A 56916-nucleotide genomic window follows, 5' to 3' on the forward strand; every position below is an offset into this window, starting at 1 on the left:
TCTACCAGTTTCACCAGAACCGCTGGGTTATAGGCATTCTTACCAAACCAAAGTCTTCTGTCGGCGCTCGCGCTGATAACCCCTCGTTCGGCTACCGTGAGCGCCCGTCGAACTTGCATGAAGAATCTATCAACAGCCGTCAATGACGCCTTCAGGTGCAGCCGGGCAAAATGACGAAGCTGGTCACTCCGCTTTTCCGGGTCAGTCTCGGGTTCGTCAATATCAGTGAGCCACGAAACTCCCTTTTGTGGCTCTCGCATGTCCGCGATTGGATGTCGAAACCAAGGGTCGCCCCACTTGCCAATAAGTGTTGGGCTGCTTAACTCTTCCAGGGCCAGGATTAAGCTGGCCTCTTCCTCGTCAACTCCGGCGTCACTCATTACCTTCCGGAGTCGCCGCTTGGCAGCGCCAACAATCCCCTTCTTCTGGTCAACCGTGAATTCCTTGAGGACCTTTACGTAGAATGCGTCTGCGGTCCTATTTAGAACGCGCTCCGGAACGCTCACCAAGATTGCAGCCCGAATACCAGATTCTTGGTCAACGAAGAATCTTAGTTTCTCTGCCTTCTGCAGCAATCTCGTCACGAACTGAATATGTGCCGCCATGACGGTCTGCTCGTGCAAGAGCATGCCCTTGGCCGGCGCCCTGGTCGCCGTCGAGGGGTCGTCGCCGCTCTCGATGTCCTCGCGCTCCTGAGCCGCGTCATAGGTGTCCTTGACAGCCGCGAGCAGCTCCCCAGGCAGCTCAGTTGGCTCCTCGCTGGCCCGTCGGGTGCCCTTACGGCTCGCGGCAGCCCGTACCGCAGCGTCATCCCAGTCTTGGGGTAACCAAACCCGAGCAAACCGTCGAAAGGGTTTTGCCAATCGCTGGTCGCCGAATTTGGTCATCTCCTCCTTGACCTTCTCACTATCCATCTCGCCATCGAAGTTGACGTTCGCCGCGTACAGGTAGCCTGTTATTTGGTCGGCGCTCGCGATGGAAAGGAGGACAGTGTTCTTTCTGCTCTTCCGGTCCGACCAGTTGACAATGAGCTTTTGTCGGTCGGTCGAGATATACCTCTTGCCGAGGTCCTCCCGGTCAAGAAGCCCGCGCTCTCGCTCGCCAGCAAAAATCTGGCATTGCTCGTGGATAAAGTCGATTCGGTCGTAGAGAATAGCAGGCGAAATTCCCAGCACCTTGATGATTCGCCGCAAGGGCATCGAATTCATCAGATGCTCGAATATGCCAATGTTCGGATGGGTTTTCTGTTGGCGCTTTGTCGAGCGACCGCCAAAGACGAATATCTTTCGACAGGCTCCGCACTTGAATCGCGGCGTGCCGTGTGCGTTAGTTCCGAATCTTGTGTGCCGCCCACTATGTTCAGGTTCGGCTTTGCGGAATAGCTCGCAGTCCTCGTTGGGACACGTTGGAAGCTGGGGCTCCAGGTATCTGCCGATTCGCAATAACTCTTCCGCGATGGCCAGATTGCTCTGCATGGGAAAGCTTTCCCTGCAAAGGTGGCAAAACAGATTTGGTTGACCCTTACCGCTGGCGACAACGCGGTAGTCTCCGGGTGCGTATCCACCCGGCTTTCGGGCGGCGGCCCCACGCTTGGACTCGTTGTGGGGCGGTACGCCAAAGTTGGCGCACTTAGGGTTCCGGCAGTGGTTGACCTGGATGCCGGCGGCGGTCGGAGGGAACCGCCAAGGCCATTCGCCGGACGAAACCGCTCCTGGAAGCGATTTCACCTCAGACAAAGAAGCGCCCCAGTCGTTGACTGGGGCGCATTGTGGGCCAATCAGGGCTACCTTAGCAACTCTTTCCGAGAACGGCTAGCAATAATGCGCCCATTGGCCATGCGAACGCGCACATTCTGTCCTTGAGCGCCCGCGCTCATGGCCTGGCCCGAGGAGGTGACCGCATAACCCGGCCCCTGCACCACCACGCGCACCGCAGAGCCGGCCTTGAACAGGTCGGGGGCGCGCACCATGTTCTGGCGCAGCGCCTGGCCGGCGGACAGCGGACGGGTGGCGGTCTGCCCCACCCAGTCCTTGGGGTTGGCCACGATGGCCGCGGGTTCTGCGGCCCAGTCCACCTCGGCCTCGATGGCATCTTGCTCGCTCAGCACTGCGCCGGTGCCCACATTGCCGGCCAGCACCCAAGCGGGGCCGAAAGCCTTGACGGTGATGGGCAGGAACACGTTCCAGCGGGTGGGGCCGTCCACGCAGCGCAGGCCCAGGCGGGTGCGCCCCCACAGGCGGGCACCAGCGGGCAGATAGGGTTCCACGCGCGCGCAGGGCGCCAGGCGCAGGCGCGAATCCAGCGTGCCCACACTGACTTCCATGCGCAGCGGCAGCCCCCCAGCCTGCGCCTGGGCCAGCGCATCGTCCAGCCAGTGCTGGGTGATCGAGCCCAGCTCGGCGGTCTGATCGCCTCCCTGCTGGGCATGGGCGGACAGCGCCAGGGCAGAGCCCAGCGCCAGCGCGCCGCCCATCAGGAAGCGAAGGCAGGCAAGGCGGGATGAGCGCAGGATAGGAAGCGGCATGACGGGACTCCAACGGGTCTGGCGGCAGTCCGGCACAACGGGCCCCGGACGCCTTTTCACACCTGCCACTGTAGGCTGGCCACCGCATGCGCCAAGCGCGGAACAACGGGCCAATCCCAGCGCTCTTCGCGCTTTAGAAAAACGGGGCGATTTCCATAATCGACGCACGCCACAAGCCCCCTGGGCCATGGCGGCCGAACCCCTTTTTTTACACGCCGAGGCCCACATGCTCGACAAGATGACCAACCGCCTGGACTTTCACGGAAGCGCCTTGCTGCTGCGCTCTGAGCGCCAGCGTGCCATCGCGAGCAACATCGCCAACGCGGACACGCCCGGCTACGTGGCGCGCGACTTCAAGTTTGCCGATGCCATGCGTGCCGTGAACGAAGCCCAGAACCCCAGCCCCCTGCGCAGCCAGAGCGTGAGCGACCCGCGCCACATCCCGCTGCCGGCAGCCGCCAGTGGCAGCTCGGACAGCACGCTGGGCTATGCCCTGCAGACCCAGCCGAGCCTGGACAACAACACCGTGGACATGGACCGCGAGCGCGCCGCGTTCGTGGACAACGCCGTGCGCTACGAGGCCACCCTGCGCTTCATCAACGGCCAGTCCAAGACCATGCTCAGCGCCATCCAGGGCCAGTAATCCCGAAAGAGAGCACCCGCCATGTCCATGTTCTCCATCTTCAACGTCTCGGGCAGCGCCATCAGCGCGCAGTCGCAGCGGCTGAACGTCGTGGCCAGCAACCTGGCCAACGTGGACGCCGTGGCCGGCCCCGACGGCCAGGCGTACAAGGCGCGCCAGGTGGTCTTCCAGACCGCGCCCATGGGGCCTGAGAGCGCCGCGGGCGTGCGCGTGTCGTCCATCCAGGAGAGCGACCAGCCCGGCCGCCGCGTGCACGACCCGGCCAACCCCATGGCCGACGCCGAGGGCTACGTGACCCACTCCAACGTGAACGCCGTGGAGGAGATGGTCAACATGATCTCGGCCTCGCGCTCGTACCAGAACAACGTGGAGGTCATGAACACGGCCAAGACGCTGCTGCTCAAGACCCTGCAGATGGGCCAGTAAACCGCCCTCCGAAAGCACGCCATGATCCTCAACCCCATCGGCACCACCGCCACGACCAACACCGGCGCTTCGGCCAACGCGACCAACGACCCCGCGGCCATGCAAGACCGCTTCCTCAAGCTGCTGGTCGCGCAGTTGAACAACCAGGACCCGATGAACCCCCTGGACAACGCGCAGATGACCACGCAGATGGCGCAGATCAACACCGTCACCGGCATACAGACGCTCAACCTCACCATGCAAACCATGGCCGAGGAGTTCTCGACCATGCAGCAGATCCAGGGCATCTCGCTCATCGGCCGCTCGGTGCTGACCGAGGGCGACCGCCTGAGCGTCAGCGACGGCAAGGGCAAGGGCTACTTCAACCTGGACAACACCGCCACCGACGTGCAGGTGGACATCGTCACGCCCGGCGGCGTGGTGGTGGACACCGTGGACCTCGGCGCACAGGACAAGGGCCGCCGCTCTTTCGAGTGGGACGCCGCCGGTTACAGCGGCAACGCCGCCGACCTGCGGTTCCGCGTGCGGGCCACGTCGGGCGAGACGGCGGTCACCGCGACAGGGCTGTCCGAGGCGCAGGTGGTCGCCACGGGCTCCAACGCCGGTGCGCTGACGCTCACGCTGGACAACGGCGACATCGTCAACTACTTCCGCATTCACAGCGTGCTCTGAGAGCCGCGCTTTCCTCCAGGAGAACACCATGGGTTTCCAGCAAGGCCTCTCGGGCCTGAACGCGTCGGCCAAGAACCTCGACGTGATCGGCCACAACATCGCCAACGCCAACACCACAGGCTTCAAGGCCTCGCGCACCGAATTCGCGGCCATGATCGCCTCGGCCATCGGCGCGTCCAGCGGCACCAACTCCGGCATCGGCGTGGAGGTGTCAGCCATTGCGCAGCAGTTCAACCAAGGCAACCTCACCGTCACGGGCAACAGCCTGGACGTGGCCATCAACGGCAACGGCTTTTTCACGCTGCAGATGCCGGATGGCTCGCGTGCCTACACGCGCGCCGGCAACTTCAAGCTGGACAACGTGGGCAACGTGGTCACCAATGACGGCGCCCAGGTCATGGGCTACCCCATCGACCCCGTGACCGGCCTGCGCACCTCCAACACCGCCCAGCCGCTCAGCTTTCCCACTACCGCGCCCATTCCGGCCAAGCAGACGACCAGCATCAACGCAGGCTTCAACCTGGATGCTCGCGTCACCGACGCCAAGGGCAACCCCGGCGCCACACCGCCCGTGCCCGAAACGCCTCGCACCACCTATGGCACGTCGCTCAACGTGTACGACAGCCAGGGCGTGGCCACGCCGCTGTCCTTCTACTTCGAAAAGAACGGCGCCAACACTTGGGACATCTACAACCAGCTGAACGACCTGACCACGGCACCGCCCACCGTGCCAGCCGCCACAGGCCGCGTCATTTTTGACAACACCGGCGCCGTTGCTGCCACCATCGTGCCCATTACGACTGCAGCATCCATACCCAACGCAGACAAAACGAAAACTCAGAAGGATGATTTCCCCAAAGAATTCACCGTCAAGTTCTACGGCCCCGACGACAAGGGCATAGTTGCTATCCGCCAAACCAAGCTGACAGTTACCGACATCGATCAGGCTTACGATTTCACATACTCGGACGCGCCCGCCAATACGCTCGTCACTTCAGCAAGGCTCAAAAGTGACCTAGTGGTCTACAACGACGGCTTTCCCGCAGTGGATCCAAAGTATGGCTCCTTGTCCCCCGTCGTCCCCAAGCCAGCAACCGCAGCCACTCCCCCGGCAGCCGGCAAGCAGTCGTTCGAACTGGCGCTGAACGTGAACCCCAGCCCCGCCAACCCCAACAGCCCCAATGCACCAGGCGGCAACCCGGCGCCCGCCCCCTTCCCCGTCACCCTGGATCTGAACAACGTGACGCAATTCGGCACCAAGTTCGCTGTGTCCGAGCTGCGGCAAGACGGCTACACCTCGGGCGAGCTCACGGGCATCAATGTCGAGAACAACGGCATGATCATGACCCGCTACTCCAACGGCGTGACGCGTGCCGAGGGCCAGATCGCGCTGGCAAGCTTTCGCAACACGCAGGGCCTGGCGGCCGTGGGCGGCAACAACTGGGTGGAGACCTACGAATCGGGCCAGCCCGTGCTGGGTGCGCCCACGGATGGCAACTTCGGCGCGCTGCGCGCCGGTGCCCTGGAAGACTCCAACGTGGACCTGACGGCCGAGCTGGTCAACATGATGACCGCCCAGCGCGCCTACCAGGCCAACGCCCAGACCATCAAGACGCAGGACCAGGTGATGTCCACCCTCGTCAACCTGCGCTGATAACCCACTGACGCCGAGGCCACGCCATGGACCGCATCATCTACACCTCCATGACCGGCGCGAATGCCGCCGCGCACCGGCAGGCGGTGCTGGCCAACAACCTGGCCAACGCCTCCACGACCGGCTTTCGCGCCGAGATGTCCAACTTCCGCTCGGTGCCGCTGCAAGGCGGCGGCTCCACCACGCGCGTGTTCGCGCTGGAGGCCACCTCGGGCCATGTGGACACACCCGGCCCCGCGCAGACCACGGGCCGTCCGCTGGACGCCATGGCCGTGGGTAATGCCTGGTTCGCCGTGCAGGGTCTGGACGGCGTGGAAACCTACACGCGCGCCGGGTCCTTTCAGGTCACTGCCGCCGGACAGCTGGTCACCAGCACCGGCATGGCCGTGCTCTCGGACGGCGGCGCACCCATCGACGTGCCCCCTAATGCCGAAGTGACGCTGGGCGCCGACGGCACCATCACCGCCCGCCTGGCGGGCGAAGTACCCCAGCCCGTGGCCCGCCTGAAACTGGCCACGCCCGCGGCGGACAACCCGCTCACGCGCGGCGACGACGGGCTGTTCCGCACGGCCGGCGGCGACCCACTGCCCGCCGACCCCAACGCGCGCCTGCGCTCGGGCGTGCTGGAGGGATCCAACGTGAACCCGGTGGAATGCATGGTCGGCATGATCGCCGCCGCCCGCCAATTCGAACAACAAATGCGCCTGCTGCAGACCGCCGAGAGCGACGACAAGAGCGCAGGCCAGCTGCTGAGCCTCAACGGCTAACCCTGAAGGACTACCGCCATGATGAATTCGCTGTGGATCGCCAAGACCGGCATGACCGCCCAGCAGACCCAGCTGGACGTGATCTCGCACAACCTCGCCAACGTGTCCACCACGGGCTTCAAGCGCAACTTCGCGGTATTTCAGGACCTCATGTATCAAAATCAAAGACAGGTAGGCGCGCAAACTAGCGACAACACTGAACTACCTACCGGCCTGCACTTGGGTCTTGGCGTGAACGTAGGCGCTACATCGCGCAACTTTCTACAAGGCGGATTAGAGAACACGGGCAATGCCCTGGACCTTGCAATTAATGGCAATGGTTTCTTCCGGATCGAAATGCCAGATGGAACTACCGCCTATACCCGCGCAGGTAATTTCACCCTCAGCGGCGTGACAGAAGGTAGCGTCGTGACACCTGAGGGGCATGCGTTAGCCGACAGAATTTCCCTGAATACCGGCGACACCATCAGCATTGCTGCCAACGGGCAGGTTTCGATCACAAACTCCTCCGGAACAACCCCGGGCCCCAGAATCCAGCTGGCTAACTTTGTAAATCCCGCGGGGCTTGAGCCCATTGGGAATAATTTATTCCGAGAAAGTGTGGCGTCGGGCGCACCGACAGTGGCAGATGCACTAAGCAACTCGATGGGCGAAATTCGGCATAAATTCTTGGAGAACTCCAACGTCAACGTGGTGGAGGAACTGGTCACCATGATCCAGACCCAGCGCGCCTACGAGATGAATTCCAAGGCTATCCAGACGTCCGACCAGATGCTGGCCAAGCTGTCGCAGCTGTGAGCCGCACGACAAGGAACCCTGCCATGACCACCTCCCTCCTGCGCCTTCTGGCAGCGGCCACCGCTGCCGCGCTGGCCGCCGGCTGCGCCAGCATCAACCCGCCCCCGCCGGTGGACGTGCTTCCCACCACACCGCCCCCGATCGCCGCCCTGCCGCGCCCCGCCGGCCCGGCCTCGGGAAGCCTGTTCCATGCCGCCAGCTACCGGCCTGCTTTCGAGGATCAACGCGCGCGCCTGGTGGGCGACATGGTCACCATCGAGATCCTGGAGAGCATCGACGCCAAGCAGGACACCAAGTCCAACGTCAACCGCAACGGCGACACCAAGGGCAGCATCACGGCGCTGCCGCTGCTGGCCCCTTCCACGGTGGGCAAGCTGGCCGCGCGATCGGGCCTGGGCGCAGGCTACGAGAACACCTTCAACGGCAGCGGCAACACCGCCAGCAAGAACGAGTTCAAGAGCAACATCACCACCCTCGTCACCGAAGTGCTGCCCAACGGCCACCTGGTCATCACCGGCGAGAAGCAGGTGGGCGTGAACCGCAGCGTGGATGTGCTGCGCTTCTCGGGCATCGTCGATCCCCGCCACCTGCGCCGCGGCCAGCCCGGCCATCCGGGCAGCGTGATCGACTCGCGCTACGTGGCCAATGTGCGCGTGATCTCGCGCGGCCTGGGTGAGCAGGCCGAGGCCCAGGCCATGGGCTGGCTGGCGCGCGCGTTCAACACCATCAGCCCGTTCTAAATGACGCTGCAACGCTTGTGGGCAGGTGCCCTGCGCGCGGCCGCGCTGGTGGCGGCACTGGCCTGCGCTCCGGCAGGCGCGCAGGACTTCCGCGACCCGGTGGACCAGCCCTTCACCGTGTGGCCCAACATCCCGGTGATCCGCGCCTCCGACCTCGGCGACTACGGCCAGGACCGCCAGATCATTGCCGACCTGCATGCCGACAAGGCCGACCCCGCCAAGGTGGCCGCCGCGCTGCAAGCGGTGGACGGCCTGCAGGCCCACCACGAGCGCGCGGCCCTGGCCGAGCTGGGGCGCAGCCTCAACGTACAGCTGATCGCCGAGCTGGACCGGCAGGCGCGGCGCATCAACACGCGCAACCCCAAACTGCGCTTCGACTTCGCCGACATCACCCCCGAGCAGCTGCAGCGCCCCTCCGCACGGGACGACCTTCCCAGCCGCGTGGGCCGCATCACGCTGGCCGCCTACATCACCTACACGCGGCTGGACGGCGCGCTGGTGCAGGCCACGGCCACGCTGGTCAAGCTGCGCAGCGGTGCGTCGCAGAGCTTCACCGCCACGGCGCCCGCGCCGCTATTGGCCGAGGCGCTGGCGCGCGACCTGTTCGACTACTTCCAGGGCACGCGCTTCACGGCCCACCAGAACCCGCTGGGCAGCGCGCAGTGGCTCACGGCCGCGCCGGGCCATGCCGACCGGCTGGTGTCGCGCGACGCGGCCTTGCGCTACTGCCAGTCGCAGAACGCCGCCCTGCCCACGGCGGCAGAACTGGAAACCGCCGAGGCCGCAGGCTTCTACGGCGGCGGCGTGGCCCTGCAGCCGGCCGGCGTGTACCACGTGCAATCGGGCCTGTACGACACGGCCCTTGCGCACGACGGCGCGGGCCGCGCGCGGCCCAACCACCTGGCCAGCGTGCCCAACGGCTACTACTACTGCATCCGCCATGCCGCAGCGCCCGCCAGAGCCGCGCGCACGCGCAAGTAAGCTACTATTTTTATAGCTTTTAGCGCTTTCTAGTAAAGCGCCAGAGGCCTATTTGGCACTCAACACCGCGCAACCGGCAAGCCACGCCGCACCAGCCGCGCCAGCGCCGATAAACGCCCCAAAAGCCCCCGCTTTTCCGCGCATTGCCTAAAGGCCCGGCTGCCCACAATCGGGGGCATGAAAGCCTTGCCCTACTCCCGCATCGTCCATTGCCTGGTGGCCCTGGCCACCGCCCTGGGCCTGGCCGCGCCCGCGCAGGCCGTGCGCCTGAAGGAAATCGCGACTGTGCAGGGCGTGCGCAGCAACCAGTTGTCCGGCTACGGCCTGGTGGTGGGCCTGGACGGTACGGGCGACCAGTCCACGCAGATGCCGTTCACCGCGCAGGCCATGTCCAACTACCTGCAGCAGGCGGGCATCAGCCTGCCGCCGGGCACTACGGCGCCGCAACTCAAGAACGTGGCCACGGTGGTGATCACGGCGCAGTTGCCCGCATTCGCCCAGCCGGGGCAGATGATCGACGTGGCGGTGTCCTCCATCGGCAACGCCAAGTCGCTCAAGGGCGGCACGCTGATCGCCACGCCGCTGCGCGGCGCGGACGGCGAGATCTACGCCCTGGCGCAGGGCAACGTGGTGGTGGGCGGGGCGGGCGCATCGGCCGGCGGCAGCAAGGTGCAGATCAACCACCTGAGCGCCGGACGCATCCCCGACGGCGCCCAGGTCGAGCGCGCCGTGCCCACGCCGCTGCACGACAGCGACACCATCACCCTGGGCCTGAATGCCTCGGACTTCCAGGCCGCGCGCAAGGTGGCGCTGGCCATCAACGCACGCTCGGGCCCGGACACCGCCGTGGCGCTGGACGGGCGCACCGTGCAGGTGCGCGCGCCGCAGGACCCCGGCGCGCGGGTGAATTTCATCGCCGAGCTGGAGGAGCTGCAACTGCCCGACTCCACGCCCGCGGCCAAGGTGGTCATCAATGCGCGCACCGGCTCCATCGTGCTCAACCAGGCGGTGACGCTGGGCCCCTGCGCCATCGCGCACGGCAACCTGTCCATCACCATCAGCACCACACCGGTCATCAGCCAGCCCAGCCCGCTGTCGCGCGGCGTGACCGTGGTGGCGCAAAAGAGCGACATCGCCATCCAGCAGGATGGCGGCAAGGTAATGCAGGTACCCGCCTCGCCGCAGCTGGCCGACGTGGTGCGCGCGCTCAACACGCTGGGCGCCACACCGCAGGACCTGCTGGCCATCCTGCAGGCCATCAAGGCCGCAGGCGCTCTCAACGCCGAGCTGGAGGTGATCTGATGCCGCTCCTGCGCACCCTTCCCCGCGGCGGCGCCGCTTCCATTCAAGGCCCATGCCGCGTGCGGCGCGGCGGGAGGTGGATATGAGCCTTTCGCTCCCCAATGCAGGCGCAACGTTCGCACGCCAGGCGCTGGCCGTGGACGGCCGCGCACTCAACAGCCTCAAGGCGCAAGCCAGCCAGGGCGACGCCCAGGCCACCAAGGACGCCACGCTGGAGGCGGCCAAGCAGCTCGAATCCCTGTTCATGCGCGAGCTCATCAAGAGCATGCGCGAGGCGACGATGAAGTCCGGCCTGCTGGAGGGCGCCGAGGGCAACCTGGCCAGCGACCTGTTCGACCAGCAGCTGTCGGTGCAGATGGCAGGCCAGCCCGGCGGGCTGGCCGAGGCCATCCAGCGCCAGCTCTCGCGCCAGTTGGGCGGCGACGGCCAGACCACGCTGGTGCCGGGCTCCACGCTGAGCATGGACGTCGCGCTGCGCAAGGCTGCGCCTGCCGACAATCCGCGTGCCGCGTCGCCCAAGGGGCGTGACGACTTCGTGCAGCACCACCGCGCCGCGGCCGAGCGCGTGGCGCGCAGCAGCGGCATCCCCGCCAGCTTCATGCTGGGCCAGGCCGGGCACGAGACGGGCTGGGGCAAGGGCGAGATCCGCCACAAGGACGGCAGCAACTCCTTCAACCTGTTCGGCATCAAGGCCGGCAAGGGCTGGACCGGCAAGGTGGCCGAGGTGACCACCACCGAATACATCAACGGCGCGCCGCGCAAGGTGGTCGCCAAGTTCCGCGCCTACGACTCGTTCGAGGAGTCGTTCCGCGACTACGCACGCCTGATCAACGACAACCCGCGCTACGAGAAGGCGCGCGAGAAGACCCATTCTGCCGTCGCCTACGCCACGGAGCTGCAGAAGGCCGGCTACGCCACCGATCCGCAATACGCCGCCAAGCTCAGCCGCGCCATCCAGAGCACGCTGGGCGTGGCGCGCACCCCCAGCGCGCCCGTGCTGGCCCAGGCATCCGGCACGCAGGCCTGAACCCATAAGAACCAACGCACTGAACCATGAGTCTTCTGAACGTCGGCGCCCGCGCCCTCCTCGCCAACCAGGTCGCCTTGCAGACCACCGGGCACAACATCGCCAACGTCAGCACGGCCGGATATTCGCGCCAGAACGTGGCGATGGAGACCGTGCAGGGCCAGTTCACCGGATCAGGCTACATCGGCAACGGCGTGCAGGTGGCCACCATCCTGCGCAATCACAACGAGCTGCTGACGCGCCAGGCCGCGGCCGCCCAGGCGGTACAGGCGGGCGACACGGTGCGCGCCGAGCGCCTGGGGCAACTGCAGGACGTATTCCAGGGGGGCACCAGCGGCCTGGGGGCCGCCATCACCGACATGCTGAACTCGCTGGCCGATGTGGTGGCGTCGCCCACCGACATCACGGCACGCACCGTCACGCTCACCCGCATGGACGAGATGGCCGCTCGCATGCGCAGCAGCGCGGAGCAGCTGCAGGAGATCGCATACTCGGTCAACGAGCAGCTGCAGAACGACGCCACGCGCATCAACTCGCTGGCCAAGAGCATCGCCGACGTGAACGAGCAGATCGCCCGCGTGAAGGGCAACGGCCAGACTCCCAATGACCTGCTGGACAAGCGCGACCAGCTGATCCGCGAACTCAACCAGTTCATCCAGACCACGCAGATCCCGGCCGACGATGGCACGGTGGGCGTGTTCATCGGCGGCAGCCAGGCGCTGGTGCTGGGCGGCAAGGCCAGCGAGGTGCTGGTGGCGGAATCCCAGCAGTTCCCGGGAAGCCAGCTCACGCAGCTGTTCTTCAAGCCCGCGGGCGGCGCGCCCGTGGAGTTGAACGAGGGCATGCTGGGCGGCGGCGAAGTGGCCGGCCTGCTGCGCTTTGCCAACCAGGACCTGGCCGAGGGCCGCAACCTGCTGGGGCGCATGGCGCTGGCCATCGGCACCACCATGAACTACCAGCAGTCCATGGGACTGACGCTGGATGGACAGCCGGGCAAACCGCTGTTTACCGTACCCACGAGCGTCAAGGGCCTGTCAGGCAACTCTGCGCTTAATGGCGAGGTCACGTTCACCGATCCGACAAAGTTTGCTGCCTCTGACTACGAGGTGCGTTTCACGCCCTTTGGCACCCCCGAGGCACAAATCATTCGCTTGTCCGACGGACGGACCACGCCTATTGACGATCAGTTCGAATTGGCTCCTCCCAGCAGCGTCACGGTTGATGGTCTGACGTTCACGTTTACCCCTCCTCTGGGCAGCACCAACGAGCGTGTACTGTTCAAGCCCTTTGCCACAGCCGCGGCCAACATGCAAGCCCTGGTGCATTCGCCACGCGAGCTGGCCGCGGCCAACCCGATCAATGCGGCCATGGGTTCGTCCAATGGTGGCTCACTACAACTGGCGGGACTGAAAGCCACGGGCCTGCATTGGGATGGCGCAACGGAAATGATGTCTCCGAGGAGCGACCCCTCGCTTCCCCCATACGACTTGCCTCCATCGGGAGGGGTTACCTTGGAATTTGATGCCAACGGCAAGTTCTCTCTGACAGGCAATCAGAGTGCTCCCGTAGACATGTCGGCGTCCCCGCCAAAGTTGCTAGATGCAACGGTCGATCCGGAAGGGATTTCGTGGTACGAGGGATACACCTCGGGCCAGCGCATTTCTATCGATGGCTGGGAGATCACCCTGCAGGGCACACCCAAGGCGGGCGATAAGGTCACCGTGGACAACGCCCTCGATCCGAAGTACGGCGACTGGTACACCCGCAATGCCGGCAACGCCTCGGCCCTCATGGCGCTGCGCGACGTGAAGATGTTCGACGAATCCACGCTGTCCGACGGCTACGCCGGCCTCATGGCCCAGGTGGGCACGCGCACGCAAAGCGCGCAGTACGCGGCCAAGCTTTCGGGCTCCATCGCCAGCAACCTGGAAGCCAGCCGCACGGCCGTCTCCGGTGTGAACCTGGACGAGGAGGCCGCGCGGCTCATCCAATACCAGCAGGCCTACCAGGCATCCGCCAAGATGCTGCAGATCGCGCAGAACATTTTCGACAACCTGATCCAGACCATGGGCCGCTGAAAGGAATCGCCATGAGCAGCTCTTTCTACCGCGTCAGCACCGCCAACATGTACGACGCCACGCTGCGCAACCTCAGCGCACGGCAGAAAACCCTGGTGGACCTGCAGGAGAACCTCACCGCGGGCAAGCGCGTGGTGCGTCCCAGCGACGACCCCGTGGCCGCCGCACAGGCCGAGCGCGCGCTCACGCGCATCAGCCGCATCCAGACCGAGCAACGCGCGCTGGAGGTGCAGCGCAACGCCATCGCACAGGCCGAATCCACCCTGGGCGACGCCGTGGGCCTGGTGCAGGAGATTCGCCAGCTGGTCGTGGCCGCCGGTGGCGGCGCGCTCAAGCCCGAGGACCGCAAGACCTACGCCAACCAGATCCAGAGCCTGCGCGAGCAGCTCACGCAGGTGATCAACCGCAAGGACACCAACGGCGTGCCGCTGCTGGGCGCGCTGGGCAGCGCGCTGGAGCCCTTCACCGGCCCGCTGCTGAGCAACCCCGACTACCTGTTCGCCGGGCTGCCCGGGCAGGCGGCCAGCAGTGGCGCGGCGATCCCCACCACCGTGGACGGGCATGCCGCGCTGATGTTCGACCCGGTGCGCGACGGCGTGTACACCGCCACCGTCACGCGCGGCGCGGGCAGTTCCCTGGTAACGAGCGCCATCACGACCTCCAACCGCGAGGCACTGGACGGGGCGCAGTATGCGCTGGCCGTGAACACCGTCACGGTGGACCCGGTAGCGGGCACCACCGTCGTCGACTACACGCTGACCAAGACCGCCAAGGACGGGACGGTGACCACCTCGAACGTGACCACCGCGCCCGTCAAGACCGGCCAGCCCATTCCCATCACCATCAACGAGGGCCCGGACACGGTCATGTCGTTCAGCCTGACGGGCACGCCCGCGGCGGGCGACAGCGTTGCCCTGCAGCCCAGCTCCAGCCTGATGGGCACCATCGACAGCGCGATCCGCGGGATCACCGACGCCACCGACAGCGTGGCCGCGTCCCAGGCCGTCGGCCAGGCCCTGGCCAACATCGACGCCGGCATGGAACGCCTACACAACATGCGCGGCTATGCGGGCGAGCTGCTCAACCGCGCCGACCGCATCACCGGCGACCAGGACAAGCGCTCGATCCAGCTCGAAGCCGACCGCTCGCGCGCGGAGGACCTCGACATGGTGCAGGGTATCTCGGACTTCCAGAACGCCAGCGTGGGCTACGAGGCCGCGCTCAAGTCCTACGCGCAGGTGCAGCGCCTGTCGCTCTTCAATTTCATCAGCTGACGCCGCGCACGCAGGGTTTCGCCACGTGCGCGCCCGCGCGACTGGCGTGACAATGGCCGGCATCCCGCTCTGACCACACTTCTACCCCATGGTCCAATCCGTTCTTGGCAGCCTGGTGCTGGGCTACCGGCCCCTCTGGAATGCCGCGCGCCGGCTGGCCGGCATCCAGCTGTACGTTCACAGCGAGGGCGCCACCCTGGTGGATGCGCCGCACCTGCTGCGCACCATCCAGGAACTGTGGACCTCCAGCTCGCCGCCGCTGCTGCTGTCCGCTCGCTCGCAGCAGCTGCTGGTGGACCTGCTGGAGCACGCCCCTCGCGGCGCGCCCTGGATCGAAGTGCCCCAGGCCTGGCTGGACGTGCCCGCGATCCGCGAGCGCGCGCGCCAGGCCCACGCCCGCGGCCTGCGCCTGGTGTGGCGCGGCGAGCTGGACCACCTGCCCGACGCCGACACCGCGCGGCTGTTCGACAACAGCCTGCTGCACCTGTCCAGCAGCGACGCCGTGCAGGCCCTGCAGGCCGCGGCTGCGGGGCGCAGCGATGCCAGCCCCCGTGCCGCCGGCCAGCGCAGTCCGCTGATCGCCGGGCAGGTGTATGACAACGTGGCCAGCCGCGCGCTGCTCACGCACTGCCTGGACGAAGGCGGCGCGCTGGCCGTGGCCGGCTGGCCCGTGGAGGACGTGCTCTACAGCCTGCGCCATCGCCAGCCCCAGCCCGCGCACGAGGTGGTGCTCAAGCTCATGAAGGCCATCGACGACGAGCAGTCCATCGACCGCTTCGAGCAGATCCTGGGCGAGGATCCGCTGCTGGCCTACCGCTTCATGGTCTACACCAACTCCGCTGCGCTCGGCCTGTCCACCGGCGTGGATTCGCTGCGCCGCGGCCTGGTGATGATGGGCTACGGCTCGCTGGGGCGCTGGCTGGCCGACCAGTTGCCGCACGCTGCCACCGAACCCGATCTGCGCCCCATCCGCGCCAGCATGGTGCTGCGCGCGCGCCTGACCGAGCACCTGCTGGACGCTGGCGTGGGCAAAGACCTGCGCCGCGAGGTGTACCTGAGCGGACTGTTCTCGCAGCTGGACGAGGTGCTGCGCGAGCCTCTGGGCACCATCCTGCGCCGCGTGCCGCTGTCCGAGCGGGTGTACGACGCCGCGGTGCTGCGCACCGGCCCCTACGCCCCCAGCCTGGAGATGGCCTGCGCGCTGGAGAGCGACGACGCGGGCGCCATCCGCCAGCTGTGCGAGACGCATGAGCTGGAGCTGGAATACGTCAACCGCGCGCTGCTGCGCGTGCTGTCCGAGCTGGTGGTGGAGCGTCCGCACGCGCACTGATGGCGACTCACGGCCCCGTGGTGTTTTTGGGCCGTAGCGCACAATCCAGGCGCGCAGACCACTATCAAATCATGAGCAAATCCGGCCCTTCAAGCACCGACGCCTCCCGCGCCCACGCAGCCACCAGCCGCGGCGCCTTCTCCTCCAGCCTGGGCGTGCTCGCCGCCACGCTGGGTTCCGCCGTCGGGCTGGGCAACATCTGGAAGTTCCCCTCGCTCACCGGGGCCAACGGCGGCGCGGGCTTTCTGCTGATCTACCTGCTCTCGACGCTGTTCATCGGCCTGCCGCTCATGGTGGCCGAGATCGCCATCGGCCGCCAGGCGCGCGCCAATCCCATCTCTGCGCTGCGCCAGTTGCAGCCCCGCGGCGCGCCGTGGTGGCTGATCGGCGTGGCAGGCATGGCGGCGGCGTTCCTGATCATGGCGTTCTATTCCGAGGTCGTCGCCTGGGTGTTCGCCTACGTGGCCAAGGCCCTGTCGGGCAGCCTGCTGTCCAGCGACCCGGTGCAGACGCAGGCCAGCTTCGACGCCCTGGTGCGGGACCCGGTGCAGGCGCTGCTGTGGCAGTGGGTGGTGCTGGCCTTCATCGGCGGCATCCTGCTGCTGGGCGTCACCCGCGGCATCGAGGCGGCCACCAAACGGCTGATGCCGCTGCTGTTCCTGCTGCTGGTGCTGCTGGGCGGCTACAGCCTGACGCTGCCCGGCGCGGGCCAGGCGCTGTCGTTCCTGTTCGCGCCCGAGTGGCACAAGATCACGCCCGCGGTGGTGCTGACCGCCATGGGCCTGGCGTTCTTCAAGCTGTCCATCGGCATGGGCACGATGATGACCTACGGCAGCTACTTCACCGCCGAGCAGAACATCCCGGCCACCGCCACGCGCGTGATGCTGGCCGACCTGTCGGTGTCGCTGCTGGCGGGCATGGCGATCTTCCCCGCGGTGTTCAGCTTCGGCTTCCAGCCGTCGGCGGGGCCATCCCTGGTGTTCATCACGATCCCCGCGGTGTTCGCGCAGATGCCGGGTGGCTCGGTGCTGCTGGCGGCGTTCTTCCTCCTCACCGCCATCGCCGCGACCGGCGCCATGCTCTCCCTGATGGAGGTGCCGGTCGTCATCCTGCACGAGCGCTGGGGCCTGAGCCGGCCCCGGGCCACGCTGCTCACGCTGCTGATCCTGGGGCTGCTGGGCGCGGGCTGCGCCCTGAGCCAGAGCACGCTGGCCACCTTCCAGCCGGGCGGGCGCACCCTGTTCGACTGGGCGGACTACCTATCGTCCAACCTGCTGCTGCCCGCGGGGGGCATCGCCATCGCGCTCTTCGTCGGCTGGGCCTGGGGCGAGCGCGCATTCGCGGCGCAACTCTCCAACCACGGGCAGTTGGGCAACCAGGGGCTGGCCCGCGTCGTGAGCCTGCTGCTGCGCTGGGTCACGCCGGTGCTGATCCTGCTGGTCATGCTCGCGGGGCTGGGGGTGTTCTCCGGCGCGTGACGGCGCGGCACCCCGGCGTTTTGAGCAAAAACACCGCGCAACCCTTTCCTGGCGAGCGCAAGCAGCTAGTTTTTTCATAGCGCATGCCATCCATGGCGCCGGCATGGCCTTTGCGCCGTGCGTGGTGCAGGACGCATGATGGCCGGCTCTTCCATAGCCGCCAGCCCACAGGAGAACTCCATGCACGACGCCCCGCCCGCCACCCCCCTGTGCCGCCTGCTGGGCTGCCGCCTGCCGCTGGTGCTCGCGGGCATGGGCGGCGTGTCGCGCAGCGAACTGGTGGCTGCGGTGACCGAGGCCGGCGGGTTCGGCTTCCTGGGCATGGTGCGCGAGCCGCTGGCGCTGATCGAGCGCGAGGTGGCGCAGGTGCGCCAGCGCACGGCCTTGCCCTTCGGCGTGAACCTGATCCCCGCGGCCACGCCCGCGCCCCTGCTGCACGCGCAGGTGGACCTGCTGATCGCGCTGCAGGTGCCCGTGGTCAGCCTGTTCTGGGACGTGGATGCCGGCGTGATCGCGCGGCTGCGCGCAGCGGGCATCACCGTGGTGCACCAGATCGGCTCCGCCGCCGAGGCGCTGCAGGCGCAGGAGGCCGGCGCGCAGGCGCTCATCGCGCAGGGCGTGGAGGCCGGCGGCCATGTGCGCGGGCGCCAGCCGCTGGCCGAGCTGTTGTCCGAGGTACTGGCGATGGCCAGCGTCCCCGTGGCCGCCGCGGGCGGCCTGGCCGATGGGCAGGGCGTGGCGCGCGTACTGGCCCAGGGCGCGCAGGCCGCGGTGCTGGGGACCGCCTTGATGGCCACGCACGAGTCCTTCGCCCACGACGCGCACAAGCAGCGGCTGGTGGCCGCGCAGGCCGGCGACACCGTGCTGACCGAGGACTTCCACATCAACTGGCCGCCCCACGCCGCGGTGCGTGTGCTGGCCAACAGCGTCACGCGGCGCGAGCGCGGCGACCCGTTCGCCGCCACAGGCGACATCCAACGCACGGTGATCGGCGACGAGGAAGGCCGGCCCATCTACCTGTTCAGCACCGACTCGCCGCTGCGCTCCATGACCGGCGACTTCGAGGCCATGGCGCTGTACGCCGGCCAGGGTGTGGGGCGCATCACGGCCATCGAACCCGCGGGCGAGCGGCTGCGCCGCATCGCCGCCGAGGCCGCCGCACACCTGCGGCTGCTGAACGACACGCCCGTGGCCGTGGCGTCCCCCGTGTGCTACGCGGGGGATGCGGAGCGCGAGCGCCACGCCCCACTCATCGCGCGGCTGGACGAGCTGCTGGAGGCCGAGCGCGCCGGCGCGCGCGTGGCGCTGCGCAGCCGCACCGAAACCGAGGACGAAGCGCTGCGCGCGCTGATCGACGCCATCCACCGCGACGAAGTGAAGTGGTGCGGCATGCTGATGCGCGCCATCCGCACGCTGGAGGGCACGCCCGGCAGCCGCACGGGCGACTTCTACGACAAGGCCATGGCCGTGCCCGACCTGCGCGAGCGCCTGGCCTTCCTCAACCGCGGCCAGGGCTGGGTGGCCAAGAAGCTGCGTGAACTGCTGCCGCTGGTGGACGATGCGGGCATCCGCGCCGGGCTGCAAGAGATGCTGCAGGCACACGTGGACAACCTGGACAAGGTGAACACCGCTTTGGGGCTCACGCCGCCGCGGCGTTGACGCCAACGCTACGCAAAAGAGAGCTGCTTGCGCTTGCCCATCAAGCGCTTCAGCCCGATTGGACCACTCTCTTCCACGTACGCCAGAACGCCGGGTCCTGCGTGGTGCAGAAGTTGATGCGCATCAGCGTGCAGGGGCGGCGCGTGGCGTGGAACAGTGCGCCGGGTGCGATGAGGTAGCCCTCGTCCAGCATGCGCTGGGCCAGCATGTCGGTGTCCACGCCGGTTTCCACCCAGCCGAACATGCCCGCGGGCTCGGCGGCAAAGCTGCAGCCCGCCTCCAGCGCCAGTTGCACGCTGCGCGCGCGGGCCTGCGCCAGGCGCAGCCGCATGCGGTCGGCATGGCGGCGCAGCTGGCCCTGCTCGATGCACAGCGCGAGGGCCTTCTCCAGCAGCGAGGGCGTGGTCAGCGTGGACAGCAGCTTGGTGTCCAGCAGCCGCTCCACCAGGTCGGGCGGTGCGGCCAGGTAGCCCACGCGCCAGTTGGGCGCCAAGATCTTGGCGAAGCCGCTCACGTAGATGGTGCGGCGCAGCCCGTCCAGCGCCGTGAGGCGCGTGGCGTGGTCGGCGGCGATGTGGCCGTAGGTGTCGTCCTCGACCACGTGGAAGTTGTACTGCTGCGCCAGCTGCAGCACCTGGTGCGCGCTGCCCGGCGACAGGCTGTAGCCCGTGGGGTTGTGCAGCACGCTCACGCTCACGAACAGCTTGGGCGCATGCAGCTCGCAGTAGCGCGCCATGACGGCGAGGTCCGGCCCCTCGGGGCCGCGCGGCACGGGCAGCACGCGCATGCCCAGCGCGTCCAGGCGCGCGAACTCCACCGACCAGCCGGGCTCCTCCACCATCACCGGGTCGCCCGCCTTGAGCAGCGTGCGGCTCACGATGTCCAGCGCCTGCGTGGCGCCCACGGTGGTCATGATCTGATCGGGCTGGGCGTGGATGTTGATGTCGGCCATGCGCCGCGCCAGCGCCTCGCGCAGCGCGGGCTCGCCCATGGGCTCGCCGTAGCTCAGCGAGCCGTCGCGCAGCGCGCTGCTGCCGGTGATCTTGCGCACCGCGGCGCCCATGAAGCGCGCCTCGTCCAGCCAGCCGATGGGCAGCACGCCCGCACCGGGCTGGGGCTTGCTCGACGCCTGGTGGAACATGCCGCGGATCAGCGCCGTGGCGTTGATGTGCGAGCCCGACAGGCGCACGCCGACGCCGGCCAGCGGCGACACATTTTTTGCTCCTTTTGTAGGAGCTGTCAGCGCTTGCCCATCGGGCGTCGGAGCCTGTTTTTGCACAAAATCGCGCACGAAGAAGCCACGCTGGCGCCGGGCCTCTACCAGCCCCTGGGCCAGCAGCTTGTCGTAGGCTGCCACCACGGTGTAGGGGCTCACGCCCTGCTGGCGCGCGCATTCGCGCACCGACGGCAGGCGCGCGCCCGCGGGCAGCAGCCGCGCGCGGATGCGCTCGGCAAAGCGCTCGGCGAGCTGTTCGGTCAGGGTGCGGTCGGGGGTGCGGGTCAGCATGGAGGCGTTTCCTGAGCCGGCACTGTGCCAATGCAATTGCCGATACAGTGCATGAAATTGTGGGGTTTGACTGTATTGGTACTGTAATGGACTTTGCCCCTACAGTGCATCGCATCACTTCATTCCCAACGATGGACCCCACCCATGCCCCTGGTTGAATTCACCGCCCTGCTGGTGCTGGCCACTGCCATGAGCTTTACCCCCGGGCCCAACACCACCCTCTCCACCGCGCTGGCCGCCAACCGCGGCCTGCCCGCCGCCATGCGCTTCGTGGTGGCGGTGCCCGTGGGCTGGAGTCTGCTGCTGGTGCTGTGCGCCGCCGGGCTGGGCGCGGTGGTGGTGGCGGTGCCGGCGCTGCGCTGGGCCATCAAGGCCCTGGGCATCGGCTACCTGCTGTGGCTCGCGTTCAAGCTGTCGAACACGGGCCGTCTGTCCGAGGCCGATGCGGCACGCCTGTCGGTGGGCTTCTGGCAGGGCGTGGCGCTGCAGTTCGTGAACATCAAAGCCTGGCTGCTCGCGCTGACCATCGTGGCCGGCTGGGTGATCGGGCGCGACGACAGCCTGCAGCGCATGGCCGTGGTGCTGCCGGCAATGGCCTTCTTCGCACTGACCAGCAACTTCACCTACGCCGCCACGGGTGCGCTGCTGCGCCACTGGCTGGCCCACGGGCAGCGCCTGCTGTGGTTCAACCGCGCGATGGCCGTCGTGCTGCTGGCCACGGCGCTGTGGATGGTGGCCGCATGAGACCGGCGCATCCTCATTGGTCGAAAGGCCGCGGAGCAGGCCAAGCCAGCGGACGCCGTGGAGCTGGCTTGGCCAGGCCACCGGCGGCGTCCCCCTGGAGGGGGAAGGCGCGAAGCGACTCAGGGGGTGATTCGGAATCACGCGGCCTGCTGCTGGGCTTGCTGGGCGTGGCGATCTTCGCGCTCACCCTGCCCATGACGCGCCTGGCCGTCGGCACGCCCGAGGCACCGCTGATGTCCGGCCTGTTCCTGGCCATGGGCCGCGCGGCGGTGGCCGGGCTGCTGTCGGCCGCGCTGCTGCTGTGGCAGCGCGCCCCATTGCCGCAGCGCGGCGACTGGTGGCCGCTGGCCGTGACGGCGCTGGGCGTGGTGTTCGGCTTTCCGCTGCTCACCTCCATCGCCATGCGCTACGTGGGCGCCGTGCACGCGGCCGTGATCATCGGCCTGCTGCCGCTGGCGACCGCCACCGTGGGCGCGCTGCTGCACCGCCAGCGGCCGTCTGCCGCGTTCTGGGCCTGCGCGCTGCTGGGCTCGGCGCTGGTGGTGGTGTTCGCGGTGCTGCGCTCGGGCCGGCAGGGCCTGTCGCTGCATCCGGCCGATCTGCTGCTGATGGCCGCCGTGGCCTGCGCCGCCGTGGGCTACGCCTGGGGCGGGCGGCTGGCGCAGCACATGCGCGCCGATGCGGTGATCTGCTGGGCCCTGGTGCTGTCGCTGCCCGTATCGCTGCCGCTGGCCTGGCTGGCATGGCCGCAGGCGGCGGTGCCTGCCGCGGCCTGGGCTGGCTTTGCCTACGTGGCGGTGTTTTCGATGTGGCTGGGCTTCTTCGCCTGGTACCGCGGCCTGGCCCTGGGCGGCACGGTGCGGGTGAGCCAGGTGCAACTGGCCCAGCCGTTCATGAGCATGCTGTTTGCCGTGCCGCTGCTGGGCGAGTCGCTGGACGCGGTGAGCGTGGCGTTTGGCCTGGCGGTGCTGGCCACCGTGGCCCTGGGGCGGCGCATGCCGGTGCGCCGGTGAACCGCCGCCCCGTGAAAACCCTGGACCCGGCGCCGCGCCCCTCGGGCGGTGCGCCGTTGCCGTATGCTGCGCGCGCTGCCCCACCCGCAGGGCCGCACACCGCCGCACAACGGCATTTCTGAGTGGATAGACGGCGCGCAGCAGCGCGCCATTGGAGATAAACGAATGACGAACTGGACCCTGGCCGCACGCGCCGAAAAGATGAACCCCTCGGTGATCCGGGAAATCCTGAAGGTGACCGAGAAGCCCGGCATCATCAGCCTGGCCGGCGGGCTGCCCTCGCCCAAGACCTTCCCGATCGAATCCTTCGCCGCCGCGGCCGCTTCCGTGCTGGCCACCGACGGCGCATCGGCGCTGCAGTACGCGGCCAGTGAGGGCTATACCCCGCTGCGCGAGGCCATTGCCGCATTCCTGCCCTGGGACGTGCACCCCGACCAGGTGCTGATCACCACCGGATCGCAGCAGGCGCTGGACCTGATCGGCAAGGTGCTCATCGACGCGGGCAGCCACGTGCTGGTGGAAACACCCACCTACCTGGGCGCGCTGCAGGCCTTCGCGCCCATGGAACCCCAGGTGGTGTCGGTGGCCAGCGACAGCGAGGGCGTGCTGATCGACGACCTGGCGGCCAAGGCCGGCAGCGGCGCGGACAAGGCGCGCTTCCTGTACGTGCTGCCCAACTTCCAGAACCCCACGGGCCGCACCATGAGCGAAGCCCGCCGCGAGGCCCTGGTGGCCCAGGCCGCCGCGCTGAACCTGCCGCTGGTGGAAGACAACCCCTATGGCGACCTGTGGTTCGACCAGGCGCCCCCCCAACCCCTGACGGCGCGCAACCCCGAGGGCTGCATCTACATGGGCTCGTTCTCCAAGGTGCTGGCCCCCGGCCTGCGCCTGGGCTACGTCGTCGCACCGCGCCAGATGTACCCCAAGCTGCTGCAGGCCAAGCAGGCGGCCGACCTGCACACGCCCAGCTTCAACCAGCGCCTGGTGTCCGAGGTCATCAAGAACGGCTTCCTGGACCGCCACGTGCCCACCATCCGCCAGCTCTACAAGGAGCAGTGCCAGGCCATGGTGGCCGCGCTGGAGCAGGAGATGCAGGGCCTGGGCGTGACCTGGAACCGCCCCGACGGCGGCATGTTCCTGTGGCTGCGCCTGCCCGAAGGCATGAGCGCGCTGCAACTGCTGCCGCGCGCGGTGGAGCGCAACGTGGCCTTCGTGCCCGGCGCGGCCTTCTACGCCGACCAGCCGGACGACCGCACGCTGCGCCTGTCCTTCGTGACGGCGTCACAGGGCCAGATCCGCACCGCGATTGCCGCGCTGGCCGCCGCCATCCGCGAAGCGGCCTGACGCCCTGCACCCTCTGACCTTCCCGCGCGGGAAGGTGGCTGCAGCCCTGCGCACGCGCAGGTGCCGCCGCCGCATGCCCGCCCCATCCTCTATCACCACCACCGGAGCCGTTCCATGCGCCTGCGCCCGTTCCAGCAAGTCGATGTCTTCACCGCCACGCCCTACCTCGGCAACCCGCTGGCCGTGGTGCTGGACGGCGAGGGCCTGTCCACCGAGGAGATGCAGCGGTTCACCAACTGGACCAACCTGTCCGAGGCCACCTTCGTGCTGCCGCCGACGCCCGAGGGTCATGCGGCCGGCGCGGACTACCGCGTGCGCATCTTCTGCCCTGGGCGCGAGCTGCCCTTTGCCGGCCACCCCACGCTGGGCACCTGCCACGCCTGGCTGCAGGCCGGCGGCCAGCCGCGCGCGACGGGGCGCATCGTGCAGGAATGCGGCGTGGGGCTGGTCACGCTGCGGCGCGACGGCGAGCAGCTTGCCTTTGCCGCGCCCCCGCTCGTCAAGAGCGGCCCGCTGGCCGAGGACGACGTGCAGCTCATCGCACGCGGCCTGGGCGTGGCGCGGGACGACATCGTGGCGCATGCCTGGTGCGACAACGGCCCCAACTGGCGCGGCGTGATGCTGCGCTCGGCCGAGCAGGTACTCGGACTGCGGCCCGACGGCGCGGTACTGGCCGGGTTGGACGTGGGCGTGGTGGGGCCGCGCGGCAAGGTCGGCGTAGTGGGTGCCAGCGATGCCGAGGGCATCGCGTTCGAAGTGCGCGCCTTCTTCCCGGGCAACAACGGTCTGGCGGAAGACCCGGTCACCGGCAGCCTGAACGCGGCGCTGGCGCAATGGCTCATCGGCGCGGGCCTGGCGCCCAGCCGCTATGTGGCCAGCCAGGGCACGGCGCTGGGCCGCGCCGGGCGCGTGCATGTGCAGCAGGACGGCCCGCAGATCTGGGTGGGCGGCCACTCCGTCACCTGCGTGCGCGGCGAGGTGCGGCTGTGACGCGCGCCGCAGCACCGCTGCCCACGCTGGCCGACATCGAAGCCGCGGCACGCACCGTCTACCAGGAGTTCCAGCCCACGCCGCAGTACCGCTGGGGCCTGCTGGGCGAGCGCCTCGGCACGGAGTGCTGGCTCAAGCACGAGAACCACAACCCGGTGGGCGCGTTCAAGATCCGCGGCGGCCTGACGTACTTCGACCGGCTGGCGCAGCGGGGTGAGCTGCCGCGCGAGGTCATCAGCGCCACGCGCGGCAACCACGGCCAGAGCATCGGCTGGGCCGCGCGACGCCATGGCGTGGCCTGCACCATCGTCGTGCCGCACGGCAATTCGGTGGAGAAGAACGCGGCCATGCGCGCACTGGGCGTGAACCTGGTGGAACACGGCGACGACTTCCAGGCCGCCCGCGAGCACGCTCTGCAACTGGCCGCCGAACGCGGCGCCCACATGGTGCCCAGCTACCACCCCGACCTGGTGCGCGGCGTGGCCACCTACTGGTGGGAATTCCTGCGCGCCGTGCCGCACATGGATGTGGCCTATGTGCCCATCGGCCTGGGTTCCGGCGCCTGCGCTGCCGTGGCGGCCAAGCGGGCATTGGGACATGGAGTGCGCCTGGTGGGCGTGGTGAGCTGCCACGCCACCACCTATGCCGACTCATTCGCCGCGGGCCATGTGGTGGCGTCGCCCGTCAGCACGCAGATCGCCGACGGCCTGGCGGTGCGCATGGCCGACCCGGACGCATTGGCCGTGCTGCTGCCTGAACTGGACCGGGTGGTGCAGGTCAACGATGACGCAGTGGCCGCCGCCATGCGCGCGCTGTTCACGGACACCCACAACGTGGCCGAGGGCGCGGGCGCGGCGGCACTGGCTGCCGCGCTGCAGGAGCGGGAAGCCCTGCGCGGCCAGTGCGTGGGCCTGCCGCTCACAGGCGGGAATGTGGATGCGGCGTTGTTCGCCCGGGTACTGATGGGGCAGTGAGTGCGGGTTTCGACCTGCAAAACACGCCGCACGAGGCCGGCCGGAGAACGCCAGGGTTTTCCCGGCGGGTGATTTCAACCAACAAAACTTTCATCGCGGTGTTTGACGCAGCCCTGCCTGCGCCAATACCATTGCTTCCAAGCCGCACCCATCCGCGGCGCTGGAGACACCAATATGCGATGGAGACAACGCCCCGCCGGCTCCAACTGGGGTGACTTCGGGCCCGACGACCAGTTGGGCCGCACCAACCTGATCGGCCCGGAGCAGGTGCGCAAGGGCGTGCAGGAAGTGCGCGAGGGCATCAGCCTGTGCCTGTCGCTGCCGCTGGACTACCCTGGCGGCAACGTGCTGAACGCGCGCCGCCTGCCGCCCCAACTGCGCCCCACGCGGCGCGAAGGCATTCCGTACGTCAACTTTCCGCTGGGCCATGTGTACCCCGGCGCCACCGACGTGGTCAGCGACGACCAGGTGCTGCTGTCGTTGCAGTACTCCACGCAATGGGACTCGCTGGCGCATGTGGGCGCGCTGTTCGACCCCGACGGCGATGGCCAGCCGCGCACGGTGTACTACAACGGCTACCGCGGCCACGAGCACATCCTGGGTCCGCAGGACCATGGCATTCCCGCGCGCGACGGCGACGGCGCGGCGGCGCGTTACCAGCCCGTGTGCTGCGCCGGCCGCGCGCCGGACGAGAGCGTGGCCCGCGCGCTGGGCGTGGAACACCTGGCCGTGAAGGGCATGCAGGGGCGCGGCGTGCTGGTGGACCTGGAGCGCGCCTACGGCACCGACTTCCGCGACATCGGCTACGACGAACTCATGCGTGCCATGGAGCGCAGCGGCGCCAGCGTGGAGCCCGGCGACATGCTGCTGCTGCGCACCGGCTTTGCCGAGCTGGTGCTGTCCATGCAGCGCCAGCCCGACGCGCACCGCCTGCACCACAGCTGCGCCGCGCTGGACGGCGGCGACGAAAAGCTGCTGCAGTGGATCACCGACAGCGGCATCGCCGCGCTGATCGCCGACAACTACGCCGTGGAGCGCCACCCGCCACGCCGCGTGCCCGAGGACGGTGCGCCCTACCCCGTGCTGCCGCTGCACGAGCACTGCCTGTTCAAGCTGGGCCTGCCGCTGGGCGAGCTGTGGTACCTGAAGGAACTGGCCGACCACCTGCACGCCCTCGGGCGCACCCGCTTCCTGCTCACCGCGCCACCGCTGCGCCTGCCGGGCGCCGTGGGCTCGCCCGTGACCCCCATTGCCACCCTGTGATTCCCCAAACACACACCAACGAAGGAGACAACCATGAACCGCCCCGTCCACCTCACTCCGCGTCCCCTGACCCGCGCCTGCCGCGCGCTGTGCACGGGCCTTGTCCTGCTGGCCGCCACGGCCACCGTCACCGCCCAGGGCACGGCAATTTCTGACGACGTGGTGCGCCTGGGCATCCTCACCGACCTGAACGGCCCGTTTGCCGACATCACCGGCCCCGGCAGCGCCGCCGCCATCCAGATGGCCATCGACGACTTCGGCGGCAAGGTAGCGGGCAAGAAGATCGAACTGGTGGTGGCCGATCACCAGAACAAGGCCGACATCGCCTCCAGCAAGGCGCGCGAGTGGTTCGATACCGGCAAGGTGGACGCCATCATGGACGTCGCCGTCTCCGCGCCGGCGCTGGCGGTGCTGGAGGTGGCCAAGCAAAAGCAGAAGGTCGTCATCTTCAACGGCCCCGGCCTGGACCGCCTCACGGGCGACCTGTGCATGCCCAGTACCGTGCACTACGTGTACGACACCTACGCCCTGGCCAACGTAACGGCCAGCGCGATCACCGCACGCGGCGGAAAGGACTGGTTCTTCATCACCGCCGACTAGGGCCTGTTCACACTATTTTTGCCAGTGCGAATGGCGTGAAAACCGCGCCAATCTAGGCGCGTGACGACGCCAAGGCCGGGGCCTTGGCTAGGAGGGCAACGACGAATGGCGCGGTTTTCACTCCGTTCCCTCCGGGTTGCGATCAAAAAGGGCCATTCGCGGCGTTGCCAAGCCTCGCTGGGGTAGCACCCCAGCTTCGTTTGGCGCCTTGCGCCTGGCCCTTTTTGATCGCAACGCATCTGGCAAAAATAGTGTGAACAGGCCCTACGCCTTCGGGCACAGCCTGCAGGAGCAGGCCAGCGCCGTGGTCACGGCCCAGGGCGGCAAGGTGCTGGGCGCGGCCCGCCACCCGATCGCGGCGACCGACTTCGCCTCGTTCCTGATCAGCGCGCAGAACAGCAAGGCCCAGGTCGTGGGCCTGGCCAACGCGGGGGGCGATACGGTGAACACCATCAAGGCCGCGCGCGAGTTCGGCCTGACCACGGGCAAGAACAAACAGACCCTGGCCGGCCTGCTCATGTACATCAACGACATCCACGCCATCGGCCTGCGCACCGCCGGCGGCCTGATGCTGACCGAGGGCTTCTACTGGGACATGAACGACGAGACGCGCGCCTGGTCCAAGCGCTACTTCGAGAAGATGAAGAAGATGCCCAACATGAGCCAGGCGGGCGCCTATTCCTCGACCATGCATTACCTGAAGGCCGTGCAGGCCGCCAAGACCGACGACACGGCCCAGGTCATGGCCAAGATGAAGGCCACGCCCATCAACGACTTCTTCGCCAAGAACGGCCGCATCCGCGAGGACGGCCGCATGGTGCATGACATGTACCTGTTCGAGGTCAAGTCGCAGGCCGAGTCCAAGTACCCGTGGGACTACTACAAGCTCGTGGCCACCGTACCCGGCGACAAGGCCTTCCTGCCACTGTCGCAGTCCAAGTGCCCCCTGGTGAAGAAATGATGAACACCGTACTCGTCGTGGGCGCCACCGGCGTCGTGGGCCAGGCCTGCCTGCGCCACTTCGCCGCCCTGCCCGGCTGGCGCGCCGTGGGCGTGGCGCGCCGCGCCATCGCCCTGCCCGCGGGCGCCACCGCGCTGCAGCTGGACCTGCAGGACGCGGCGGCCTGCCAGGCTGCGCTGGGCGCGCGGGACGACATCACCCATGTGGTCTATGCCGCCGTGTACGAGCAGCCCGGGGGCCTCGTGGGCGGCTGGCGCGACCAGGAGCAGATGCGCATCAACCTGCAAATGCTGCGCAACGTGGTCGAGCCGCTGGACCGCCCGGGCGGTGCGCTGCGCCATGTGACCATCATGCAGGGCGGCAAGGCCTACGGCGTGCACATCCACCCGCAAATCGCCGTGCCCGCACGCGAACGCTGGCCGCGCGACCCCCACGAGAACTTCTACTGGCTGCAGGAGGACTTCCTGCGCGAGCGCCAGGGCAAGGGCCAGTGGCACTTCACCATCATGCGCCCGCGCATCGTGTTCGGCGACGCGGCGGGCAGCAACATGAACCCCATCCCGGCCATCGGCGTATATGCCTGGCTGCGCCATGAACAGGGCCTGCCGCTGGCCTACCCCGGCGGCCCGGCGCGCGTGAACCAAGCCATCGACGCCGACCTGATCGCCCAGGCCTGCGCCTGGGCTGCGCAGGCGCCCAACGCACGCAACGAAACCTTCAACCTGGAAAACGGCGACGTGTTCGTCTGGCAGAACGTCTGGCCCACCATTGCCGACGCGCTGGGCATGCCCGTGGGCGAGCCCGAGCCCCAGTCGCTGGCCACCGCGCTGGCCGACCAGCAGCCCGCGTGGGAGCGCCTGGTGGACAAGTACCAGTTGGCGGCGCCGCGCGATCTGACCGCCTTCATCGGCCAGGGCGCAGCGTATGCCGACTTCCAGATGAACCACGGCAGGGCCGCCCCGCTGCCGCCGGTGATCATGAGTTCGGTGAAGATCCGCCAGGCGGGCTTTCATGCGTGCATGGACACCGAGGACATGTTCCGCAAATGGTTCGGCCAGTTACAGCAGCGCCGCCTGCTGCCCACGGCGGCGCAGGCGCGGGCGGCGCTTGCCGCCTAGCGCGCCGCCGGTCGCAGCCGCGACAAGCGCGCGGCAGCGGCCTCGCCACAATTCCAGACCATGGGAACCCTCTACCTCGTGCGCCACGGCCAGGCCTCGTTTGGCGCGGACGACTATGACCAGCTCAGCCCGCGCGGCCATGAGCAGGCGGTGCGCCTGGGCGCGTACTGGCGCGAGCGCGGGCTGCAGTTCGATGCGGTGCTGTGCGGCACGCTGCGCCGCCATGCGCAGACGCTGCAAGGCATCCAGCAAGGGCTGGAGGGTACGCCCGAGCCCCTGCTGATGCCGGGACTCAACGAATACGACAGCCATGCGCTGATCCACTGCGTGCACCCCATGCCGTTGCCGCGCCCCGACACGCCCGAGCTGTACAAGCAGCACTTTCGCCTGCTGTGCGATGCCATGGCGCAGTGGATGGCGGGCACCATCAGCCCGGCGGGCATGCCCTGCTGGGACGATTTCTCTGGCGGGGTGCGCGCCGCGCTGGACCATGTGCGGCGCCAGCACACGGGGCACAACGTGCTGCTGGTCTCCAGCGGCGGGCCCATCGCCGCCGCCGTGGGCGAGGTGCTCTGCACCCCGCCCGAGGTCACGATCGCGCTGAACATGCGCATCCGCAACAGCGCGGTCACGGAGTTCAGCATCAGCCCCAAACGCCTGATGCTGCAGACCTTCAACACGCTGCCGCACCTGGACACGCCCGAACACCGCGGCTGGGCAACGCACGCCTGAGAACGTTTGCTATTGAAAAGTGAGCTATTAGCGCTTGATGGAAAAGCGCTAGAGCCGCTTTTTGCTTAAATTTTTGCCACCGTCTCGGGCGGCAGCGCATGCAGCTCGCCCAACAACTGGGCCAGCCCCCTTGCGGCAGCCTGCACCATGGCCTGGCCCTGGGCGGCAGTGGCGGCCGCGGCATTGCCAACGGCGCCAGCGGGGTTGTAGTCCTCGATGGCCCAGCCCATCTTGGCGCTCTTGCCGTTGCCCAGCAGCCCGTAGCGCGCCGCGCGGTCCTGTGAGGTCGAGGGGAAGTGCTGCGCATGCTCCATGCGCACGGTGGCGGGCGCCAGGTGCAGCATCATCGACGTCTCGATCTCGCCGCCGTGGATGCCGAAGCGGTGCTCCTGCGCAGCAACACGTGCGTTGGTGGCCTCGTCCACCAGGTTGAACCAGCTGCTGCCGTACACCAGCAGCCCGTGGCGCTGGCGCAGCTCGCGCGCCACGATGTCCATGGCCGCCACGTTGCCCCCGTGGCCGTTGAGCAGCAGGAGCTTCTTCACCCCCGCGCGCGCGATGCAGGCGCCCAGCTCGGTCCACAGCGCGATCAGCGTGGCGGGCGACAGCGTGAGCGTGCCGGGGTAGGACAGGTGCTCGGTGGACAGGCCCACGTTCTGCGCCGGCAGCAGCAGCACGGGCAGGTCAGCGCTCAGCAGCGGCAAGGCGGCGTCGATCACGCCGGCCAGCAGCGTGGCATCGACCGACAGCGGCAGGTGCGGCCCATGCTGCTCGACGGCGGCCACGGGCAGCACCGCCACGGTCTGCGCGGCCAGGCCCGAGGCCTGCGCCTGGGCAAAGTCGCGGGCGGACAGATCGGCCCAAAAGCGGGAGGGATATCGCATGCGGGCCATCTTAGAGCCTGTCCGCGCGCTCCTGGGCGGACGCTCTACCATTGCCCACCATGACCCACGACCTTTTCCGCGCCGACAGCTACCTGCGCGAATGCAGCGCCACCGTCACCGCCCTCACGCCCGAGGGTGGCGTGGTGCTGGACCGCACCGTGTTCTACCCGCTGGGCGGCGGCCAGGCGGGCGATGCCGGCGTGCTGCTGCGCCCCGATGGCACGGCACTGGCCATCGCCGACACGCACAAGGGCAAGGACGCCGAGGGGCGGCCCACCGCGGACATCGTGCATGTGCCCGCGCCGGGCCAGGCGCTCGGCCTGGCGGTGGGCGACGCGGTGACCGCGCGCATCGACTGGGAGCGCCGCCACCGGCTGATGCGCTTTCACACCACCACGCACCTGCTGTGCCACATCGTCGCGCAGCCGGTGAACGGCTGCTCGATCACGCCCGACTACGCGCGCCTGGACTTCCACATGGACGGTGCGCTGGACAAGGACGCGCTCACCGCCGCCATCGCGCGCCTGGTGGCGCAGGACCATGCGGTGACCATCGGCGCGATCAGCGACGCGGCACTGGACGCCAACCCGCAGCTCGTCAAGAGCATGAGCGTGCAGCCCCCGCGCGGCACCGGCACGGTGCGCACGGTGCGCGTGGGCGGCGCCTGCGACGGCGACGCCGCGCAGATCGACCTGCAGCCCTGCGGCGGCACGCATGTGGCGCGCACCGGCGAGATCGGCGCCGTGGTGGTCACCAAGATCGAGAAAAAGGGCGCCATGTCGCGCCGCGTGGTGCTGGGCTTGGGCGCCTGAACGCCAGCCCCCAAGGAACCAAACCCCGTCCCCGCCGCTCCCACCCTGCGCCATGTCCTGCCTTCGCCCCTTGCAGCGCTCCCTGCACACTCTTTTTTTCATAGCTGCTTGCGCTTTATCCACGGTCGCCATCGGCCAAATTCAGCTCAAGACAACCGCCGCCGCGGGCAGCAGCAGCGTCGTCACGCCGCATGTGCGCGCCGAGCTGGTGGCCCAGGCACCCGACGGTGTGGGCCCGGGCAAGCCGCTGTGGCTGGGCCTGTCGATCACGCACCAGCCCGAGTGGCACACCTACTGGAAGAACCCGGGCGACTCCGGCCTGCCCACGCAACTGGAGTGGCAGCTGCCAGCGGGCATCGACGCGGGCGAGGTCGCCTGGCCCGTGCCCCAAAAGATTCCGCTGGGCAACCTGGCCAACTACGGCTACGAGGGCACGGTGCTGTTGCCCGTGCCCATGACTGTCTCCCCGGCCTTCAACCCCGGCCCGCTGGCCAAGGAAGCGACCTTCCAGCTCAAGGCCTCTTGGCTGGTGTGCCGCCAGGAGTGCATCCCCGAGGAGGGCAGCTTCACGCTGCAATTGCCCTTGCGCGGTACGACGGCGTTGCATGCCGCCGCGTTCGATGCCGCCGCCGCGGCCCACCCGCGCGATCTGCCGGCTCTAGGCGGCAGCAGCGCGCAGGTCGAGGGCGACGCCGTGCTGCTGCGCGTGGCCGGCCTGCCCCCGGCGCTGCAGGGCCAGACGCTGGAGGTGTTCCCCGAGACCACGGGCGTGGTGGAGACCGCCGCCACGCCCACGCAGCAGTGGGACGGCGCGGTGTGGACCGCGCGCCTGCCGCTGTCGCCCCAGCGCAGCGACGGGCCCGCGCCGATGCCGGTGGTGCTGGCCCATGGCGGCCAGGGCTGGCGTGCCGAGCTGCCCGTGCCGGGCGGCTGGCCCGCCGTGGCGGCACTGAAGGGCATGTCGCCCGCGCTGGAGGCCGCGCTGAAAGCCAACGCCGCCAATGCCGCCGCGCCCGCGGCCCCCGCCGCTGCGACACCCGCGCCGCTGGGCACCTGGCTGGCCGCGCTGGCCGGCGCGCTGCTGGGCGGGCTGATCCTGAACCTCATGCCCTGCGTGTTCCCGGTGCTGGCAATCAAGGTGGTGGGCTTTGCGCGCCATGCGCAGAACCAGCGCGCCCACCGCATCGGCGGGCTGGCCTACACCGCGGGCGTGGTGCTGTCGTTCCTGCTGCTGGGCGCGCTGATGCTGGGCCTGCGCTCCGCGGGCGAGGCCGTGGGCTGGGGCTTTCAGCTGCAGTCGCCAGCGGTGGTGGCGTCGCTGGCCGCGCTGTTCACGCTGATCGGATTGAACCTGGCGGGCGTGTTCGAGTTCGGGCGCATGCTGCCCTCGTCGCTGGCGGGCCTGCAGGCGCGCCACCCGGTGCTGGATGCCTTCCTCACCGGGGTGCTCGCCGTGGCCGTGGCCTCGCCGTGCACGGCGCCGTTCATGGGCGCATCGCTGGGCCTCACGGCCACGCTGCCCGCGGGGCAGGCACTGTCGATCTTCGCGGCGCTGGGCCTGGGCCTGGCCCTGCCCTACCTGCTGGCAAGCTGGCTGCCCGCGTTTGCGCGCGCCCTGCCGCGGCCGGGCGCGTGGATGGACACGCTGCGCCGCCTGCTGGCCTTCCCGATGTTCGCCACCGTGGTGTGGCTGGTGTGGGTGCTGGGCCAGCAAAGCGGCATCAACGGCGCGGCGGCGCTGCTGGCGCTGCTGGTGGCGCTCAGCATGGCCGTGTGGGCGCTCACGCTGCGCGGGGCCACGCGGGCTGTTCTCGCTCCGCTTTCCATAGCTGCTTGCGCTTGGCTGGTATGGCTTTGGGGCCCAAAGATCATTGAACTGGAAAGCGCACCCATTGCCGCGGCCTCGGCCCCCAGCGGCGTGGCCGGCGTGACCTCCTGGCAGCCCTGGCGCCCTGGCCTGGCCGACGAGCTGGTGGCCCAGGGCCGCCCGGTGTTCGTGGACTACACGGCCGCCTGGTGTGTGACCTGCCAGTACAACAAGAACACCACGCTGGCCAGCGCTGCGGTGCTGCAGGACTTTGCAACGAAGAACGTGGCCCTGCTGCGCGCCGACTGGACGCGGCGCGACCCCGCCATCACCGCCGCGCTGGCACAGCTCGGCCGCAGCGGCGTGCCGGTCTATGTGCTGCATGCGCCGGGCAAGGCGCCGGTGGTGTTCTCCGAGATCCTGGGCGAGTCGGAACTGCGCGCCGCCGTGGCCGCGCTCTGATCACCGCCGCGCGCCGCGTGGCCGTGGCGATTGCGGCGGGTCGATCTCGCGCACCAGGCGCAGGCCCACCAGGGTGTAGCGCGTCTGGGGCGTGTTCCAGTTGCGGAACCCACAGCGCGCGTACAGCGGCCAGGTGTGCCAGGAACCGCCGCGGCGCACGCGTACCTGGCCGGTGGCCGGGCCCTGCGGATCGTCCCGCGGGGAGTGTGCATAGCCCTCCTCGGCATACCAGTCCGACACCCATTCCCACACGTTGCCCAGCATGTCATGCACGCCGAAGGCGTTGGGCGCGTAGCGGCCCACGGGCGCGGTGAACGCATGCCCGTCATGCCCCGGCGCGGCCTGGGGCCGCCAGCGCGGCCAGTAGGGCGCGGCATCCTCGTCGAACACGTTCGCGTGGCGCGCCAGCGCGGCCGGGTCGTCGCCATGCGGGTAGCGCGTGCGCGTGCCAGCGCGGCAGGCGTATTCCCACTCCGCCTCGGTGGGCAGGCGGTAGCGGTGGCCCTCGGTGGCGCTGAGCCAGGCGGCCAGCGCATGCGCGTCGTGCCAGGTGATGTTGACCACCGGGTGGTCGTCGCCCTGGGCGAAGCCGGGGTTGCGCCAGGAATAGCGCGGGTCGCGCCCCTCGAATGCGTCGCCGCGCGCGCTGGCGGCGGGGTCGTAGGCCGGGTTGTAGCCGTAGCCGCCCGTGCCGTCGGCCTCGGACTCGGACTCGGGCACGTAGCCGGAGGTCTGCACGAAGCGGCGGAATTGCCCCACCGTGACCTCCGTCTGCCCCAGGTAGAAGGCGCGCGTGATGCGCACGGTATGGGCGGGCGCCTCGTCGGCCAACTGCTCAAACCGCCAGCGCTCCAGCGTCGGGTAGGCACGGGCCAACGCGTCGACGGGCTCGCTGCTGCCCATGCGGAAGCTGCCTGGCGCGATGCGCACGAAGGGCATGCCCAGCGCATTCACCCAGAGGGCCGGCGCGGCCGGCTGCGCCTGCGCCGCGCTGGCGGCCAGGACAAGCGCCAAACAGACGCCTTGCAAAGCGGCAGAGGTGGCACGGACCATCGCAAACTCCTGGGCATGCGAAAAAAGCCAGTGTAGGGCCGGGGCATTGCGCGGGCACGCTGGGCGCGGCTTCCTATACTGCCCGCGGGTGTCCACCGCATGGGGCGGCAGGGCAGGATTGTTGCAGCGCAGGTCGGGCCGCCTGTGCACCACGGGCCGCAGCATGCGGCCCCGCCTGTCCATGACCGACCGCCTTACCCCGCGGCGCGCTGCGCCGCGCCAGCCCGCCCTGCTTCCCCTGGCCGACCGCTGCACCGCCCTGCTCTCGCGCCTGTCGCATGCCGATGCCGCGGGCGGCATCGTGCTGCTGATCGCGGCCGCCGCCGCGCTGGCCTGGGCCAATTCACCCTGGGCCGCCAGCTACCACGCGCTGTGGCATATGCCACTGTCGGTCGCCGTGGGCGGCTGGCAGCTTACGCAGTCGCTGCATTTCTGGGTGAACGATGCGCTGATGACGGTGTTCTTCCTCGTGGTGGGGCTGGAGATCCGGCGCGAACTGCACGACGGCGCCCTGGCCCGCCCGCGCGATGCGCTGCTGCCCGTGCTGGCCGCGCTGGGCGGCGTGGCCGTGCCGGCGCTGCTGTACCTGGCGCTGGTGCCGCCCGCGTTGCGCAGCGGCTGGGCCGTGCCCACCGCCACCGACATCGCCTTCGCCGTGGGCGTGCTGGCCCTGCTGGGGCGCGGCCTGCCGCCGGTGCTGCGGGTGTTCCTGCTCACGCTGGCCATCATCGACGACCTGGTGGCCGTGCTCATCATCGCGCTGTTCTACTCGGGCGGGCTGCAGTGGCCGATGTTCGGCATCGCCGCGCTGGGCCTGGCGGGCGTGCTGCTGCTGCAGCAGCTGGGTGTGCGCCGCGCCTGGGCCTATGTGCCGGCCGGCGCGGTGCTGTGGTGGGGCATCTGGCAGACGGGCGCCCACCCCACGCTGGCCGGCGTGGTGCTGGGCCTGGTGACGCCGGTGCACGCACTGGCCGGGCGCGAGCCCGCGCCCCCGGTGCAGCGCGTGCAGGCCAGCCTGCACCCGTGGGTGACCTTTGGCGTGATGCCGCTGTTTGCGCTGGCCAATGCCGGCGTGGCGCTGGGCAGTGCAGGCGGCGCGCAACCGGCGGCGCCGGGCACCGGCCTGCTCATGGCCGCGGTGGCCGTGGCGCTGGTGGCCGGCAAGCCGCTGGGCGTGCTGCTGGCCTGCTGGCTGGCCGTGCGCCTGCGCCTGTGCGCCCTGCCCGCGGGCATGGGCTGGGGCGGGCTGCTGCTGACCGGGCTGCTGGCGGGCATCGGCTTCACCATGGCGATCTTCATCGCCACCCTGGCGTTCGACAGCGCCGCGCTGCTGGACGCCGCCAAGCGCGGCGTGCTGCTGGCCTCGGGCCTGGCGGCGTTGCTGGGACTGGCGTGGGGGTGGTGGCTCCAGCGCCGCGCCACGACCGCCTGAGGGGTGGCGCGGATACCCGTGGGCCCACGGCTGTGCATACACTGCCGCCATGCTCCGCACACCCGACACCATCAGCACTTTGCGTGACGTGCTCACGCAGTGCCACACCATCGCCGTGGTGGGCCTGTCGCCGCAATGGCACCGGCCCAGCCACTTTGCCGCCAAGTACATGCAGGCCCATGGCTACCGCGTGATTCCCGTGAACCCACTGGTCGCGCGCGAAGGCGGTCAGATCCTGGGCGAGACCGCCTACGCCAGCGTGACCGAGGCCTCCGCCGCGCTGGCCGCGCAGGGCGCGCGCATCGACATGGTGGATTGCTTTCGCAAGAGCGAGGACATCCCGCCGCTGGCGGCGGAAGCCATCGCGGTGGGCGCGCAATGCCTGTGGATGCAGCTGGGCGTGTTCAACGAGGCCGCCGGCGCGCAGGCCGAGGCCGCGGGCCTGCGCGTGATCCAGAACCGCTGCGTGAAGATCGAGCACGCACGCCTGTTCGGCGGCCTGGGCTGGATGGGCGTGAACACCCAGGTGATCTCGTCCAAGCGCCTGCGCAAGCTCCCATATTGATAGCTGCTAGCGCTTGATGGATAAGCGCTAGAGGCCTATTTGACCCATAACACCATGACCGCATCCACCCCACCCGGCTCTGGAGCCGACCGCGCCTTCGGCTTCGGCACGCGCGCCATCCACGCCGGCGCCCAGCCCGACCCCGTGACCGGCGCGCGCGCCACGCCCATCCACCAGACCACGAGCTTCGTCTTCGACGACGCCGAACACGCCAGCAGCCTGTTCAACCTGCAGACCTTCGGCAACGTCTACAGCCGCATCAGCAACCCCACGGTCGCCGTGTTCGAGGAGCGCATGGCCAGCCTGGAGGGCGGCCGCGCGGCCCTCGCCTGCGCCAGCGGCATGGCTGCGCAGATGGCGGCGCTGCTGGCCATCCTGAAGGCCGGCGACCACATCGTGGCCGCCAGCACGCTCTATGGCGGCACGGTGGGGCAGCTGGGCGTGGGTTTCAGCCGCCTGGGCATCGAGACGACCTTCGTCGACCCGTCCGACCCCGAGAACTTCGCCCGCGCCATGCGCCCGAACACGCGCGCCGTGTACGGCGAGACCATCGGCAACCCGCTGGTCAACGTGCTCGACATCGCGGCGATTGCGGAGGTGGCCCACGCCCACGGCGTGCCGCTGGTCATCGACAACACCGTGGCCAGCCCCTACCTGTGCAACCCGCTGGCCCTGGGTGCCGACATCGTGGTGCACAGCGCCACCAAGTACATCGGCGGCCACGGCACCACCATGGGTGGCGTGGTGGTGGAGGGTGGCACATTCCCCTGGGACAACGGCCACTTCCCCGAGATGGTGGAGCCCAGCCGCGCCTACCACGGCGTGAGGTTCTACGAGACCTTCGGCGATTTTGGCTACACCATGAAGGCGCGCATGGAGGTCAACCGCACCTTCGGCGGCGTGCTCTCGCCCCTCAACGCCTGGCTGCTGCTGCAGGGCGCCGAGACGCTGCACCTGCGCATGCGCGAGCATTGCCGCAACGCGCTGGCCGTCGCGCGGTTCCTGCAGCAGCACCCGCAGGTGGCCTGGGTCCACTACCCGGGCCTGCCGGACTCGCCCCACTACGCGCTGGCGCAAAAACAGTTCCGCGCAGTGGATGGCAGCCCCGGCGCCTCGGGCATCCTGACCTTCGGGGTGAAGGGCGGCGCAGCCGCGGGCGAGCGGTTCATCGACGCCTGCGAGTTCCTGAGCCACCTGGCCAACATCGGCGACGCGAAGACGCTGGTGATCCATCCCGCCTCCACCACGCACCGCCAGCTCAACGAGGAGGAGCTGGCCCGCGCCGGCGTGCGCGCGGACATGGTGCGCCTGAGCGTGGGCATCGAGGAGTTGGACGACATCCTCTGGGATATCGACCAGGCCCTGGCACGCACGCGCTGAACCGGGCCACCCACGGCCGGGGTCACGCCCAACCGGGGGCGCGCAGGGCAGGTCAGCGCTTGCCCGGCAGTGGGGGCGCGGGGCGCGCCGCGCTCCCCCCCGAGCCGCGCAGCGACAGCACGATGGAGCCGGCAATCAGCGTCGCCGTGACCAGCAGCGCGTAGCCGATGGGAATCTTCACCAGGTCAATCAGCAGCATCTTGGTGCCGATGAACACCAGCACCAGCGCCAGACCGTAGGCCAGCAGGTGGAAGCGGTTGGCCAGGTCGGCCAGCAGGAAGTACAGCGCGCGCAGGCCCAGGATGGCGAACACGTTGGCCGTGAGCACGATGAACGGGTCGCTGGTGATGGCGAAGATGGCGGGGATGCTGTCCACCGCGAAGATGATGTCGGTGGTGCCGATCAGCACCAGCACCACGAACAGCGGGGTGTAGTGCTTGACGCCGTCGATCATGGTGGAGAGTTTCTCTCCGTCGAACCGGTCGGTGATGCGCATGCGCTGGCGCAGCAGCTTGAGCACCGGGTTGGTCGCGATATCGGGCTCCTGCCCCGCTGCAAACCACATCTTGATGCCGGTGACCACGAGGAACGCGCCAAACACGTACAGCAGCCAGTGGAACGTGGCCAGCAGCCACGCGCCCGCCAGGATCAACAGCGTGCGCAACACGATGGCGCCGATGATGCCGATGATGAGGGCGCGCTTTTGGTACTGCGGCGGCACGGCGAAGTAGCTGAACAGCATCAGAAACACAAAGATGTTGTCCACCGAGAGGCTCTTTTCGACGAGATAGCCGGTGATGAACTGCATCGACACCGTGTTGGCCACGTCGCGGCCCTGGCTGCTGTCCAGGTACCACCACAGCAGTCCCACGAACACGAACGCCAGCGCAAACCACAGCAGGCTCCAGCGCGCGGCCTCGCCCATCGTCACCCGGTGCGCGCCCTGGCGCTCCATCACCAGCAGGTCCACGGCGATCGCCACGACCACAAAGGCGGCGAAGCCCGCCCACATCCACCAGGTGCCTATCGTTTCCATGCGTCCTTCTCCAATGGGGTTGTACTGACACGGGCCCACCGCCCGAGGGGTGCAATATAGGAGGCGCGTGGATTCCAAAAAACCTACCTTATCAGTACTATTACTTCGGTTTTTACGAAGTAACTCCATGAGCCAGAGCTTCAACTACCGCCACCTGTACTACTTCTGGGTCGTCGCCAAGGAGGGCGGCATGGCACGGGCCGCCGAGCGGCTGGACATGGCCGTGCAGACCATCAGCGCACAGGTGCGCGAGCTGGAGAAGTCCCTGGGGGTGAGCCTGCTGCGCTCCGAGGGCCGCAACCTCATGCTGACCGAGGCCGGCGTGGCCGCGCTGCACGAGGCCGACCACATCTTCGCGCTGGGCGAGCAGCTGCCCCAGCGCGTGCGCGAGGCCGCCTCGGGCCCCACACTGCGCCTGAACCTGGGCATCTCCGACGGCATTGCCAAACTGGCGGTCCACCGGCTGCTCACTCCCGTGCTGGACGAGCCCCACCTGCGCCTGCTGTGCCACGAGGGGGAATTCCAGCCCCTGCTGGGCGAGCTGGCGCTGCACAAGCTGCACGCGGTGCTGGCCGACCGCCCCGCCCCGCCCAACCCGGCGCTGCGCACCACCAGCCAGTTGCTGGGCACCAGCGCCATTGGCTGGTATGCCCCGCCGCTGTGGGCGCAGGCCGCGCGCCACGAATTCCCGCGCAGCCTGGCGGTGGTCCCCGTGCTGCTGCCCACCGAGCACGCCGCGCTGCGCGCGCGCATCGACCACTGGCTGGAACGCGAGCGCATCCGCCCGCGCATTGCAGGGGAATTCGAGGACAGCGCCCTGCTCAGCACCTTCGCAGCCACTGGCATGGGCGTGATGCCCGCGCCCGAGACCCTGGGCGCGCACCTGGAGCAGACCCATGGCCTCGTGCCCGTGGGCACCACCCCCGAGGTGCATGAGCAGTTCCACCTGATCTACAGCGCCCGCAAGGTGATGCACCCGCTGCTGACCCGGCTGCTGGAGGCCGGAGCCGATGGGACGCTGTGGAACCCGGACCCCACCCGTTCCCCCGTGTGAGGAGACGGCGCATCGTCCTGCAGCGCCCTTTCCTTGATCTGAGGCAAGCCCGCGGGGCTTGCCCAAGGCCTGCGGGAGCCGGCCTGCGACAATCGAGCGCATGAGCTTCGCCCCCCTCCAGAACGACACCTTCCTGCGGGCCTGCCGTCGTCAGGCCACCGACTACACGCCCCTGTGGCTGATGCGCCAGGCGGGCCGCTACCTGCCCGAATACAAGGCCACGCGCGCCAAGGCCGGCAGCTTCATGGGCCTGGCCACGAACGTGGAGTACGCCACCGAGGTGACGCTGCAGCCGCTGGAGCGCTTCCCGCTGGACGCCGCCATCCTGTTCAGCGACATCCTCACCGTGCCCGACGCCATGGGCCTGGGCCTGTCGTTCGCCGAGGGCGAAGGCCCGCGCTTTGCCAAGGCGGTGCGCGACGAGGCCGACGTGGCCGCGCTGGCCGTGCCCGACCTGGACAAGCTGCGCTATGTGTTCGACGCCGTCACCAGCATCCGCCGCGCGCTGAACGGCCGCGTGCCGCTGATCGGCTTCTCGGGCAGCCCCTGGACCCTGGCCTGCTACATGGTCGAGGGCAAGGGCAGCGACGACTACCGCCTCGTCAAGACGCTGATGTACAGCCGCCCGGACTTGATGCACCGCATCCTGGCGGTGAACGCGGACGCCGTGGCCGCCTACCTGAACGCCCAGATCGACGCCGGCGCCCAGGCGGTAATGGTCTTCGACAGCTGGGGCGGCGTGCTGGCCGACGGGTGCTTCCAGGACTTCAGCCTGGAATACACCCGGCGCGTGCTGGCGCAGCTCAAGCGCACGGGCGTGGACGGCCAGGACGTGCCGCGCATCGTCTTCACCAAGGGCGGCGGCATCTGGCTCGACGACATGAAGGACATCGACTGCGAGGTGCTCGGCCTGGACTGGACGGCCCACCTGGGCAAGGCGCGCGCCATCGTCGGCGGGCAGGTGGGCGGCCCCGGCAAGGCGCTGCAGGGCAACATCGACCCGAACGTGCTGTTCGCCCCGCCCGAAGCCGTGGCAGCCCAGGTGCGCGCCGTGCTCGACAGCTTCGGCACGCCGCACACCGACAAGACCAGCACCGGCCCCACGCACATCTTCAACCTGGGCCACGGCATCAGCCAGTTCACCCCGCCCGAACACGTGGCCGCGCTGGTGGAAGCCGTGCATGGCTATTCACGCAGCCTGCGGCAGCGGTGAATGCCTACTTACCAGGGCTGCGGCGCCGGCATGACTTATTCACACTGCGGCAGCCGCATCCGGCTTGCCGCGCGGCCCGCAGTGAGCAGCGCAACAACCGGCAACAAATCACTCCGAACCTCGTAAGTGGTTGATTCATATGAAAGTCCTGCGCCTGCCGATTTTGTGGGCACCCTAAGCAAACCACGGCCAGACAAGGGCTTTCGGGCGGCCCAGCCGGGATATCAACAAAGTTATCCACAGAAAATCTGAACTTCCTGTGTTTCCCTCGCAAAATCAAGCACTTGCCGCACGAAGTGAAGGAAAAGTCCCACAGTGGCTGCAACGCCTACCACATCCGGGGATGCTCTTCCCTATTGACAGCGCCAGTTGTTCACATGCTGGCAACTGCGGCCCCCTGCGCAGAGCGTCGCCCGACAACCGCTGCGGCACTGTTTGCGGCGCAGCAAAGAACGTTGATTCATAAGCTTTTTTTGCATCGCGCCGTCTACAAATCCGCTAGCGCGCAGTCCAGCCGGGGCGCGCCCCGCAGCCTGTTGCACGCTGCTTTTCAACAAAGTTATCCACAGCACCTCTCATAGCAGTGGGCACGCTTGTGGAATCATGCGGGGCCGCGCCCCGGTGCCGTCCGCGTTTTCACCCACCGCCCATGCCTGACCGTTCCCCGCCCCCGACCATGCCGCATGACAGCGCAGCCTGCCTGCTCTGCGTGGCCGTGAGCACGCCGGCGCACAGTGGCGTGGGCGAACCGCTGAGCTACGCCAGCCCGCGCCCGCTGCCTGCCGGGACACTGGTGCGCGTGCCGCTGGGCGCGCGCGAGGTGCTGGGCGTGGTCTGGGACGCGCCCGCCGAGCCAGCGGCGCTACCGCCGGGCATGGTGCCGCGCACGGTGGCGGGCGTGCTCGAAGGCGTGGCGCCGCTGGACGCCGCCTGGCGCCGTCTGGTGACCTTCGCCGCGCGCTACTACCAACGCGCGGTGGGCGAGGTGGCGCTGGCCGCCCTGCCCCCACAGCTGCGCGACCTCACGCCCGAGCAGTTGGCGCGGCGCCTGCGCCGCCCCGCACCGCCGGCGCACCCATCCGAAGCAGTTACAAAAACAATAGCACTTACCGCAGAACAGGCAAGCGCTACAGCCCAAATCGATGCAGAGAGCGGGCCCTTCCTGCTGTTCGGCAGCACGGGCAGCGGCAAGACCGAGGTGTACCTGCACTGCGTGCAGCGCGCCCTGGCCGGCCATCCCGCCGCACAGGCACTGGTGATGGTGCCCGAGATCAACCTCACCCCGCAGCTGGAGGCGCGCTTTCGCGAGCGCTTCGCGCCCCTGTACGGCGAGGCGGCCGTGGTCAGCATGCACAGCGGGATGACGCCGGCACAGCGCCTGAAGAGCTGGCTCGCCGCGCATACGGGCGCTGCGCGCATCGTGCTCGGCACGCGCATGGCGGTGTTCGCCAGCCTGCCGGGGCTGGCACTGGTCGTGGTGGACGAAGAGCATGACGCCAGCTACAAGCAGCAGGAGGGCGCGCGCTACTCCGCGCGCGACCTGGCGCTGTGGCGCGGACGCGAGCAGGGCGCCAAGGTGATCCTGGGCAGCGCCACCCCGTCGCTGGAGAGCTGGCATGCCAGCACCCCGGTCAGCGAGGGCGGCCCGGGCCGTTACCTGCGCCTGCACATGCCCAGCCGTATCGGCTCCGCAGAAGGCGCCGGCGCAGGCGAGCTGCCGCGCGTGCGCCTGGTGGACATGGGGCAACAGCCGCGCAGTTCGGGGGCGGGTGGCGTGTTCTCGCCCCCGCTGCTGGCCGCCATCACCGAACGGGTGCAACGCGGGGAGCAATGCCTGGTGCTGCTCAACCGCCGGGGCTTTGCACCCGTGCTGCACTGCCATGACTGCAGCTGGAAGAGCGACTGCCCGCACTGCAGCGCCCACCAGGTGTTCCACAAGAGCGACCGCACGCTGCGCTGCCACCACTGTGGCTTTACGCAACGCGTGCCGCGGGCCTGCCCCAGCTGCGGCAACCCGGACATCCTGCCCCTGGGCCGGGGCACCGAGCAGCTGGAAGAGCAACTGGCCGCCCTGCTGCGCAACGTGATCACCCCGGACCGCCGCGCCGCGCGCGTGGCACGCATCGACGCCGACACCACCCGCGCCAAGGGGGCGCTGGAGGAGCAACTGGCCCAGGTGCACAGCGGCGAGGTGGACGTGCTGGTCGGCACGCAGATGGTGGCCAAGGGGCATGACTTTCGGCGCATCACCCTGGTGGCGGCCGTGCAGCCCGACGGAGCGCTCTTCAGCAGCGACTTCCGCGCGCCCGAGCGCATGTTCGCCCTGCTGATGCAGGCTGCGGGCCGCGCGGGGCGCGATGCGCGCTATGTGGCCGCGCAGGGCAGCCCGCCCGAGATGTGGATCCAGACCTGGCACCCCGACCACGCCGTCTATGCCGCGCTGCGCCGCCACGACTACCCGGCCTTTGCCGCGCGCCAGCTGGCCGAACGCCAGGAAGCCGGCATGCCGCCCTTCGCCTATCAGGCGCTGGTGCGCGCGGACGCCCGCACGCAGGAGGCGGCCCAGGCCTTCCTGCAGGCCGCCAGCGACGCCGCGCGCGCCGCCGGGCTGCCGGGGCTGGACCAGGTCTTTCTGTTCCCGCCGGTGCCGCTCGCCATCCAGCGCGTGGCCAATGTGGAGCGCGCGCAGATGCTGCTGGAAAGTCCCCAGCGCGGTGCGCTGCAGCGCTTTCTGGCCGCGTGGCAGCCGCTGCTGCATGCCGAGCGCCCGCGCCACCGCGGCCTGGTGCGCTGGCTGGTGGACGTGGACCCGCAGGCGATCTGAGGCCCCCGCCGCTGCGGGCGGTGCCCGCGGGTTTTCTCGCATGGCATGCGCTGCGCCATCGGGGCAAAGTTCCGCCCCCGGTCCACGAGACCGCTTTTCTTTTTTGGAACCCACAATGACCTTCCAAGCGTTTCGCATGTCGCTGGTGGCCGCTGCCATCACCGTTGCCGGTTTTGCCGGCGCCCCCACCCTCGCCCACGCGCAGGACACGCGCGCCACGGCGGCCACGCAGGCCCAGCCGGCCGCCGCCAAGCCCCGCGTGGTAGTGCTGGCCACGGGCGGCACGATCGCCGGCGCCGGCGCCTCGGCCATGAACAGCGCCACCTACACGGCCGCCAAGGTGCCCGTGGACAAGCTGTTGGCCGGCCTGCCCGAGCTGTCCAACGTCGCCCAGGTGTCGGGCGAACAGGTGTTCCAGATCGCTTCCGAGAGCTTCACCAACGAACACCTGCTGAAGCTGGCCCAGCGCGTGTCGCAACTGGCCAAGCAGGGCGACGTGGACGGCATCGTCATCACCCATGGCACTGACACGCTGGCCGAGACCGCCTACTTCCTGAGCCTGACAGTGCGCACCGACAAGCCGATCGCGCTGGTCGGCTCCATGCGCCCGGGTACTGCCCTGTCGGCCGACGGCGCGCTGAACCTGGTCAACGCCGTGAGCGTGGCGGCCTCCAAGGATGCGCGCGGCAAGGGCGTGCTGGTCACCATGAACGACGAGATCAACACCGCGCGCGACGTGAACAAGGACATCAACATCCAGACCAGCGCCTTCAAGAGCCAGTGGGGCCCGCTGGGCATGGTGGTGGAGGGGAAGAATTACTGGTTCCGCGCGCCGGTGAAGCGCCACACCACGCAATCGGAATTCGACATCGACAGCATCACCTCGCTGCCCCAGGTGGACATCGTCTATGCCTACGGCAACGTGCAGCCCACGGCCGTGAACGCGCTGGTGGCCGGCGGCGCCAAGGCCATCATCCATGCCGGCACGGGCAACGGCTCAGTGGCCGACCGCATGGTCAAGCCGCTGCAGGACGCGCGCGCCCAGGGCGTGGTCATCGTGCGTTCGGCGCGCGTGCCCTACGGCTTCGTGCTGCGCAACGCCGAGCAGCCCGACGACAAGCACGACTGGGTGGTGGCCCACGATCTGCGCCCCGAAAAGGCGCGCATCCTGACCATGCTCGCCCTGGCCAAGGGCGCCAGCACGCAGGAACTGCAGCGCATGTTCTGGGAGTATTGAAGTCTGCCCCTCAGGCGCCCGCGCCTTCCCCTGCTCTCCCCTCGCGTCGCAATACGGGCAGGGGGACGGCACCCTCGCGGCGCGGCCGGTCCAGGTCCTTACCCAATGGCCGTCGGTCTGGCGCACGCGGTACAACGGCTGCGCTTCAGGTGGATATTTTTTAGCCAAATCGACACCTAGCGCAGTCCCACCCTGCGCCAAGCGCTCTCATTTTTGAACCAAAAGCGCAACGGCGGCCGAAAAGCTGAGGAACGCCAGCGCCGTACTCACCAGGATGATGCGCGCCACGCGCCCGCCGTGGGACCCGAAGCGCTCCACCAGCAGCGCCACGTTGCTCGCGCTGGGCAGCGCGGCCAGCAGCACCATCACCGTGAGCGTGAACGGCGACAGGTCCACCCCCAGCGCCATCGCCGCACGCCCCACGCACCACACCAGCAGCGGGTGCACGACGAGCTTGGCCAGCGCGATCGGCACGTACTGGCCCGGCGGCACGTATTCCTGCTGGTTCATCTGCGAGCGCGCCAGCACCGCGCCAATGGTGAACAGCGCCACCGGCGATGCCGCGCCCGCCAGCATGGCCAGCGTCTGGTCCACGGGGCCCGGCGGCTGCCACTGCAGGACCGACGCCACGCCGCCCAGCACGATGGACCAGGGCATGGGGTTGGTGGCCATGCCGCGCAGCGCGTTGCGCAGCGCCACGGCCACGCCGTGCGCACCCGCGCCATCCAGGCGCGACAGCGCGATGCACGCCGAACTGGTGATCACCAGGTCCACCGCCAGCACCACGATCACGGTGCCGGCACTGGCCTCGCCCAGCAACGCCACCAGCAGCGGAACGCCCATGAAGCCGGTGTTGGGAAAGGCAGCCACCAGCGCGCCGAAGGCCGCATCGTTCCACCCCCGGCGCCGCAGCGTGAGGGCCACCGTGCCGCCCACCATGAGCAGCGCACACAGCAGGTACAGCCCGGCGACGGCCGGGTCCAGCAGCTGTGCGATGGGCGTGCTGGCGCCGAAGCGGTACAGCATGCATGGCAGCGCGAAATACAGCACGAAGCTGTTCAGCCCCCCGATGGCGGACACCGGCAGCGCCCCGGCCCGCGTGGCCAGGTAGCCGCACAGCACGAGGGCGAAGAAGGGGAAGGTGATCAGCAGGACGGACAGCACGGGCGCGATTGTCGCAGCGCCGCCGCGCGCTGAAACACCTTGTCACCGGGCGTGCCACCCCGGGCAATCACCCTGGTGCGCGCACGCCGCTATCATGCACACCCGCTGTTCTCCCTCTCACCCGCCGCCCGCCGCAACCCGCGGCGCAGGCGCGCCCCGTTCCTCCCGCTGCATCCATGTCCGGTCTCAATCTTGCTCAGTTGCAGGCAGTGCACTACACCGAGGGCCCGTGCCTGGTGCTGGCAGGCGCGGGCTCGGGCAAGACGCGGGTGATCACGCACAAGATCGCGCGGCTGATCGAGACGGGCCTGGCGCCCCGGCGCATCGCTGCCATCACCTTCACCAACAAGGCCGCGGCCGAGATGCGCGAGCGCGCCGCCGGCCTGATCGGCCGCCAGGCCAAGGACGTGCTGGTGTGCACCTTCCACGCCCTGGGCGTGCGCATGGTGCGCGAGGACGGCCATGTGCTGGGCCTCAAGCCCTCGTTCAGCATCCTGGACCAGGACGACGTGACGGGCATCCTCAAGGACTGCGCGGGCGGCACCACCGACCTGGCCACCGCGCGCCAGTGGCAATGGACCATCAGCAACTGGAAGAACCAGGGCTGGGACGCGCGCAAGGCGCTGGCCATGGCCCAGGACGACCATGAGCGCAGCATCGCCCTGATCATGCAGCGCTACGAGGAGCGCCTGACGGCCTACCAGAGCGTGGATTTCGACGACCTGATCGGCATGCCCATGCGCCTCTTGCGCCACCACCCCGAGGTGCGCGAGAAGTGGCAGCGCCTCTTGGGCCACGTGCTGGTGGACGAATACCAGGACACCAACGCCACGCAGTACGAATTGCTGAAATACCTGGTGGGCGAGCGCGCGCGCTTCACCGCCGTGGGCGACGACGACCAGAGCATCTATGGCTGGCGCGGCGCCACGCTGGACAACCTGAAGAAGCTGCCGCAGGACTTCCCGCAGCTCAACGTCATCAAGCTGGAGCAGAACTACCGCTCGACCAGCGCCATCCTGCGCGCGGCCAACCACGTCATCCAGCCCAATCCCAAGCTGTTTCCCAAGACGCTGTTCAGCGAGCTGGGCGAGGGCGAGCCCGTGCGCGTGGTCGATTGCGACAACGAGGAGCACGAGGCCGAGCGCGCCGTGGCGCGCATCCAGGGCCTGCGGGCAGCCAGCAATCCACCGCCGGCGTGGAAGAACTTCGCCATCCTCTACCGCGCCAACCACCAGGCCAAGCCGTTCGAGAAGGCCCTGCGCAAGGCCAACATCCCCTACAAGGTCTCGGGCGGCACCAGCTTCTTCGACCGCGCCGAGATCAAGGACCTGTGCGCGTGGTTCCGCCTGTGGATCAACAACGACGACGACCCTGCCTTCCTGCGCGCCGTCACCAGCCCGCGGCGCGGCGTGGGCCACACCACGCTGGCGGCACTGGGCGAGTTCGCCACGCAGCACAAGCAAAGCATGTTCGGCGCGCTGTTCAACGCCATGCTGCCCGCCGTGATCCCCAAGCGGGGCCTGGAAGGCCTGCTGGAGTTCGGCCGCACCGTCAACGACCTGGAGCACCGCGCACGCCACACGCACGGCCACGAAGCCGCGCGTGCCTTCCTGGCCGACTGGCTCAAGGACATGGGCTACGAGCAGCATCTGTACGACAGCGAGGACAGCGAAAAGGTGGCCGCAGCGCGCTGGAGCAACGTGCTGGAGTTCTGCGACTGGATGGCGCAGCGCGCGGGCGGCCAGATCGACGACACCGCGGGCGCGACGGTGCAGGCCGCGACCAAGAGCCTGCTGGAGGTGGCGCAGACCATCGCCCTGCTGTCCACCATCTCCGAGCGCGAACAGGAGCAGGACATGGTGGTGCTGTCCACGCTGCATGCCAGCAAGGGGCTGGAGTGGCCGCACGTGATCCTGGCCGGCGTGACCGAGGGCATGCTGCCCTTCAAGCTGGACGATGACGACGGCCGCCAGCAGAAGGTGAGTGACGACACCCTGCAGCGCCTGCAGGAGGAGCGCCGCCTGATGTACGTGGGCATCACCCGCGCCCAGCGCACGCTGGCCGTGAGCTGGACCAAGAAGCGCAAGAAGGGGCGCGAGATGGTGGCCTGCCAGCCCAGCCGATTCATTGCCGAGATGAAGCTGGACGCCGCCACGGCGCGCGAGAACCCACGCGACAAGTTGCGCCAGTTGCGCGAGGAATTCGCGCGCAAGGCCCAGGCCACCCCCAGCCCCGCCACACCCTGAACCCATGTTGAAAACTATATTTTTGATAGCTGCCAGCGCTTTACTGGTAAGCGCTTGCGCCCAAAAACCCTCTCAACCTCCGCGCCCGGCCTGCCCCACGGCCGCGCAGATGGAGCAGCCCGAACTCGTGGGCCGCTGGCAGGCGCGGCTGGACGGCATGGCCGAGCCCGTGCTGCTGGAACTGGGCCCCCACCCCGAATGGGACGGCACGGTGAAGGGACGCATCCAGTGGCCGGGCTTCACCTCGGTGGTGGTGGGCGACGTGCACCAGGGCCGGCTCACCCTGGAAGAGTCGCGCGACGGCACGCGGGTCAGCGGCAACTGGAGCGGCGACGTCGTCGAAGGCAGCTGCGCGCGCGAGATCCGCGGCGAATGGACCGACGAGGCCGACCGGCCCTACACCTTCACCCTGCGCAAGCAGGCCCCTTCCCGGCCCTGACCTGCATGGCAGCCGTCACCGACCACGCGCATCATCCGACCATGACACAGCCTTCACACCCCCTGTCCCGCCTGGGCCTGGCCACCGCGCTGCTGGGCACGGCCCTGCCGCTGGTCAGCTGGGCCGAAACCGCCGCAGCCCCCGCCGTCAACCGGGTGGCCGGCTGGCGCCAGTGCGCCGCCCTCACCGGTGACAGCCAGGCACGCCTGGCCTGCTTTGACCAGTGGTCCGCCGAGCAGAGCTGGCAGGCGCCGCCCGCTTCGGCCAGCGCCCAGCCCGCCGCCGCCACGCAGGCGCCGCCCCCGCCGGTGGACGCCACGCTGCCGGCCACGCGCATCATCGACGTGGCGCAGGTGGACGGCTGCCGCGACGGCCAGTACAGCACCCTGTCGCGCTTCTGGGAGCTGGAGACGGGCAGCGACTGCGGGGCGTTCCGCTTTCGCGGCTACCGGCCCATGAGCGTGTCCGTCGTGGGCGCCACCAGCGTCAACCGCCTGCCCACCTCTGGCAGCCCGGACAACAACGCCACCAGCGAGGTGGACTACCGCAAGACCGAGATGCGCGTGCAGCTGTCGGTGCGTACCAAGCTCGCGCAGGGCCTGCTCACGCGCGGCCACCCCACGCTGCGCGACTCGCTGTGGGCGGGCTACACGCAGCAGTCGTACTGGCAGCTGTTCTCGCCGGGCATCTCGCGGCCGTTCCGCAACACGGACCACGAGCCCGAGATCATGTACGTGTACCCCACCGACGCCAAGCTGCCCTTCGGCTGGCGCTGGCGCTACAGCGGCATCGGCCTGGTGCACCAGTCCAACGGCCAGAGCCTGCCGCTGTCGCGCAGCTGGAACCGCGTGTACCTGATGACCGGCATGGAGCTGGACAACCGCTGGACCGTCACCGGCCGCCTGTGGAAGCGCCTGCACGAGAGCGCGGACAGCGACGACAACCCCGGCATCAGCAACTACGTGGGCCGGGCCGAGCTGGGCCTGACCTGGAACGTGGACAAGGACAACACCCTGGCGCTGACCGCACGGCATTCGCTGGGGGCGACCGGGCGCGGCTCGGCACGGCTGGAATGGCTGCAAACCCTCGGAACCAGCCTGGTGGGCAACCGCACCAACCTGCGCCTGCACACCCAGCTGTTCACGGGCTACGGCGACAGCCTGATCGACTACAACCGCAAGCGCACCGTGTTCAGCGTGGGCCTGAGCCTGGTGGATTTCTGAACCCCACAGCGCGAATGGACGGGCCGGCGCGCCGCGCGCGCCTGCCGGCCCGATCACAACCGGTTACCCTTTGACCGGGCCGGCGGGTTGAAGGCGCCGCGGTGCGCCGACACAATCGGGCGCACCCCGGCGCCGCCGGGGGCGGGCCCGCGCCCTGGGCAATAAGCGCCTGCTTTCGCGCGGTATTCGCCCCATCACCGGCCAGCGCCGTCCGCACAATGCAGCCCGGAGGACGACGACCATGGACCTGCAATACCAGCTGAAGGCCGGCAGCTACTACCTGTACGACATGCGCGAAACGCCCAGCGCAGTCACGGGCGAGCGTCGCTTCAAGCTCAAGACCGACACCGTGGCCATTGCCTTCGACCTGCACACCGGCGAGGTGCACCAGCACGGCAGCCCGGCACGCATCCAGTCCTGGGCCACGCACACGCGCCGGCGCCTGCGCGCCGCTGGCGCGGCGGACGTGGCCAACGACATCGTGGTCGTCTCCGGCCCGCTGCCCGTGGACGAGCTCAACAAATGCCTGTGGATCAGCGGCTACTGCCGGCGCATGTTCACGCGCCTGGCCAGCCTGCCGCACGGCAAGCTGCAGCGCGCGGCGCAGCAATGGAAAAAAGCGGCCTGAACGCCCTGCCCATCTGCGCCAGCAGCTCTTGATTCAATAGCACAACGGGTCCCGCGGGACCCGTTGTTTCTGGTGTCAGTCCTGCGCACCTACGTCGTCGTCCTGGTCATCATCCTCGGGCAGCTCCTCCGGCTCCGCATGCTTGACCACGGTGACGGGCACGGGACTTTGCTGCACCAGCGCCTGCGACACCGAGCCCAGCAGCGTGCCGCGCAGCCCGCCCAGGCCGCGCGCGCCGATGATGAGCGCGTCGCAGCCGCAGCGCTCCACCATGTCCACCAGCGTGGCCGCCACGGGGCCCAGACCGATCTCGGTCTCATACGGCACGCCCGCGGCCTCCACCATCGCCACGGCCGACGCCATCAGGTGCTGGCCGGCCTCCACGCTCGCGGCGGCCACGGCGTCCGCGCCCTGCGTGGCCAGCTCGATCAGCGAGGCCTCTTCCTGCACGTGGCCCAGCACCAGCGTGGCCTGCAGGCCGCCGCGGCGCACCAGGGCCACGCCATGGCGCACGGCGTCGAGCGCGAGTTCGGAGCCATCAACGGCGATCAGGATTCGGAACATGGGGCACCTCCTTGCAATGCTGTGTCGATAGGGTCAGTGTAGGCCGCGCGGGGCGCTGCGGGCACCAATCCCCGCCGGTGCAGTCTGGGACAATCGCGCCCATGCTCAAGTTTGAAATCCTGGCCACCGACACCTCCAGCCACGCGCGCCGCGGCACGCTCACGCTCAACCACGGCGTGGTGCAGACCCCCATCTTCATGCCCGTGGGCACCTACGGCACCGTCAAGGGCGTGATGCCGCGCAGCCTGCGCGAGATGGGCGCGCAGATCATCCTGGGCAACACCTTCCACCTGTGGATGCGGCCCGGCCTGGACGTGATGCAGAGCTTTGGCGGCCTGCACGGCTTCGAGCAGTGGGACAAGCCCATCCTCACGGACTCGGGCGGGTTCCAGGTCTGGAGCCTGGGCAGCATGCGCAAGATCACCGAAGAAGGCGTGCATTTCGCCTCGCCCGTGAACGGCGACAAGCTGTTCATGTCGCCCGAGGTGAGCATGCAGATCCAGACCACGCTCAACAGCGACATCGTGATGCAGCTGGACGAGTGCACGCCCTACGAGACCAACGGCCACAAGACCACCGAGGCCGAGGCGCGCAAGAGCATGGAGATGAGCCGCCGCTGGGCGGTGCGTTCCAAGAATGAATTCGAGCGCCTGGGCAACCCCAACGCGCTGTTCGGCATCGTGCAGGGCGGCATGTACAAGAACCTGCGCCAGGAATCGCTCGAAGCCCTGGTGGAGATGGACTTCCCCGGCTACGCCGTGGGCGGCGTGAGCGTGGGCGAGCCCAAGGACGAGATGCTGGACATCATGGCGCACACCCCCCACCGCCTGCCCGCGCACAAGCCGCGCTACCTGATGGGTGTGGGCACGCCCGAGGATCTGGTGGAGGGCGTGGCCCAGGGCGTGGACATGTTCGACTGCGTGATGCCCACGCGCAATGCGCGCAACGGCACGCTGTTCACGCGCTATGGCGACCTGAAAATCCGCAACGCCCGCCACAAGACCGACCACCAGCCGCTGGACCCAAGCTGTACCTGCCACGCCTGCGCGGGCACCGAGGGCGTGAGCTGGAACGACGGGGGCCGCAGCGGCTTCTCGCGCGCCTACCTCCACCACCTGGACCGCTGCGGCGAGATGCTGGGCCCCATGCTCACCACCATCCACAACCTGCATTACTACCTGAACCTGATGCGCGAGGTGCGCGAAGCGCTGGACGCCGGCCAGTTCGGCGCATTCCGCGCGCGCTTCAAGGCCGAGCGCGCACGCGGCGTATAGCGCCGCGTAGGCGGCGGCTGACGGCGAGGGCCGGCGCAGGCCGCGCGCGGCGCCGCGCCGTCCCTCCTATGCTGGCGCGATGGACACCCGACCGTCGACGGCCGCACCGCTGCACATCGGCACCGCGGGGTGGAACGTGCCGCAGGGCAGCCGGCACCGGTTCCCGGCCGAAGGCTCGCACCTGGAGCGCTACGCCGCCCGGCTGCCCGCCGTGGAGATCAATTCATCGTTCTACCGCCCCCACCAGCGCAGCACCTACGAGCGCTGGGCCGCGTCCACGCCGCCAGCGTTCCGCTTCAGCGTCAAGCTGCCACGCAGCATCACGCACACGGCGCGCCTGAAGGGCACGGACGCGCTGCTGGAGGCTTTCCTGGCGCAGGCGCAGGGGCTGGGGGAGCGCCTGGGCTGCCTGCTGGTGCAATTGCCGCCCAGCCTGCGGCTCGACCGGCCCGTCGCCGACGCGCTCCTGCGCGGCCTGCGCGAACGGCATCCCCACGGCAGCGTTGTCGTGGAGCCGCGCCACGCCAGCTGGTTCACGCCGGAGGGCGACGCGCTGCTGCGCGCCTGGCAGGCCGGCCGCGTGCTGGCCGACCCGGTGCTGCACGCGGGCGGCGAGGTGCCCGGCGGCTGGCCCGGCCTGGTCTACTGCCGTCTGCATGGCGCACCGCGCGTGTACTACTCGGCCTATGACGCGGCGCTGGTCGACGCGCTTGCGGCACGGCTGCGGGTCGCCACCCTGGCGGCGCGCAGCGTCTGGTGCATCTTCGACAACACGGCCAGCGGCGCGGCGGCTGCCAACGCGCTGGACCTGCACCAGGCCTGCGCCTAGCGATTCCCTGCCGCGCCGGGCATCACACCGTGGGGTGGCGTACCGGTGGGGGCCGCGCCGGCGGGCGGCATGCACGAGGGGACCGCACCGGCAGGGGCCACACCGGGCGAGGCCATCCCGGACGGCGCCGCACCGGCCCCGCAGGCATGGCAGAAACGGGCGAAGGCGCTCTTGCGCGTGCCGCAGGCGCCGCAGCGGTCGAACAGGCCGATGCCGCAGTGCGGGCAGAAGTCGGTCACCCCGTCCTTCAGGTCCACCAGCCGCTCGCAGCCCGGGCACACGCCCTTGGCCAGGCGTGCCAGGGCCACGTCGTAGCCCAGCTCCTTGCGGCGCTCCTGCTCGGGCAGGGCCTCGGCCTGTTTCTGGCGTTCCAGGTAGCGGTTGAGCGCAAGGATGGCGTAGCGCCCCACCAGCGCCGTGACCACGATGCCCACCACGTAGCGCACGTAGCCGCCATAGCTGGGCAGGTAGGGCACCAGCTCCACGAAGAACGCGAACACCGCGAAGAAGATGAAGCCCCACACGAACGGCCACCAGGTGCTCTTGCGCTTTTTGGCGAACAGCCAGCCTGCCGCCACCAGCAGCGGCAGCGTGAGCGCCAGGCGGTAGAGGAACACGCGCAGCTCCACCTTGCGCCGCTCGGCGGCCATCTTCTCGTAACCGCCCTGCTCCAGGCGCCCCAGGCGCTGCTGCGCGGCCTGCGCGGCCTGGCGCGCGTCCAGCAGGGCCTGGTCTTGCGCCTGCACGGCCTGCTGGGCCCGGCGCTCCTGGGCCTTGAGGGCGTCCAGCGCCTGGGTGCGCGCGATCACCTCGGGGTCGTGCTCGGCGCGCTGGGTGGCGCGGCGTGCGGCCAGCCAGTTGCTGAAGGTCTCCCGCTCGGCCTGCGTCTCGCTGCGCGTCTTGGCGTGCTGCAGCCGGGCCTGCTCCAGCGCGGTCTGGGCCTCCTGCTCGGCCTGGCGCGCTTCCTTGACCTGGCCGCGCAGCGCCTGGGCGGCGTCGCGGTCCAGGAAGTCGTCCAGCTGCAAGGGCGCCTCCACCTTGGGCAGGTCGCCCACGATGGTGCCGCCCAGCCCGATCAGAAAGCTGGCGAACACCAGCGCCACCAGCCACAGCCCGCGGCGAAACCATTTCTCCGACAGTCGCAATGCCTTGCTCATGTGTGATCCCTCACGATGTTTGCTATTGGAATAGTAGCTGCTCGCGCTTGATGGATAAGCGCAAGAGCCCATTTTTGCTTAAAACTTCTCCGGACCCAGCACCTGCACCTGCGGGGCGCCCGCCAGCCGCGCATGCTGCAGCCATGCGAGGGCGGAGTCCACCGTCACGGTCTCGATGCGGTCGGCGTAGCGCTGCGCGGGCGGATGGTCGTCGAAGGCGACGTTGGCCGCCGTCATGCGCCCGCCCAGCCGCGTGAGCGGCCCGATGCGCAGCACCGTGGGCCGGTAGCCCTGCAGCCGCAGCCAGGCCTGGGCCTGCGCGCGGGTCTGGGCGCGCTCGGGCTCCATGGCCAGGGCCAGGGTCTCCAGCGCCCACTGGTTGGACTGCTGGTAGGTCGTGCCCCACGCATAGCTCACCATGCTGTAGGCACGCTGGTGCAGCCGCGTGGCGCGCGCGCCGTCGGCCAGCACGGGCAGCAGCGCCTGCTGCACGGCGGGCGTGGGTACGGCCCACACGGCCTCGTGGCGCCACAGGTCGTCCAGGAAGAACTCGCCCAGCCCCTGGCGGTACACGGCGGCCACGGCGGTGCCGCAGTCGTTGAGCTTGTGCACCACGCGCCACGGGCCCTCGGGCGTCTTGTAGGCCCAGCCCAGGTGCGAGTGGCGCAGGCCGTAGCGGGACAAGTCCTGCCCCGCGCGCGCCAGCACCACCACGCGGGCGCCGCTGGCGTCCAGCGCCTGGGCCGTCTGCTGCGCCAGCTGCATGCCCTGGGCGATGGTCTGCGCCGTGGGCTGGCGCGGCTCGCAGGAGCGGCCCGCATGTGCCGCCATGGCCGCCAGTGCCAGGGCGGCGGCCGCGATCCAGTGCAGGGTGCGCATGGTCAGAGCCTTTCGTTGTGCAGCAGCGCGCGGCCCAGCGCGTTGGGCACGAAGGCCAGCACCTCGCCCGCGGCCGACAGGATCACGCCCGTGCCGATCACGCTGCAGGTGAGCACCGTGCCCACGGCACCACTGGCGGCACCGGCGGCGCGGCC

49 protein-coding genes and 2 pseudogenes (1 of these 51 only partly in view) are annotated in these 56916 nt (G+C 69.2%); 40 read left to right on the forward strand and 11 right to left on the reverse strand.

All coding sequences use genetic code 11. The annotated features are described in order from the left end of the window. Nucleotides 1-1475 (reverse strand): hypothetical protein (locus BV908_RS10215; protein ID WP_146052208.1); only part of this gene is annotated, 1475 nt, incomplete at its 3' end. Nucleotides 1476-1783: 308 nt separating this feature from the next. Further along, nucleotides 1784-2524: a flagellar basal body P-ring formation chaperone FlgA gene (gene flgA, locus BV908_RS10220; RefSeq protein WP_103738054.1), complete on the reverse strand. Its 741-nt coding sequence runs from the start codon at nt 2522-2524 to the stop codon at nt 1784-1786. A 226-nt stretch (nt 2525-2750) separates the two neighbouring features. Between flgA and flgB the strand changes: the two genes are divergently transcribed. The 15 genes from flgB (at nt 2751) to BV908_RS10295 (ending at nt 19353) form a co-directional block, all read left to right on the forward strand. Then, nucleotides 2751-3167: a flagellar basal body rod protein FlgB gene (flgB, locus tag BV908_RS10225; RefSeq protein WP_088888269.1), complete on the forward strand. Its 417-nt coding sequence runs from the start codon at nt 2751-2753 to the stop codon at nt 3165-3167. A gap of 21 nt (nt 3168-3188) precedes the next feature. Then, on the forward strand, nt 3189-3593 hold the full coding sequence (flgC, locus tag BV908_RS10230) for a flagellar basal body rod protein FlgC (RefSeq protein ID WP_011806915.1): 405 nt from the start codon (nt 3189-3191) through the stop codon (nt 3591-3593). Between the two features lie 21 nt (nt 3594-3614). Continuing rightward, complete coding sequence (locus BV908_RS10235) at nt 3615-4265, forward strand: flagellar hook capping FlgD N-terminal domain-containing protein (RefSeq protein WP_015914365.1); 651 nt, start codon at nt 3615-3617, stop codon at nt 4263-4265. A 28-nt stretch (nt 4266-4293) separates the two neighbouring features. Then, entirely contained in the window at nt 4294-5919 is a 1626-nt protein-coding gene (locus tag BV908_RS10240; protein WP_103738055.1) for a flagellar hook protein FlgE, read from the forward strand. Between the two features lie 26 nt (nt 5920-5945). Then, nucleotides 5946-6686 carry a flagellar basal-body rod protein FlgF gene (flgF, locus tag BV908_RS10245; RefSeq protein ID WP_103738056.1) on the forward strand — a complete coding sequence of 247 codons (741 nt, stop codon included), beginning with the start codon at nt 5946-5948 and terminating at the stop codon, nt 6684-6686. 18 nt (nt 6687-6704) lie between these two features. Next, a complete protein-coding gene (gene flgG / locus BV908_RS10250; protein WP_103738057.1) occupies nt 6705-7484 on the forward strand; it encodes a flagellar basal-body rod protein FlgG in 780 nt (259 codons plus the stop codon). Nucleotides 7485-7507: 23 nt separating this feature from the next. Continuing rightward, nucleotides 7508-8224, forward strand: a complete 717-nt coding sequence (locus BV908_RS10255) for a flagellar basal body L-ring protein FlgH (protein ID WP_015914367.1) — start codon at nt 7508-7510, stop codon at nt 8222-8224. Further along, a complete protein-coding gene (locus BV908_RS10260; protein ID WP_103738058.1) occupies nt 8225-9205 on the forward strand; it encodes a hypothetical protein in 981 nt (326 codons plus the stop codon). Nucleotides 9206-9382: 177 nt separating this feature from the next. After that, nucleotides 9383-10507, forward strand: coding sequence for a flagellar basal body P-ring protein FlgI (locus tag BV908_RS10265; protein ID WP_103738059.1), 1125 nt, complete (start codon nt 9383-9385; stop codon nt 10505-10507). A gap of 82 nt (nt 10508-10589) precedes the next feature. Beyond that, nucleotides 10590-11534 (forward strand): flagellar assembly peptidoglycan hydrolase FlgJ, encoded by a 945-nt coding sequence (flgJ, locus tag BV908_RS10270; RefSeq protein ID WP_103738097.1) that lies wholly within the window; start codon nt 10590-10592, stop codon nt 11532-11534. A 26-nt stretch (nt 11535-11560) separates the two neighbouring features. Beyond that, nucleotides 11561-13612, forward strand: coding sequence for a flagellar hook-associated protein FlgK (gene flgK, locus BV908_RS10275; RefSeq protein ID WP_103738060.1), 2052 nt, complete (start codon nt 11561-11563; stop codon nt 13610-13612). Nucleotides 13613-13623: 11 nt separating this feature from the next. Continuing rightward, complete coding sequence (gene flgL, locus BV908_RS10280; RefSeq protein WP_103738061.1) at nt 13624-14886, forward strand: flagellar hook-associated protein FlgL; 1263 nt, start codon at nt 13624-13626, stop codon at nt 14884-14886. 88 nt (nt 14887-14974) lie between these two features. Continuing rightward, nucleotides 14975-16216, forward strand: a complete 1242-nt coding sequence (locus tag BV908_RS10285) for an HDOD domain-containing protein (RefSeq protein WP_103738062.1) — start codon at nt 14975-14977, stop codon at nt 16214-16216. 71 nt (nt 16217-16287) lie between these two features. Further along, nucleotides 16288-17694 carry a sodium-dependent transporter gene (locus BV908_RS10290; RefSeq protein ID WP_103738063.1) on the forward strand — a complete coding sequence of 469 codons (1407 nt, stop codon included), beginning with the start codon at nt 16288-16290 and terminating at the stop codon, nt 17692-17694. A 180-nt stretch (nt 17695-17874) separates the two neighbouring features. Beyond that, on the forward strand, nt 17875-19353 hold the full coding sequence (locus tag BV908_RS10295) for a nitronate monooxygenase (protein ID WP_103738098.1): 1479 nt from the start codon (nt 17875-17877) through the stop codon (nt 19351-19353). Nucleotides 19354-19402: 49 nt separating this feature from the next. Here the strand turns inward: BV908_RS10295 and BV908_RS10300 are convergent, their stop codons facing one another. After that, nucleotides 19403-20860 carry a PLP-dependent aminotransferase family protein gene (locus BV908_RS10300; RefSeq protein ID WP_103738064.1) on the reverse strand — a complete coding sequence of 486 codons (1458 nt, stop codon included), beginning with the start codon at nt 20858-20860 and terminating at the stop codon, nt 19403-19405. A gap of 144 nt (nt 20861-21004) precedes the next feature. On the opposite strand from BV908_RS10300, the gene BV908_RS10305 reads away from it, so the two are divergent. The 10 genes and pseudogenes from BV908_RS10305 (at nt 21005) to BV908_RS10350 (ending at nt 30599) form a co-directional block, all read left to right on the forward strand. Further along, the gene (locus BV908_RS10305; protein ID WP_011806930.1) at nt 21005-21604 is read left to right on the forward strand and encodes a LysE family translocator; all 600 of its coding nucleotides are present in this window, start codon (nt 21005-21007) and stop codon (nt 21602-21604) included. 68 nt (nt 21605-21672) lie between these two features. Further along, nucleotides 21673-22617: a DMT family transporter gene (locus tag BV908_RS10310; RefSeq protein ID WP_103738065.1), complete on the forward strand. Its 945-nt coding sequence runs from the start codon at nt 21673-21675 to the stop codon at nt 22615-22617. Between the two features lie 165 nt (nt 22618-22782). Then, nucleotides 22783-23961 (forward strand): PLP-dependent aminotransferase family protein, encoded by a 1179-nt coding sequence (locus BV908_RS10315; protein ID WP_210434012.1) that lies wholly within the window; start codon nt 22783-22785, stop codon nt 23959-23961. 114 nt (nt 23962-24075) lie between these two features. After that, nucleotides 24076-24951, forward strand: a complete 876-nt coding sequence (locus BV908_RS10320) for a PhzF family phenazine biosynthesis protein (protein WP_015914380.1) — start codon at nt 24076-24078, stop codon at nt 24949-24951. Further along, on the forward strand, nt 24948-25925 hold the full coding sequence (locus tag BV908_RS10325; RefSeq protein WP_103738067.1) for a threonine dehydratase: 978 nt from the start codon (nt 24948-24950) through the stop codon (nt 25923-25925). Before BV908_RS10320 ends, BV908_RS10325 begins: the two co-directional genes overlap by 4 nt. Nucleotides 25926-26099: 174 nt before the next feature. Next, entirely contained in the window at nt 26100-27188 is a 1089-nt protein-coding gene (locus BV908_RS10330; RefSeq protein WP_011806935.1) for a cyclase family protein, read from the forward strand. A gap of 33 nt (nt 27189-27221) precedes the next feature. Beyond that, nucleotides 27222-27785: pseudogene (locus BV908_RS10335) on the forward strand (ABC transporter substrate-binding protein); the annotation flags it as partial. Between the two features lie 268 nt (nt 27786-28053). After that, nucleotides 28054-28749: pseudogene (locus BV908_RS10340) on the forward strand (ABC transporter substrate-binding protein); the annotation flags it as partial. After that, on the forward strand, nt 28746-29867 hold the full coding sequence (locus BV908_RS10345) for an SDR family oxidoreductase (RefSeq protein WP_103738068.1): 1122 nt from the start codon (nt 28746-28748) through the stop codon (nt 29865-29867). The pseudogene BV908_RS10340 and the gene BV908_RS10345, both read left to right, overlap by 4 nt. A 60-nt stretch (nt 29868-29927) precedes the next feature. Continuing rightward, nucleotides 29928-30599 carry a histidine phosphatase family protein gene (locus BV908_RS10350; protein WP_011806938.1) on the forward strand — a complete coding sequence of 224 codons (672 nt, stop codon included), beginning with the start codon at nt 29928-29930 and terminating at the stop codon, nt 30597-30599. Nucleotides 30600-30664: 65 nt separating this feature from the next. Here the strand turns inward: BV908_RS10350 and BV908_RS10355 are convergent, their stop codons facing one another. Then, nucleotides 30665-31492, reverse strand: a complete 828-nt coding sequence (locus tag BV908_RS10355) for a creatininase family protein (protein ID WP_103738069.1) — start codon at nt 31490-31492, stop codon at nt 30665-30667. 50 nt (nt 31493-31542) lie between these two features. Here BV908_RS10355 and BV908_RS10360 point away from each other — a divergent pair, with 50 nt between their 5' ends. Beyond that, nucleotides 31543-32295 carry an alanyl-tRNA editing protein gene (locus tag BV908_RS10360; RefSeq protein WP_103738070.1) on the forward strand — a complete coding sequence of 251 codons (753 nt, stop codon included), beginning with the start codon at nt 31543-31545 and terminating at the stop codon, nt 32293-32295. A 52-nt stretch (nt 32296-32347) separates the two neighbouring features. After that, a complete protein-coding gene (locus tag BV908_RS10365; RefSeq protein ID WP_210434013.1) occupies nt 32348-34564 on the forward strand; it encodes a protein-disulfide reductase DsbD domain-containing protein in 2217 nt (738 codons plus the stop codon). Here the strand turns inward: BV908_RS10365 and BV908_RS10370 are convergent, their stop codons facing one another. Further along, nucleotides 34565-35617 carry a formylglycine-generating enzyme family protein gene (locus tag BV908_RS10370; protein ID WP_103738100.1) on the reverse strand — a complete coding sequence of 351 codons (1053 nt, stop codon included), beginning with the start codon at nt 35615-35617 and terminating at the stop codon, nt 34565-34567. Nucleotides 35618-35798: 181 nt separating this feature from the next. Between BV908_RS10370 and nhaA the strand changes: the two genes are divergently transcribed. Genes nhaA through BV908_RS10385 form a run of 3 tightly spaced genes read left to right on the forward strand, consistent with a single transcriptional unit; the run spans nt 35799 to nt 38994 of the window. Beyond that, nucleotides 35799-37049, forward strand: coding sequence for a Na+/H+ antiporter NhaA (gene nhaA / locus BV908_RS10375; protein WP_103738071.1), 1251 nt, complete (start codon nt 35799-35801; stop codon nt 37047-37049). A 49-nt stretch (nt 37050-37098) separates the two neighbouring features. Further along, entirely contained in the window at nt 37099-37614 is a 516-nt protein-coding gene (locus tag BV908_RS10380; RefSeq protein WP_088888250.1) for a CoA-binding protein, read from the forward strand. Between the two features lie 54 nt (nt 37615-37668). Continuing rightward, entirely contained in the window at nt 37669-38994 is a 1326-nt protein-coding gene (locus BV908_RS10385; protein ID WP_103738072.1) for an O-acetylhomoserine aminocarboxypropyltransferase/cysteine synthase family protein, read from the forward strand. Between the two features lie 52 nt (nt 38995-39046). Here the strand turns inward: BV908_RS10385 and BV908_RS10390 are convergent, their stop codons facing one another. Further along, entirely contained in the window at nt 39047-40030 is a 984-nt protein-coding gene (locus BV908_RS10390; RefSeq protein WP_103738073.1) for a TerC family protein, read from the reverse strand. Between the two features lie 127 nt (nt 40031-40157). On the opposite strand from BV908_RS10390, the gene BV908_RS10395 reads away from it, so the two are divergent. The 4 genes from BV908_RS10395 to BV908_RS10410 all read left to right on the forward strand — a co-directional run bounded on the left by BV908_RS10395 (nt 40158) and on the right by BV908_RS10410 (nt 46358). Then, nucleotides 40158-41084, forward strand: coding sequence for a LysR family transcriptional regulator (locus BV908_RS10395; protein WP_103738074.1), 927 nt, complete (start codon nt 40158-40160; stop codon nt 41082-41084). A 100-nt stretch (nt 41085-41184) separates the two neighbouring features. After that, nucleotides 41185-42297 carry a uroporphyrinogen decarboxylase gene (hemE, locus tag BV908_RS10400; protein WP_103738075.1) on the forward strand — a complete coding sequence of 371 codons (1113 nt, stop codon included), beginning with the start codon at nt 41185-41187 and terminating at the stop codon, nt 42295-42297. A gap of 649 nt (nt 42298-42946) precedes the next feature. Beyond that, complete coding sequence (gene priA, locus BV908_RS10405; RefSeq protein WP_210434014.1) at nt 42947-45121, forward strand: primosomal protein N'; 2175 nt, start codon at nt 42947-42949, stop codon at nt 45119-45121. A 115-nt stretch (nt 45122-45236) separates the two neighbouring features. Then, a complete protein-coding gene (locus BV908_RS10410) occupies nt 45237-46358 on the forward strand; it encodes an asparaginase (RefSeq protein WP_103738077.1) in 1122 nt (373 codons plus the stop codon). A 207-nt stretch (nt 46359-46565) separates the two neighbouring features. Here the strand turns inward: BV908_RS10410 and BV908_RS10415 are convergent, their stop codons facing one another. Continuing rightward, nucleotides 46566-47522, reverse strand: a complete 957-nt coding sequence (locus tag BV908_RS10415) for an AEC family transporter (RefSeq protein WP_047349285.1) — start codon at nt 47520-47522, stop codon at nt 46566-46568. Nucleotides 47523-47698: 176 nt separating this feature from the next. Here BV908_RS10415 and BV908_RS10420 point away from each other — a divergent pair, with 176 nt between their 5' ends. The 4 genes from BV908_RS10420 to BV908_RS10435 all read left to right on the forward strand — a co-directional run bounded on the left by BV908_RS10420 (nt 47699) and on the right by BV908_RS10435 (nt 52058). Then, complete coding sequence (locus BV908_RS10420; RefSeq protein ID WP_103738078.1) at nt 47699-49768, forward strand: UvrD-helicase domain-containing protein; 2070 nt, start codon at nt 47699-47701, stop codon at nt 49766-49768. 109 nt (nt 49769-49877) lie between these two features. After that, the gene (locus BV908_RS10425) at nt 49878-50207 is read left to right on the forward strand and encodes a hypothetical protein (RefSeq protein ID WP_246867487.1); all 330 of its coding nucleotides are present in this window, start codon (nt 49878-49880) and stop codon (nt 50205-50207) included. Between the two features lie 41 nt (nt 50208-50248). Then, complete coding sequence (locus BV908_RS10430) at nt 50249-51430, forward strand: phospholipase A (protein WP_103738101.1); 1182 nt, start codon at nt 50249-50251, stop codon at nt 51428-51430. 241 nt (nt 51431-51671) lie between these two features. Then, nucleotides 51672-52058, forward strand: coding sequence for a hypothetical protein (locus BV908_RS10435; protein ID WP_011806955.1), 387 nt, complete (start codon nt 51672-51674; stop codon nt 52056-52058). A 75-nt stretch (nt 52059-52133) separates the two neighbouring features. Here BV908_RS10435 and BV908_RS10440 read toward each other — a convergent pair whose 3' ends face one another. Next, entirely contained in the window at nt 52134-52622 is a 489-nt protein-coding gene (locus tag BV908_RS10440; RefSeq protein ID WP_011806956.1) for a universal stress protein, read from the reverse strand. A gap of 101 nt (nt 52623-52723) precedes the next feature. On the opposite strand from BV908_RS10440, the gene tgt reads away from it, so the two are divergent. Together tgt and BV908_RS10450 are read left to right on the forward strand one after the other, a co-directional pair. Continuing rightward, the gene (gene tgt, locus BV908_RS10445; RefSeq protein WP_103738080.1) at nt 52724-53896 is read left to right on the forward strand and encodes a tRNA guanosine(34) transglycosylase Tgt; all 1173 of its coding nucleotides are present in this window, start codon (nt 52724-52726) and stop codon (nt 53894-53896) included. 79 nt (nt 53897-53975) lie between these two features. Further along, on the forward strand, nt 53976-54725 hold the full coding sequence (locus BV908_RS10450) for a DUF72 domain-containing protein (protein WP_103738081.1): 750 nt from the start codon (nt 53976-53978) through the stop codon (nt 54723-54725). Here BV908_RS10450 and BV908_RS10455 read toward each other — a convergent pair. The 3 genes from BV908_RS10455 to BV908_RS10465 all read right to left on the reverse strand — a co-directional run. Next, on the reverse strand, nt 54722-55882 hold the full coding sequence (locus tag BV908_RS10455) for a zinc ribbon domain-containing protein (RefSeq protein ID WP_103738082.1): 1161 nt from the start codon (nt 55880-55882) through the stop codon (nt 54722-54724). The genes BV908_RS10450 and BV908_RS10455 overlap by 4 nt on opposite strands. A 78-nt stretch (nt 55883-55960) precedes the next feature. Continuing rightward, nucleotides 55961-56761, reverse strand: coding sequence for a DUF2145 domain-containing protein (locus BV908_RS10460; protein ID WP_103738083.1), 801 nt, complete (start codon nt 56759-56761; stop codon nt 55961-55963). 2 nt (nt 56762-56763) lie between these two features. Further along, on the reverse strand, nt 56764-56916 hold the end of the coding sequence (locus tag BV908_RS10465) for a hypothetical protein (protein ID WP_103738102.1). 306 nt of this gene lie beyond the right edge of the window; 153 of the gene's 459 nt are visible here — the last part of the coding sequence; the start codon falls outside the window, past its right edge; it ends in the stop codon at nt 56764-56766.

It is taken from the genome of Diaphorobacter sp. LR2014-1 (genome assembly GCF_002916785.1).
Classification (GTDB): Bacteria; Pseudomonadota; Gammaproteobacteria; order Burkholderiales; family Burkholderiaceae_C; genus Diaphorobacter; species Diaphorobacter nitroreducens.

What these genes read in the sequence shown, in the direction of transcription:
- BV908_RS10410 (WP_103738077.1), top strand. Translation starts at nt 45,237, where the DNA reads ATGACCTTCCAAGCGTTTCGCATGTCGCTGGTGGCCGCTGCCATCACC.
- BV908_RS10260 (WP_103738058.1), top strand. Translation starts at nt 8,225, where the DNA reads ATGACGCTGCAACGCTTGTGGGCAGGTGCCCTGCGCGCGGCCGCGCTG.
- BV908_RS10425 (WP_246867487.1), top strand. Translation starts at nt 49,878, where the DNA reads ATGGAGCAGCCCGAACTCGTGGGCCGCTGGCAGGCGCGGCTGGACGGC.
- flgJ (WP_103738097.1), top strand. Translation starts at nt 10,590, where the DNA reads ATGAGCCTTTCGCTCCCCAATGCAGGCGCAACGTTCGCACGCCAGGCG.
- BV908_RS10330 (WP_011806935.1), top strand. Translation starts at nt 26,100, where the DNA reads ATGCGATGGAGACAACGCCCCGCCGGCTCCAACTGGGGTGACTTCGGG.
- flgF (WP_103738056.1), top strand. Translation starts at nt 5,946, where the DNA reads ATGGACCGCATCATCTACACCTCCATGACCGGCGCGAATGCCGCCGCG.
- BV908_RS10430 (WP_103738101.1), top strand. Translation starts at nt 50,249, where the DNA reads ATGACACAGCCTTCACACCCCCTGTCCCGCCTGGGCCTGGCCACCGCG.
- BV908_RS10390 (WP_103738073.1), bottom strand. Translation starts at nt 40,030, where the DNA reads ATGGAAACGATAGGCACCTGGTGGATGTGGGCGGGCTTCGCCGCCTTT.
- flgB (WP_088888269.1), top strand. Translation starts at nt 2,751, where the DNA reads ATGCTCGACAAGATGACCAACCGCCTGGACTTTCACGGAAGCGCCTTG.
- BV908_RS10295 (WP_103738098.1), top strand. Translation starts at nt 17,875, where the DNA reads ATGCACGACGCCCCGCCCGCCACCCCCCTGTGCCGCCTGCTGGGCTGC.
- flgA (WP_103738054.1), bottom strand. Translation starts at nt 2,524, where the DNA reads ATGCCGCTTCCTATCCTGCGCTCATCCCGCCTTGCCTGCCTTCGCTTC.
- BV908_RS10315 (WP_210434012.1), top strand. Translation starts at nt 22,783, where the DNA reads ATGACGAACTGGACCCTGGCCGCACGCGCCGAAAAGATGAACCCCTCG.
- BV908_RS10355 (WP_103738069.1), bottom strand. Translation starts at nt 31,492, where the DNA reads ATGGCCCGCATGCGATATCCCTCCCGCTTTTGGGCCGATCTGTCCGCC.
- BV908_RS10235 (WP_015914365.1), top strand. Translation starts at nt 3,615, where the DNA reads ATGATCCTCAACCCCATCGGCACCACCGCCACGACCAACACCGGCGCT.
- BV908_RS10420 (WP_103738078.1), top strand. Translation starts at nt 47,699, where the DNA reads ATGTCCGGTCTCAATCTTGCTCAGTTGCAGGCAGTGCACTACACCGAG.
- flgL (WP_103738061.1), top strand. Translation starts at nt 13,624, where the DNA reads ATGAGCAGCTCTTTCTACCGCGTCAGCACCGCCAACATGTACGACGCC.
- BV908_RS10455 (WP_103738082.1), bottom strand. Translation starts at nt 55,882, where the DNA reads ATGAGCAAGGCATTGCGACTGTCGGAGAAATGGTTTCGCCGCGGGCTG.
- flgG (WP_103738057.1), top strand. Translation starts at nt 6,705, where the DNA reads ATGATGAATTCGCTGTGGATCGCCAAGACCGGCATGACCGCCCAGCAG.
- BV908_RS10360 (WP_103738070.1), top strand. Translation starts at nt 31,543, where the DNA reads ATGACCCACGACCTTTTCCGCGCCGACAGCTACCTGCGCGAATGCAGC.
- nhaA (WP_103738071.1), top strand. Translation starts at nt 35,799, where the DNA reads ATGACCGACCGCCTTACCCCGCGGCGCGCTGCGCCGCGCCAGCCCGCC.
- flgC (WP_011806915.1), top strand. Translation starts at nt 3,189, where the DNA reads ATGTCCATGTTCTCCATCTTCAACGTCTCGGGCAGCGCCATCAGCGCG.
- tgt (WP_103738080.1), top strand. Translation starts at nt 52,724, where the DNA reads ATGCTCAAGTTTGAAATCCTGGCCACCGACACCTCCAGCCACGCGCGC.
- BV908_RS10345 (WP_103738068.1), top strand. Translation starts at nt 28,746, where the DNA reads ATGATGAACACCGTACTCGTCGTGGGCGCCACCGGCGTCGTGGGCCAG.
- BV908_RS10285 (WP_103738062.1), top strand. Translation starts at nt 14,975, where the DNA reads ATGGTCCAATCCGTTCTTGGCAGCCTGGTGCTGGGCTACCGGCCCCTC.
- BV908_RS10350 (WP_011806938.1), top strand. Translation starts at nt 29,928, where the DNA reads ATGGGAACCCTCTACCTCGTGCGCCACGGCCAGGCCTCGTTTGGCGCG.
- BV908_RS10305 (WP_011806930.1), top strand. Translation starts at nt 21,005, where the DNA reads ATGCCCCTGGTTGAATTCACCGCCCTGCTGGTGCTGGCCACTGCCATG.
- BV908_RS10320 (WP_015914380.1), top strand. Translation starts at nt 24,076, where the DNA reads ATGCGCCTGCGCCCGTTCCAGCAAGTCGATGTCTTCACCGCCACGCCC.
- BV908_RS10380 (WP_088888250.1), top strand. Translation starts at nt 37,099, where the DNA reads ATGCTCCGCACACCCGACACCATCAGCACTTTGCGTGACGTGCTCACG.
- BV908_RS10395 (WP_103738074.1), top strand. Translation starts at nt 40,158, where the DNA reads ATGAGCCAGAGCTTCAACTACCGCCACCTGTACTACTTCTGGGTCGTC.
- hemE (WP_103738075.1), top strand. Translation starts at nt 41,185, where the DNA reads ATGAGCTTCGCCCCCCTCCAGAACGACACCTTCCTGCGGGCCTGCCGT.
- BV908_RS10240 (WP_103738055.1), top strand. Translation starts at nt 4,294, where the DNA reads ATGGGTTTCCAGCAAGGCCTCTCGGGCCTGAACGCGTCGGCCAAGAAC.
- flgK (WP_103738060.1), top strand. Translation starts at nt 11,561, where the DNA reads ATGAGTCTTCTGAACGTCGGCGCCCGCGCCCTCCTCGCCAACCAGGTC.
- BV908_RS10435 (WP_011806955.1), top strand. Translation starts at nt 51,672, where the DNA reads ATGGACCTGCAATACCAGCTGAAGGCCGGCAGCTACTACCTGTACGAC.
- BV908_RS10460 (WP_103738083.1), bottom strand. Translation starts at nt 56,761, where the DNA reads ATGCGCACCCTGCACTGGATCGCGGCCGCCGCCCTGGCACTGGCGGCC.
- BV908_RS10265 (WP_103738059.1), top strand. Translation starts at nt 9,383, where the DNA reads ATGAAAGCCTTGCCCTACTCCCGCATCGTCCATTGCCTGGTGGCCCTG.
- priA (WP_210434014.1), top strand. Translation starts at nt 42,947, where the DNA reads ATGCCTGACCGTTCCCCGCCCCCGACCATGCCGCATGACAGCGCAGCC.
- BV908_RS10440 (WP_011806956.1), bottom strand. Translation starts at nt 52,622, where the DNA reads ATGTTCCGAATCCTGATCGCCGTTGATGGCTCCGAACTCGCGCTCGAC.
- BV908_RS10290 (WP_103738063.1), top strand. Translation starts at nt 16,288, where the DNA reads ATGAGCAAATCCGGCCCTTCAAGCACCGACGCCTCCCGCGCCCACGCA.
- BV908_RS10370 (WP_103738100.1), bottom strand. Translation starts at nt 35,617, where the DNA reads ATGGTCCGTGCCACCTCTGCCGCTTTGCAAGGCGTCTGTTTGGCGCTT.
- BV908_RS10385 (WP_103738072.1), top strand. Translation starts at nt 37,669, where the DNA reads ATGACCGCATCCACCCCACCCGGCTCTGGAGCCGACCGCGCCTTCGGC.
- BV908_RS10450 (WP_103738081.1), top strand. Translation starts at nt 53,976, where the DNA reads ATGGACACCCGACCGTCGACGGCCGCACCGCTGCACATCGGCACCGCG.
- BV908_RS10255 (WP_015914367.1), top strand. Translation starts at nt 7,508, where the DNA reads ATGACCACCTCCCTCCTGCGCCTTCTGGCAGCGGCCACCGCTGCCGCG.
- BV908_RS10300 (WP_103738064.1), bottom strand. Translation starts at nt 20,860, where the DNA reads ATGCTGACCCGCACCCCCGACCGCACCCTGACCGAACAGCTCGCCGAG.
- BV908_RS10365 (WP_210434013.1), top strand. Translation starts at nt 32,348, where the DNA reads ATGTCCTGCCTTCGCCCCTTGCAGCGCTCCCTGCACACTCTTTTTTTC.